The sequence below is a fragment of the Acetomicrobium flavidum genome, assembly GCF_900129645.1.
GTDB lineage: Bacteria > Synergistota > Synergistia > Synergistales > Acetomicrobiaceae > Acetomicrobium > Acetomicrobium flavidum.
In genome coordinates this window covers 915,956-972,774 of record NZ_FSQZ01000001.1, presented here as the reverse complement: position 1 = coordinate 972,774, position 56,819 = coordinate 915,956, and the positions used below count along the sequence as shown (strand labels likewise).

62 protein-coding genes and 2 pseudogenes (1 of these 64 cut by a window edge) are annotated in these 56,819 nt (G+C 49.3%); 55 read left to right on the top strand and 9 right to left on the bottom strand.

Translation table 11 applies throughout. From position 1 onward, the window contains the following. From BUQ78_RS05095 to BUQ78_RS05085, 3 genes and pseudogenes are all read left to right on the top strand, one after another. A pseudogene (locus BUQ78_RS05095) lies at window positions 1–920 on the top strand (aldehyde ferredoxin oxidoreductase family protein); it begins 994 nt to the left of the window's first position. Further along, window positions 889–1,101 carry a MoaD/ThiS family protein gene (locus tag BUQ78_RS05090; RefSeq protein ID WP_041459719.1) on the top strand — a complete coding sequence of 71 codons (213 nt, stop codon included), beginning with the start codon at window positions 889–891 and terminating at the stop codon, window positions 1,099–1,101. Before BUQ78_RS05095 ends, BUQ78_RS05090 begins: the two are co-directional and overlap by 32 nt. 6 nt (window positions 1,102–1,107) lie before the next feature. After that, window positions 1,108–2,289: a class I SAM-dependent rRNA methyltransferase gene (locus BUQ78_RS05085; RefSeq protein WP_074199486.1), complete on the top strand. Its 1,182-nt coding sequence runs from the start codon at window positions 1,108–1,110 to the stop codon at window positions 2,287–2,289. Between the two features lie 23 nt (window positions 2,290–2,312). Here the strand turns inward: BUQ78_RS05085 and BUQ78_RS05080 are convergent, their stop codons facing one another. Beyond that, on the bottom strand, window positions 2,313–3,491 hold the full coding sequence (locus BUQ78_RS05080) for an MFS transporter (RefSeq protein WP_318259521.1): 1,179 nt from the start codon (window positions 3,489–3,491) through the stop codon (window positions 2,313–2,315). Window positions 3,492–3,608: 117 nt separating this feature from the next. Here BUQ78_RS05080 and dmpI point away from each other — a divergent pair, with 117 nt between their 5' ends. After that, window positions 3,609–3,863, top strand: coding sequence for a 4-oxalocrotonate tautomerase DmpI (gene dmpI / locus BUQ78_RS05075; RefSeq protein WP_014806011.1), 255 nt, complete (start codon window positions 3,609–3,611; stop codon window positions 3,861–3,863). 83 nt (window positions 3,864–3,946) lie between these two features. Here the strand turns inward: dmpI and BUQ78_RS05070 are convergent, their stop codons facing one another. Together BUQ78_RS05070 and BUQ78_RS05065 are read right to left on the bottom strand one after the other, a co-directional pair. Beyond that, on the bottom strand, window positions 3,947–4,816 hold the full coding sequence (locus tag BUQ78_RS05070) for a M23 family metallopeptidase (protein WP_074199484.1): 870 nt from the start codon (window positions 4,814–4,816) through the stop codon (window positions 3,947–3,949). Window positions 4,817–4,943: 127 nt separating this feature from the next. Next, window positions 4,944–5,738, bottom strand: a complete 795-nt coding sequence (locus BUQ78_RS05065) for an MIP/aquaporin family protein (RefSeq protein WP_074199483.1) — start codon at window positions 5,736–5,738, stop codon at window positions 4,944–4,946. Between the two features lie 310 nt (window positions 5,739–6,048). On the opposite strand from BUQ78_RS05065, the gene BUQ78_RS05060 reads away from it, so the two are divergent. The 4 genes from BUQ78_RS05060 to BUQ78_RS05050 all read left to right on the top strand — a co-directional run bounded on the left by BUQ78_RS05060 (window position 6,049) and on the right by BUQ78_RS05050 (window position 9,714). Continuing rightward, a complete protein-coding gene (locus tag BUQ78_RS05060) occupies window positions 6,049–7,353 on the top strand; it encodes a DUF362 domain-containing protein (RefSeq protein ID WP_014806014.1) in 1,305 nt (434 codons plus the stop codon). A 155-nt stretch (window positions 7,354–7,508) separates the two neighbouring features. After that, window positions 7,509–7,829, top strand: a complete 321-nt coding sequence (locus tag BUQ78_RS10135; RefSeq protein ID WP_318259520.1) for a DUF7973 family transport facilitator — start codon at window positions 7,509–7,511, stop codon at window positions 7,827–7,829. A gap of 8 nt (window positions 7,830–7,837) precedes the next feature. Then, window positions 7,838–8,398, top strand: coding sequence for a DUF7973 family transport facilitator (locus BUQ78_RS10130; protein ID WP_318259519.1), 561 nt, complete (start codon window positions 7,838–7,840; stop codon window positions 8,396–8,398). Window positions 8,399–8,649: 251 nt separating this feature from the next. Beyond that, complete coding sequence (locus tag BUQ78_RS05050) at window positions 8,650–9,714, top strand: Glu/Leu/Phe/Val family dehydrogenase (protein WP_074199482.1); 1,065 nt, start codon at window positions 8,650–8,652, stop codon at window positions 9,712–9,714. 73 nt (window positions 9,715–9,787) lie between these two features. Here the strand turns inward: BUQ78_RS05050 and BUQ78_RS05045 are convergent, their stop codons facing one another. Beyond that, entirely contained in the window at window positions 9,788–10,207 is a 420-nt protein-coding gene (locus BUQ78_RS05045; RefSeq protein WP_200779693.1) for a phosphoenolpyruvate hydrolase family protein, read from the bottom strand. Next, entirely contained in the window at window positions 10,150–10,308 is a 159-nt protein-coding gene (locus tag BUQ78_RS10180; RefSeq protein ID WP_143228331.1) for a hypothetical protein, read from the bottom strand. The genes BUQ78_RS05045 and BUQ78_RS10180 overlap by 58 nt, the downstream gene beginning before the upstream one ends. A 59-nt stretch (window positions 10,309–10,367) precedes the next feature. On the opposite strand from BUQ78_RS10180, the gene BUQ78_RS05035 reads away from it, so the two are divergent. The 47 genes and pseudogenes from BUQ78_RS05035 (at window position 10,368) to ilvB (ending at window position 52,569) form a co-directional block, all read left to right on the top strand. Then, entirely contained in the window at window positions 10,368–11,012 is a 645-nt protein-coding gene (locus BUQ78_RS05035; RefSeq protein WP_074199481.1) for an L-fuculose-phosphate aldolase, read from the top strand. A 191-nt stretch (window positions 11,013–11,203) separates the two neighbouring features. Beyond that, window positions 11,204–12,412 carry a sensor histidine kinase gene (locus BUQ78_RS05030; RefSeq protein ID WP_074199480.1) on the top strand — a complete coding sequence of 403 codons (1,209 nt, stop codon included), beginning with the start codon at window positions 11,204–11,206 and terminating at the stop codon, window positions 12,410–12,412. Between the two features lie 5 nt (window positions 12,413–12,417). Next, window positions 12,418–14,016: a helix-turn-helix domain-containing protein gene (locus tag BUQ78_RS05025; RefSeq protein ID WP_074199479.1), complete on the top strand. Its 1,599-nt coding sequence runs from the start codon at window positions 12,418–12,420 to the stop codon at window positions 14,014–14,016. Window positions 14,017–14,208: 192 nt separating this feature from the next. After that, complete coding sequence (locus tag BUQ78_RS05020; protein WP_014806022.1) at window positions 14,209–14,553, top strand: BMC domain-containing protein; 345 nt, start codon at window positions 14,209–14,211, stop codon at window positions 14,551–14,553. Beyond that, entirely contained in the window at window positions 14,553–14,996 is a 444-nt protein-coding gene (locus BUQ78_RS05015; protein WP_084532372.1) for a EutP/PduV family microcompartment system protein, read from the top strand. The genes BUQ78_RS05020 and BUQ78_RS05015 overlap by 1 nt, the downstream gene beginning before the upstream one ends. A 4-nt stretch (window positions 14,997–15,000) precedes the next feature. Continuing rightward, entirely contained in the window at window positions 15,001–15,279 is a 279-nt protein-coding gene (locus BUQ78_RS05010) for a BMC domain-containing protein (protein ID WP_014806024.1), read from the top strand. Window positions 15,280–15,307: 28 nt separating this feature from the next. Then, window positions 15,308–16,132 carry a propanediol utilization microcompartment protein PduB gene (pduB, locus tag BUQ78_RS05005; protein ID WP_014806025.1) on the top strand — a complete coding sequence of 275 codons (825 nt, stop codon included), beginning with the start codon at window positions 15,308–15,310 and terminating at the stop codon, window positions 16,130–16,132. A gap of 33 nt (window positions 16,133–16,165) precedes the next feature. Then, the gene (locus tag BUQ78_RS05000) at window positions 16,166–17,836 is read left to right on the top strand and encodes a propanediol/glycerol family dehydratase large subunit (protein WP_014806026.1); all 1,671 of its coding nucleotides are present in this window, start codon (window positions 16,166–16,168) and stop codon (window positions 17,834–17,836) included. 13 nt (window positions 17,837–17,849) lie between these two features. After that, the gene (locus tag BUQ78_RS04995; protein ID WP_074199477.1) at window positions 17,850–18,509 is read left to right on the top strand and encodes a propanediol/glycerol family dehydratase medium subunit; all 660 of its coding nucleotides are present in this window, start codon (window positions 17,850–17,852) and stop codon (window positions 18,507–18,509) included. Window positions 18,510–18,524: 15 nt separating this feature from the next. Continuing rightward, complete coding sequence (locus BUQ78_RS04990) at window positions 18,525–19,067, top strand: diol dehydratase small subunit (protein WP_014806028.1); 543 nt, start codon at window positions 18,525–18,527, stop codon at window positions 19,065–19,067. A 29-nt stretch (window positions 19,068–19,096) separates the two neighbouring features. Then, window positions 19,097–20,932: a diol dehydratase reactivase subunit alpha gene (locus BUQ78_RS04985; RefSeq protein WP_074199476.1), complete on the top strand. Its 1,836-nt coding sequence runs from the start codon at window positions 19,097–19,099 to the stop codon at window positions 20,930–20,932. Beyond that, window positions 20,929–21,375 (top strand): glycerol dehydratase reactivase beta/small subunit family protein, encoded by a 447-nt coding sequence (locus BUQ78_RS04980; protein WP_074199475.1) that lies wholly within the window; start codon window positions 20,929–20,931, stop codon window positions 21,373–21,375. The genes BUQ78_RS04985 and BUQ78_RS04980 overlap by 4 nt, the downstream gene beginning before the upstream one ends. 18 nt (window positions 21,376–21,393) lie before the next feature. Next, window positions 21,394–21,927 carry a BMC domain-containing protein gene (locus tag BUQ78_RS04975; RefSeq protein WP_074199474.1) on the top strand — a complete coding sequence of 178 codons (534 nt, stop codon included), beginning with the start codon at window positions 21,394–21,396 and terminating at the stop codon, window positions 21,925–21,927. Further along, window positions 21,899–22,213 carry a BMC domain-containing protein gene (locus BUQ78_RS04970; RefSeq protein ID WP_014806032.1) on the top strand — a complete coding sequence of 105 codons (315 nt, stop codon included), beginning with the start codon at window positions 21,899–21,901 and terminating at the stop codon, window positions 22,211–22,213. The genes BUQ78_RS04975 and BUQ78_RS04970 overlap by 29 nt, the downstream gene beginning before the upstream one ends. Before the next feature lie 35 nt (window positions 22,214–22,248). Further along, window positions 22,249–22,887 carry a PduL/EutD family phosphate acyltransferase gene (locus tag BUQ78_RS04965; protein ID WP_084532225.1) on the top strand — a complete coding sequence of 213 codons (639 nt, stop codon included), beginning with the start codon at window positions 22,249–22,251 and terminating at the stop codon, window positions 22,885–22,887. Then, entirely contained in the window at window positions 22,884–23,783 is a 900-nt protein-coding gene (gene eutJ, locus BUQ78_RS04960; protein WP_074199473.1) for an ethanolamine utilization protein EutJ, read from the top strand. The genes BUQ78_RS04965 and eutJ overlap by 4 nt, the downstream gene beginning before the upstream one ends. Further along, window positions 23,764–24,399, top strand: coding sequence for a hypothetical protein (locus tag BUQ78_RS04955; protein WP_074199472.1), 636 nt, complete (start codon window positions 23,764–23,766; stop codon window positions 24,397–24,399). The genes eutJ and BUQ78_RS04955 overlap by 20 nt, the downstream gene beginning before the upstream one ends. Before the next feature lie 9 nt (window positions 24,400–24,408). Next, window positions 24,409–24,729: a hypothetical protein gene (locus BUQ78_RS04950; RefSeq protein ID WP_014806036.1), complete on the top strand. Its 321-nt coding sequence runs from the start codon at window positions 24,409–24,411 to the stop codon at window positions 24,727–24,729. After that, window positions 24,726–25,028, top strand: coding sequence for a EutN/CcmL family microcompartment protein (locus tag BUQ78_RS04945; protein ID WP_074199471.1), 303 nt, complete (start codon window positions 24,726–24,728; stop codon window positions 25,026–25,028). Before BUQ78_RS04950 ends, BUQ78_RS04945 begins: the two co-directional genes overlap by 4 nt. A gap of 17 nt (window positions 25,029–25,045) precedes the next feature. After that, complete coding sequence (locus BUQ78_RS04940) at window positions 25,046–25,999, top strand: cob(I)yrinic acid a,c-diamide adenosyltransferase (RefSeq protein WP_084532223.1); 954 nt, start codon at window positions 25,046–25,048, stop codon at window positions 25,997–25,999. A gap of 11 nt (window positions 26,000–26,010) precedes the next feature. Next, window positions 26,011–27,399, top strand: a complete 1,389-nt coding sequence (locus tag BUQ78_RS04935; RefSeq protein ID WP_014806039.1) for an aldehyde dehydrogenase family protein — start codon at window positions 26,011–26,013, stop codon at window positions 27,397–27,399. Window positions 27,400–27,412: 13 nt separating this feature from the next. Further along, window positions 27,413–28,735 (top strand): 4Fe-4S dicluster domain-containing protein, encoded by a 1,323-nt coding sequence (locus BUQ78_RS04930; protein ID WP_074199470.1) that lies wholly within the window; start codon window positions 27,413–27,415, stop codon window positions 28,733–28,735. Window positions 28,736–28,748: 13 nt separating this feature from the next. Beyond that, on the top strand, window positions 28,749–29,297 hold the full coding sequence (locus BUQ78_RS04925) for a BMC domain-containing protein (protein ID WP_014806041.1): 549 nt from the start codon (window positions 28,749–28,751) through the stop codon (window positions 29,295–29,297). Window positions 29,298–29,326: 29 nt separating this feature from the next. Next, window positions 29,327–30,424, top strand: a complete 1,098-nt coding sequence (locus BUQ78_RS04920) for a glycerol dehydrogenase (RefSeq protein ID WP_074199469.1) — start codon at window positions 29,327–29,329, stop codon at window positions 30,422–30,424. 226 nt (window positions 30,425–30,650) lie between these two features. Next, complete coding sequence (locus BUQ78_RS04915) at window positions 30,651–31,784, top strand: ATP-NAD kinase family protein (protein WP_074199468.1); 1,134 nt, start codon at window positions 30,651–30,653, stop codon at window positions 31,782–31,784. Between the two features lie 20 nt (window positions 31,785–31,804). Continuing rightward, a complete protein-coding gene (locus BUQ78_RS04910; protein ID WP_074199467.1) occupies window positions 31,805–32,362 on the top strand; it encodes a TIGR01440 family protein in 558 nt (185 codons plus the stop codon). Next, window positions 32,359–34,224, top strand: a complete 1,866-nt coding sequence (locus BUQ78_RS04905; RefSeq protein WP_074199466.1) for a RiPP maturation radical SAM C-methyltransferase — start codon at window positions 32,359–32,361, stop codon at window positions 34,222–34,224. Before BUQ78_RS04910 ends, BUQ78_RS04905 begins: the two co-directional genes overlap by 4 nt. Before the next feature lie 57 nt (window positions 34,225–34,281). Next, entirely contained in the window at window positions 34,282–35,688 is a 1,407-nt protein-coding gene (gene gcvPA, locus BUQ78_RS04900; protein ID WP_074199465.1) for an aminomethyl-transferring glycine dehydrogenase subunit GcvPA, read from the top strand. 19 nt (window positions 35,689–35,707) lie between these two features. Further along, entirely contained in the window at window positions 35,708–37,267 is a 1,560-nt protein-coding gene (gene gcvPB, locus BUQ78_RS04895) for an aminomethyl-transferring glycine dehydrogenase subunit GcvPB (RefSeq protein ID WP_074199464.1), read from the top strand. 122 nt (window positions 37,268–37,389) lie between these two features. Next, entirely contained in the window at window positions 37,390–37,914 is a 525-nt protein-coding gene (locus tag BUQ78_RS04890) for a Fur family transcriptional regulator (protein WP_318259517.1), read from the top strand. Further along, window positions 37,875–38,924, top strand: a complete 1,050-nt coding sequence (locus tag BUQ78_RS04885; RefSeq protein WP_318259515.1) for an ABC transporter ATP-binding protein — start codon at window positions 37,875–37,877, stop codon at window positions 38,922–38,924. The genes BUQ78_RS04890 and BUQ78_RS04885 overlap by 40 nt, the downstream gene beginning before the upstream one ends. 2 nt (window positions 38,925–38,926) lie before the next feature. After that, window positions 38,927–39,652 (top strand): ABC transporter permease, encoded by a 726-nt coding sequence (locus BUQ78_RS04880; protein WP_074199462.1) that lies wholly within the window; start codon window positions 38,927–38,929, stop codon window positions 39,650–39,652. A 171-nt stretch (window positions 39,653–39,823) separates the two neighbouring features. Then, window positions 39,824–39,958, top strand: a complete 135-nt coding sequence (locus tag BUQ78_RS10125; RefSeq protein WP_318259514.1) for a hypothetical protein — start codon at window positions 39,824–39,826, stop codon at window positions 39,956–39,958. Window positions 39,959–40,107: 149 nt separating this feature from the next. After that, window positions 40,108–40,479 (top strand): NifB/NifX family molybdenum-iron cluster-binding protein, encoded by a 372-nt coding sequence (locus BUQ78_RS04870; protein WP_318259513.1) that lies wholly within the window; start codon window positions 40,108–40,110, stop codon window positions 40,477–40,479. A 62-nt stretch (window positions 40,480–40,541) separates the two neighbouring features. Then, window positions 40,542–41,093, top strand: a complete 552-nt coding sequence (locus BUQ78_RS04865) for a 4Fe-4S binding protein (RefSeq protein ID WP_318259512.1) — start codon at window positions 40,542–40,544, stop codon at window positions 41,091–41,093. A gap of 156 nt (window positions 41,094–41,249) precedes the next feature. Further along, window positions 41,250–41,612, top strand: a complete 363-nt coding sequence (locus tag BUQ78_RS04860) for a NifB/NifX family molybdenum-iron cluster-binding protein (protein WP_074199461.1) — start codon at window positions 41,250–41,252, stop codon at window positions 41,610–41,612. 173 nt (window positions 41,613–41,785) lie between these two features. Then, complete coding sequence (locus BUQ78_RS04855) at window positions 41,786–42,847, top strand: FecCD family ABC transporter permease (protein WP_074199460.1); 1,062 nt, start codon at window positions 41,786–41,788, stop codon at window positions 42,845–42,847. A 41-nt stretch (window positions 42,848–42,888) separates the two neighbouring features. Beyond that, window positions 42,889–43,650, top strand: coding sequence for an ABC transporter ATP-binding protein (locus BUQ78_RS04850; RefSeq protein ID WP_318259510.1), 762 nt, complete (start codon window positions 42,889–42,891; stop codon window positions 43,648–43,650). Window positions 43,651–43,652: 2 nt separating this feature from the next. Next, window positions 43,653–44,744, top strand: coding sequence for an iron ABC transporter substrate-binding protein (locus tag BUQ78_RS04845; RefSeq protein ID WP_074200171.1), 1,092 nt, complete (start codon window positions 43,653–43,655; stop codon window positions 44,742–44,744). A 269-nt stretch (window positions 44,745–45,013) separates the two neighbouring features. After that, on the top strand, window positions 45,014–45,148 hold the full coding sequence (locus BUQ78_RS10120) for a hypothetical protein (protein WP_318259508.1): 135 nt from the start codon (window positions 45,014–45,016) through the stop codon (window positions 45,146–45,148). 359 nt (window positions 45,149–45,507) lie between these two features. Next, window positions 45,508–46,287 carry an Mrp/NBP35 family ATP-binding protein gene (locus tag BUQ78_RS04840; RefSeq protein ID WP_074199458.1) on the top strand — a complete coding sequence of 260 codons (780 nt, stop codon included), beginning with the start codon at window positions 45,508–45,510 and terminating at the stop codon, window positions 46,285–46,287. A gap of 296 nt (window positions 46,288–46,583) precedes the next feature. After that, window positions 46,584–47,108 (top strand): acetolactate synthase small subunit, encoded by a 525-nt coding sequence (ilvN, locus tag BUQ78_RS04835; protein WP_074199457.1) that lies wholly within the window; start codon window positions 46,584–46,586, stop codon window positions 47,106–47,108. 31 nt (window positions 47,109–47,139) lie between these two features. Then, window positions 47,140–48,150, top strand: coding sequence for a ketol-acid reductoisomerase (ilvC, locus tag BUQ78_RS04830; protein ID WP_074199456.1), 1,011 nt, complete (start codon window positions 47,140–47,142; stop codon window positions 48,148–48,150). Between the two features lie 33 nt (window positions 48,151–48,183). Then, window positions 48,184–48,941 (top strand): annotated as a pseudogene (locus BUQ78_RS10205) (2-isopropylmalate synthase); the annotation flags it as partial. Next, window positions 48,918–49,739, top strand: a complete 822-nt coding sequence (locus BUQ78_RS10200; RefSeq protein WP_449679064.1) for an alpha-isopropylmalate synthase regulatory domain-containing protein — start codon at window positions 48,918–48,920, stop codon at window positions 49,737–49,739. The pseudogene BUQ78_RS10205 and the gene BUQ78_RS10200, both read left to right, overlap by 24 nt. Window positions 49,740–49,756: 17 nt before the next feature. Continuing rightward, on the top strand, window positions 49,757–50,896 hold the full coding sequence (locus BUQ78_RS04820; RefSeq protein WP_074199455.1) for an isocitrate/isopropylmalate dehydrogenase family protein: 1,140 nt from the start codon (window positions 49,757–49,759) through the stop codon (window positions 50,894–50,896). Then, window positions 50,896–52,569 (top strand): biosynthetic-type acetolactate synthase large subunit, encoded by a 1,674-nt coding sequence (ilvB, locus tag BUQ78_RS04815; RefSeq protein ID WP_084532221.1) that lies wholly within the window; start codon window positions 50,896–50,898, stop codon window positions 52,567–52,569. The genes BUQ78_RS04820 and ilvB overlap by 1 nt, the downstream gene beginning before the upstream one ends. Before the next feature lie 89 nt (window positions 52,570–52,658). Here ilvB and BUQ78_RS04810 read toward each other — a convergent pair whose 3' ends face one another. From BUQ78_RS04810 to BUQ78_RS04795, 4 genes are read right to left on the bottom strand one after another with little or no spacing between them, the layout of a single operon-like run. Next, window positions 52,659–53,045: a DUF6672 family protein gene (locus BUQ78_RS04810; RefSeq protein WP_014806064.1), complete on the bottom strand. Its 387-nt coding sequence runs from the start codon at window positions 53,043–53,045 to the stop codon at window positions 52,659–52,661. A gap of 19 nt (window positions 53,046–53,064) precedes the next feature. After that, window positions 53,065–54,165 carry an ABC transporter permease gene (locus BUQ78_RS04805; protein WP_074199454.1) on the bottom strand — a complete coding sequence of 367 codons (1,101 nt, stop codon included), beginning with the start codon at window positions 54,163–54,165 and terminating at the stop codon, window positions 53,065–53,067. Next, window positions 54,162–55,208: an ABC transporter permease subunit gene (locus tag BUQ78_RS04800; protein ID WP_014806066.1), complete on the bottom strand. Its 1,047-nt coding sequence runs from the start codon at window positions 55,206–55,208 to the stop codon at window positions 54,162–54,164. Before BUQ78_RS04800 ends, BUQ78_RS04805 begins: the two co-directional genes overlap by 4 nt. Next, window positions 55,201–56,814, bottom strand: a complete 1,614-nt coding sequence (locus BUQ78_RS04795; protein WP_074199453.1) for a sugar ABC transporter ATP-binding protein — start codon at window positions 56,812–56,814, stop codon at window positions 55,201–55,203. The genes BUQ78_RS04800 and BUQ78_RS04795 overlap by 8 nt, the downstream gene beginning before the upstream one ends. Window positions 56,815–56,819: the final 5 nt, after the last annotated feature.

Genomic DNA, 56,819 nt, shown 5'->3' with positions numbered 1-56,819 from the left:
TAATAGCCAAGGCAAACCAAATGTGCAACGAATATACCTTGGACACCATCAGTACAGGAATGACCATAGCCTTTGCCATGGAATGCTTTGAGGCTGGCATACTGACCAAGGAGGAAACCGATGGCATGGAATTAACCTTTGGCAACAGCGAAGCCCTCCTTGCAATGATAGATAAGATAGCTAAAAGGGAAGGCTTTGGCGATGTCTTGGCCGAAGGCAGCAAGAGGGCTTCAAAGATCATAGGAAGAGGTTCTGAGAAGTTCGTCTTGACCGTTAAGGGGCAAGAGCTTCCCATGCATGACCCTCGAGGAAAATATTCTGTAGGGCTGGCTTATGCCACCTCGGAAAAGGGCGCCGATCACATGGTTGCAGCTCACGATACGATGATAGCCTCGAAAGACCAATACAGCTTCTCCGAGATAGCGCCCTTTGGCATCCTTGAACCTGAAAAACCCACCAAGTTTTCCCCATTAAAGGTGCGAACCTTCGCCTACCTTACCGCGTGGTGGAGCTTTTTCAACGCAGCCGGCATATGCGATTTCGTGCCTGTGCCGAGAAGTTCCATGCCTGTAAATGACGTGATCAATGCCTTAAGTTCTTTTACCGGATGGAAGACCAGCCTCTTTGAGGCCGTCAAAGTTGGCGAAAGGGCCTTAGCCTTAGCCAGGGTATTCAACGCCCGAGAGGGTTTTGGCGTCGAAGACGACTTGTTGCCCGAAAGGTTGCACAGTCCGCTTCAAAACGGCGCCCTTAAGGGAAACTTTCTTCCCAAGGAGGATTTCCTGGAGGCCCTGCATCTTTATTATGCCATGATGGGTTGGGACGAAGGGGGAGTCCCTACCGAGGAAAAGCTGTTGGAATTGGGACTTGATTGGCTGGTCGAAGGCTATGGCAAAAGTGATCATATTTCAGGGCAATGAATTGATCGAGGAATATGTTGAATTAGATTCGCCGGTTACATTGAGGGAGCTTATCGCTAAGATCGGCCTTCCGAGGGAAAGCATTGGCTTTGCCATCTGCAAATCCAATTTTATCGCCTTTGATGATCTAGTCGATGTTGACGATGAGGTGCGCATCTTTCCCCCCTTAGGAGGAGGTTAAATAAATATGCCGCTAAATACGCTTTACGTGAAGAAGGGCTTTGAAAAAACCATTTATAATGGGCATCCCTGGATCTATAAAAACGCCATAGATAGGGTAAGGGGCGACTGCAGCCCGGGAGATTGTGTGGAAATTAAAGATTGGCGAGGGAAATTTTTGGGAATAGGTTACATAAATCCCGCTTCCTATATAACCGTGCGCATTCTGACCCGAAAAAAAGAGAACATCGATGGCCGCTTTTGGCGCGGGAAGCTAAAACAAGCCCTTGATTTTAGGAAGAAATTGGGCATCGATGCCTTGAATGCCTACAGGTTGATGTTCAGCGAGGCCGATTTTCTGCCCGGTTTGATAATCGATAAATTCAATGACTATCTGGTCATGCAGGTATTGACCCTGGGTATGGAAAGGGTTAAGGAAACGATAGTAAAGATCCTCGTAGACCTACTTCCCGTTAAAGGAATATATCAAAAAAACGATATCGCAGTCAGATCCATTGAGGGTCTCTCCATGGTTGATGAGCTGCTTTTTGGGGAGGTCCCCGAGGAGGTAGTCATCGACGAAAACGGAGTGCGATTTTACGTAAACATAGCCGGAGGGCAGAAGACCGGCCATTACTTGGACCAGCGCTGCAACAGGGCCCTTTTAAATCCCATATCCCGTGGTGCTCATGTCTTGGATGCCTTCTGCTACACTGGAGGCTTTGGTCTGAATGCCGCCAAGTTCGGGGCCAAAAGCGTTCTTGGGATCGATGCCTCCGAGGAGGCTATAAATGCAGCCAGGCGCAATGCCGGGCTAAATGAGGTCGGTGAAATCTGCAAATATGAGGTCGCTAATGTCTTCGATCGTCTGAGAGAGCTGGAAGAGAAAGGCATGCAATTCGATGTAGTTGTCTTGGATCCGCCGGCTTTCGCGAAGAACAAACGAGCAGTGGAAGGGGCTATCAAGGGGTACAAGGAAATCAATTTGAGGGCCATGAAGATTTTGAGAAACGGCGGTTTTCTTCTGACCTGTTCCTGCTCACATCATATTTCGTGGGATTTGTTCGAGGGGACCCTCTTGGAGGCGGCTAAAGATGCACATAAAAGCCTTCGCGTCGTGGCCAAGACGTCTCAGCCTTCCGACCATCCCGTTTTGATGGGCTTCGATGAGTCTTTATATCTCAAATGCCTCTTGCTGGAAGTTTCATGAGTTGTAATCACACATGTGCATTGTTACTCCTGTGCAGAAGCCTGTGAGACGATTGCCCTTTCTTTCTTTTTTATTATGGACACGAAGTACAAGCTTAATATAGGCAAAGCTCCAACCATCAACAAAGCCCATTCTAATCCAAAGTGGTCTCCAATCATGCCCAGAGGTGGAATTAGCAAGCCTCCCAATCCCCATGCAAAGCCCATTACGATGGAGCTTGCCATGGCCCTGGACTCGGGCATCCATTCCTGCGATATGGCGCCGGTAATTGGAGTTGTGGCTTCTATAAAAGCTGCGCCCAATGTAAACAACAACACGGACAATATGCCGTGCGTTATGGCTGCAGGAATCAGCAGTGCGCCTCCTATGGACATGCACAAAAAAATTAATTTGCCCTTGCTGGTGCGATCGGCAATGTAGCCGCCTATCAACGGCGATATAGATCTTGCTATCATTATGATGAACAACACCTTACCTACATCGCCGATGGTGCCTCCCTTTGCCGCAATTGCAATCGGCATGAAAAATTGAATGCCCTGGATGGATGTATCTCTCAGCGTGGCAACTGATAGAGGAGGAAACGTCGTTTTTATGGCGTGAAATATGGACTTAAGGCCCCTGTCGGTGGGGCTCATATGAACGCGCTTACCGGGGATGGAAGGGAAAAACTTAATTACCAGCATTGCGTACATTATGACCGGTATTGAAGTTACTATTGGCAAAAAACCCTCTCCCAATTTTTGATAGAGATAGGCGCCGTAAAGGGGGCTTAAGGCACTTGCCAATGTGCCACCCATGGAAAAGATGGAAAAGGCAAATGACAGGTTTTCCGGAGAAGACACATGGCCAACTGAGCCCTGCCCCTGCGGATGAAAGGTCGCGCTTCCCATTGCCCATAATCCCACGAAGAAAAAAGCCAAGGCATAGGTTGGAGACGAAGGGATTAGAGATGCACCTAACGCGGTAAAGATTGGTCCAATGAGTATCATGAATGGACGTGCGGTTTGGTCTGATGTATATCCGAGGACGGGTTGCATAAACGTATTAATTATTCCGGACAAAAAGGTTAGCATGCTCGCCTGAGTGATGGATAGCCCGAGCTTCATCATTAAGATTGGCGTGAAGGTCGGCAAAAAGGCAGCGTGCACGTCGTTTATGAAATGGCCCATCGTTAGGATTAAAAGTCCTTTGTAGGTGTTCATTTTTGAGTTTCCTGCGTTCAAGGTCATCCTCCCTTTGGAATTTTAAGAGTTTTTAAAGTATGTTATCATTTAGGTATGATATATCATAAAACATTTTTAATCTAGGAGGTGTTAGACATGCCAGTCATCACCGTAAATTGTCCTGTCTTAGATGTAGAGAAAAAGAGGGAATTGGTGAAGGGTTTTACGGAGATAGCCAGCAACGTAATGGGAATTCCTAAAGAGGCATTCGTCGTTTTGATAAATGAAAATCCGCATGAAAACGTTGGCGTTGGCGGGGCCTTGTTGGCTGATAGAGAAAAGGGCTGCGAAGAGGCTCCTGAGGAAAAACCTAAAAGAGGCGGATGCAGAAGAAAAAAAGCCGAAGCTTAGTTATTAGATCTATTAAAACACTTACACTCTAGAAGCAAGCCTGTCGTTCGTTTTTCGAACGACAGGCTTGCTTTATATCCTGCTCATTGAAAAAGCGGCATGGGATCTACGGCATGAGCCAACAGGTAGAGCCCAAAATGAAGATGTGGGCCCGTCGCCCTTCCGGTCTGTCCCGAATAGCCGATTATGTCTCCCTTTTTAAGGCGCTGGTTATTTAAAACGTTTATTTTAGACAGATGCATATAACATGAAATCACGCCGTTACCGTGATCAACGTAAACACTTTTACCGCCGAAATAGTGATCGCCAGTTAGGATTACCGTTCCATCCGCAGCACATCTTACGGGAGTTCCTGAGGCTGCCCTGAAATCTACACCCCTGTGGGGGCTTCCCGGACTGCCGTTGTATATGCGTTTTAACCCGTAGGGCGAGGTTACTATCCCGTCTACCGGACGTTTCAAAGGCAACTCCCAATGCCGTTCATTCGTTATTGTGTTGATTGCATTAGAGATTAATAACGATTCTTCTTTAATCCTCGCCATTGCCTCCTTTGGAGGCGTTACCATGGCTTGTGGGAGCTTGAGTTCCTGTACGGGGTATGACTTGGGCCGTACATCGATATCATGATGTAACGTCCATTGTCTTCCCCTTTCAAAGTAGCTCACGGTCAATGTGTAAATCCCGGGCTTTGTGTCTCTGACATCCGAGCCCAAAAGGATGCTCGCCTCATATTTGCCATCGCCACGCGTTACCTGTAGTGGAGTTTGACGATCGAGCCAAGAAATCTTGACATCAGAAATATCGTAGGGAGAAACCAGACGTGCTAAAAAAGGCTTCCCCATGCTTGCAACGTAGGTACATTTAAGTTCTGCAGATTGAGCTCGGGATGAGAGGATAAACAAAATTAGTAAAACAGAAACGGCATTTATTGTAAGAGTTGCCTTTTTGAACAATTAATACCACCTCAATAAATCATATTTGACGATATATGTTGTGATTGCATAAGCACAACAGGAGCAGGACCTATATAACCATTAGAGTCCTGCTCCTGTTTTTATATCATAAATATAACGGTTTTTGCTATGATTTTTTAGGGAGATAAGGAGTTACAAACCAATCGTAAGTGAGCACTCCTATGGCACCGCCAAGCAATGGTCCGATTATCGGCGCCACAATCCAGTAAGCGCCGGTGAAGAGGTCTGAGGATCCGACCATAGCACCAAAGATCCTGGGACCCAAATCACGGGCAGGATTGATAGCATATCCGCTTGGTCCGCCCAAGCACAGACCTACCGTGAGCACCACCAGGCCTACGATGAGAGGGCCAAGGTTGGCTCCAACGCCCAGGTTGCGTGAGTCAGAGGATGCCTGAACTCCCCACAGCAACACTGCCGTTCCCATGACCTCGGCGATGAAGGCAGTGCGGAGAGAATATACGCCCAAAGGCGACCCGCCTGCACCTCCCCAAAAGGCCTGTCCAAAGGTTGATCCAGGTCCGGTGCACCACACATTTGGCATCCCTGCAGAGATTAAACCGTCCATATAAACCAGGTAAACGAAGAGAGCGCCAAAAAAAGCCCCTATAAGCTGTGCTATGCAGAAGGGAACTACCTTTTTCCAGGGAAAAGCGCCTTTCACTGCAAGTCCCACAGTTACGGCGGGATTGAGATGAGCTCCGGAAACTCCACCCGTAACATAAACGGCCACCATGACTGCCATTGCCCATCCAAATGCTATTGTATTCCAGTTATAAGCTGATGCCGCAAGACGGGGAGCTAGTCCAACCTGAGCAACTACGCCATCTCCAAGTAAAATGAGGATAAAAGTCCCAAAACACTCCGCTAATACCTCACCCATTGTGCTTTTCTGTTCCATTATTCACATCCCTCCTCTTTAGTGAACAGCAAAGCTTTAACTATACGCCCAAATATAGTTGGCATAGCCCACCCCCTTTATTTAGTTGTCCTTATTTTATTTTGGGATTCTCTTGGTCTCTTGTTGATTATTTTAGCAATAAAACGTCCCTATAGCAATAAATTATGATAGCTAAACACATAAATTGCAACTGTTGAGATGGCTCCCCAAGGGATATAACCAGCGTTATCTTTCACCTTAAGCTGTATCATGTCTAAACGGATTACTTTATAATATAATAACAGATTTAGATAATGAGGGGTGAGAGAGGATGGCAGATGTAAAGGTCGCTGTTGTTAGGGCTGTTGGGGTAAAGGGCAATCAGGAGTTCATGGGGGGCAAGTTCGTAAGATACGATGAGGACGTGGCAGCCATAAAAGCAGCCGTCAAAAAGGCCGTTGAGCTTGCCGTTGGAAGCATTGATACTATCGTCAAGCCGGGAGACAGGGTCTTGATAAAGCCAAATCTGGCTTTCCAAGCTCCTCCCGAAAGTTTCGCGGTAGTTGATCCGAGGACGGTCGAAGCCGTGGTAGCCTTTTTAAAGGAAGAGTCTAAGGCTGCCGAGGTTTGGGTGGGCGATAACCCGTCCCTGGGCCTGCATGTCGGCAAGGCGAAGCCGGCTTTCAAGGAATCCGGCATGGAAGAGGCTGCGCTGCGTGGCGGAGCAGATCGCGTTATCTATTTCGATGAAGAGGCCACCGTGGTCGTAGAAATACCGGAAGGCAGGGTATTCAAGAAGGCAGAGGTATTTCGTCCAGTTTTGGATGCCGATGTCGTAATCAACCTGCCCAAGATGAAAGTGCATGTTGGAGGAACAGTGACTTTGGGCATCAAAAACTGGAACGGCATAGTGCCGAACAGGCATCCGAGCGGGCAACAGCAAGGCGCCCACAGGATCGATCTGGGCCAAAAGCTGGCGGACATGCTTCGCATCAGAAAGGCCGATTTAACGATCGTCGATGGGATCATCGGAATGGAAGGGCAGGGACCCCACGCGGGTACGCCCATTGAAATGAACTTGATAGTTGCAGGTAAGGACACGGTAGCCGTCGATACTGTTACCTCCTACATCATGGGCTTTGAGCCAGGTGAAATTCCTGCCGTCAGGATAGCAGCCACCGAGGGGCTTGGGGTTGGCGATTTGACCTCCATCGATGTCGTTGGCGAAAAGCTGGAAAATGTGAGGAGGTTCTTTAAGCGAGCCAACGATAATCCCGTTGGAGTATATAAAGGCCTGACTGTCATAATTCAGCAGACCTGCCCGGGTTGTTACGTGTACCTGCGCGGAGCTTTGGATTCCTTTAAAAACACTGGCATTGATGTTGAAAAAATGGTAGCGGAAAAGGGCGAATGCGTCTTCATTGCAGGCGGCGTGCCTGACTTTGATCCCCTTTATGCCGAAGGCAAAAACCTTTTTGTCCTCGGTGACTGTTGGAAGTATTTCCCCTCAAGGGAAAAGGTCGAAGAGGCTATGAAGCTCGCAAAGAAAGTGTTTACCTATCCTGGTTGTGCTCCTGTTTACGTTTTCTCGAAAGTTAATACCGATCTTCAGGCTTTCGCTCAAGGTAAGATTTAATCCACTAATGGCTCAAGTAAGTTTACTTGAGCCATTGATATAACTTTTGTCCGGTTGCTTATGGCCGGCGATTAATTTCTGGAGGTGATATTTAGTCTATTTCTGCTTTGTTTAAGGTTTTTAGTGAGATTTAAAATCAGAGAGGGGGAGTTTGAGTGAATTTTATGACGCTTCTAGCTTCATTTGGGGGCGGAGTATTTGGAGCTGCCCTAGGAGGACTGCCAATCTTTGTATTTACTGGTTTGGCGGTATTGTTAGGCGCTGCTGCCATACTTGGGGGATCATCTTTTGATTTCATTTCAAATGTGGCTTTTGGTCCTGTATTCGGCCCGCACGTTGCCTTCTGTGGCGGCGTTGCGGCTGTGGCCTATGCAGCAAAAAGGGTACCCACGGAGAGGGCAAAGACATCGTCTCCGGTGGGGCGGGTTTCAGGGATCCCGCAGCGCTACTGGTCGGAGGGCTATTTGGCATATTAGGCTATCTGTTGGTTTCTGTATTTAATTCGATTTTCCCTGCCGGCTTAACCGACAATGTAGCCCTAACAGTGTTTTTATCTAACTCCATAGTGCGTTTAGTCTTTGGAAAGACGGGCCTTTTGGGCACATTGAGCGAAGAAGCCAGGAATCGCGGACGCTTTACCCCTGGGGGAAATGATGTTTGGGCGCCCCAGCAACAAGATTTCGGTCAACTCTTCGTAATATCTCTAGGCATTAGCCTAGTGATATCTTGGTTTGCGGTCACGGTTCTAAATGTCGATCAAACTTATTTACCGGTGGCCAATTTAACCGGTTTCGGCATCTCTGCTGCATCTTTGGCATTTCTATGCTTTGGGATAAATGTCCCGGTTACACATCATATGACTCTTATTGCCGCTATTGCTGCTACGGCAAGCGGCAATGTCGTTATTGGTGCTGTCATGGGCGTTATATCCGCTTTTGTTGGAGAATTGGCTTCGCGGACATTTTATATTCATGGCGATACACACATAGACCCCCCTGCAACGGCTATATTCATAATGACCTTCATGGTATACGTACTATTCTAATCAATTAAACATATAATTATTAATTAGTAGGAAAAATATGACAGCGCTAAGCTAATGAATTGGCGCTGTCATATTTTTAATGCTAAAAGGCTTATAATACACATTCCCATCATGTCCATTGGAAATTTAAAGGGGCAAATCCAATGGACATTTTGTTATTTTATGGTATATTTAATAATGCATGTATAGAGATTGTATGTGATGCTCTATAAAAGATGTACTTATTATAAGATAAAAGGAGGGTGTTTAAAGTGGAAATATTTAAGTATATGCAGAAGTACGATTACGAACAAGTGGTCTTGTGTCACGATGCGGCTTCTGGATTGCGTGCTATCATTGCAATTCATGATACGACCTTAGGACCGGCATTGGGCGGTTGCCGCATGTGGACGTACGCATCCGAGGATGAGGCCATTGAAGACGCATTAAGATTAGCCAGAGGAATGACATATAAGAACGCTGCAGCTGGACTCAATCTCGGAGGAGCAAAGACCGTTGTTATTGGGGACCCTAAAAAAGATAAATCTGAAGCGCTCTTTAGGGCGTTAGGCAGATATATTGAATCTCTGGGCGGCAGATACATAACGGCGGAAGATGTGGGCACCAATGTGCAGGATATGGAATATATTAGGATGGAGACCAAATATGTTGCCGGTTTGGGAGAAGGCAGCGGAGATCCGTCGCCCTTCACAGCCCTTGGCGTATTTCAGGGAATTAGGGCTGCCTGCAAAGAGGTATTTGGAACTGATGATGTCGCCGGAAAGAAAGTTGCCATTCAGGGCATTGGAAATGTGGGCTTTAATTTGGCAAAGTACCTGAAAGAGGCCGGTGCTGAACTTATCGTGACAGATATTTTCGAAGAAAACGTAAAGAGGGCAGTGAATGAACTTGGCGCAAAGGCAGTAAAGCCGGATGAGATCATTGGAGTGGAGTGTGACGTATTTGCTCCCTGCGCTCTTGGGGCTATCATCAACGATGACACCATAAATAAGCTGAAATGCAAGATAGTTGCCGGTTCCGCAAATAACCAGCTCAAAGAGGAAAGACATGGCGACATGCTGCAGCAAAAGGGAATTCTCTACGTACCGGATTATATCATCAACGCAGGTGGGGTCATCAACGTGGCTGCCGAACTTGAGCCGGGCGGTTATGTTAAGGAGAAGGCCACAAGGAAAGTGGAAGCCCTTTATAACGCCGTCCTAGAGGTAATAGAGATAGCCAAGAAGGAAAACATACCCACCTACAAAGCGGCCGACAGATTGGCCGAAAATAGGATTAATTTGCTGGCGAAGGTTAGGAATAACTACATAAAGTAATTTAGTGTGGTGCATAACATAAAGGGCAAGCCGATCAGCTTGCCCTTTATATTATCACAGTATGTCTGTTTTTTTACATATTTACCCTTAAGTATTTGAAGCGTTCCACCTGTTCCTTTATTGCCCTTTCCACAGGTATGCGTTCCATGCTCGATGCGCCAAAAAATCCCACGATGCCCTTGGTATGCGCAAAGATATATTCCACATCCTCCGGTTCGGCTATGGGACCTCCATGGCATATCACCATGACGTCAGGATTGACGGACTTTGCTGCATCATGTATCTCCTGCACGCGCTTTGCCGCTTCTTCCAGGGTCAAGGCAGTCTTGGCCCCGATGCTACCTTTCGTGGTCAACCCCATATGGGCAACTATGATATCAGCGCCTGCCCGGGTCATGGCCATGGCCTGTTTTGTATCGAATACGTAAGGACAGGTCAGCATATCCATCTCATGGGCCAAGGCAATGGTCTCCACCTCCAGGTCGTAGCCCATGCCGGTCTCTTCCAAGTTTTGTATGTAGGGCCCTTCAATTGATTCAGCCTTTGTGCCATTATTTGCCCAAGTTTGGCGTTTTCTTCGGGAGTCGTGCGCATGATGGTTATATTATAATGAAGCGAGAAAATGGAATGAGTACAAATAGGGGTGGTATCATTTGCTTTTAGAAGAGAAAAGGCAAGTTATTGTTGAATATGGCAAGAAACTTATAGCGGCGGGGCTTACCAGGGGCACGGGAGGTAATATCAGTGTTTTAGATGAAAAAAGTAAGTTGATGGCAATTTCTCCCAGCGGCATGGATTATTTTGAGACCAAACCTGAAGACGTTGTGGTCATGGATTTAAACGGAAAAATTGTGGATGGGTTTAGAAAGCCGTCAAGTGAATGGAGAATGCATTTAATTTTTTATCAAAAAAGGGAAGATGTCGGTGCCGTTGTCCATACGCATTCCATGTTTGCTACAACTCTTGCTACCCTGCATTGGGAGGTTCCCCCTGCAAGCTACCTGATCGCCTATGCCGGAAAGAAAGTCCCCTGCGCCCCCTACGCCACCTTTGGCACACAAGAGATAGCAGACGCCGCATATAATGCTATGGGCGAAGAATACAATGCTGTTCTTTTGGCTAATCATGGCCTTATCGCGGTTGGGCCGGATATGCCCTCTGCCTTTGGAATAGCAGAAATAATAGAGATGGTATGTGAAATCTACTATAGGGCCAAATGCGTTGGAGAACCTGTAATTCTGCCCGACGAAGAGATGGAATTGATGCTTGAGAAGTTTAAGACCTATGGGCAAAAGTGAGTGATGCGAGATGAAAGTTCTAGTAGTTAGTAATGGTTTTATTTAAGGAAGCACTTTCCGGATGCTAATTTCATTAAATATGAATGCCACACTCTCCTCAAGTCATGGGAGGTCATTTATGTTTAGTTGTGAACGTATTATAATATATAATTGCAGAAATATCTATTTATCTTACCTGGAGAGATAACAAGATGGCTTCCTATGGATCTTACGAGTGGTGGTCTGAGGTAATTGAGCTGGACAGGCTTAAGGACCTTGTAGACAGATTTGCTGCAGCCATGCACGTTGGTGCCGTGATAGCAACCACCGACGGAACTGCGCTGACGATACCTAGCAATTTTTGTGCCTTCTGTCGCAGGCTTCGTTCCCATCCCGAAGGCAGGTGTGGTTGCGAAAGAAGCGATGCCTGGGGAGGAGAGCATGCCCTGGATGTTGGCGGTCCACTGGTTTACAGGTGCCACTGCGGATTGATCGATATGGCGAGCCCCTTGATAATTGAGGGAAGGTTAGTGGGCACCTTGCTTTGTGGACAGGTATTGCTCAGGCCTTATACCGAAGAGGAAGTCCGAAAGGAAATCGTTCCATTGTGGCCCTGTGACGCCACCGAAGTCGATGATTGGGTTCAAGACTTTTTGGCTTTGCCCGTGGTCGACGAGACGACCGTGCTCAATGCCATGAATCTGCTTAATGTGATGGCATCGCACGTAGTTGAGCTCTGCGAACGTCACCTCATAGAGAGCAAATTATTGCATAGGACCATGGAGCTGGTCAAAGCGCAGCGAGATAAGGAAACGCTTGAAAGGAACCTAAAGATGGCTCAGCTAAAGGCTTTGCAGAATCAACTTAATCCGCATTTTATGTTCAACACTTTAAACATAATGTCGCGCATGGCCATGTTCGAGGGCGCACCCCAGACGCAAGAACTCACGATTCAATTTGCCGACTATCTTAGATACATACTCAGGAGACAATCGCGTGACGAATTAGTCCCTTTAAGCAGCGAATTGGAATGCCTGAAACAATATCTGTCCATACAGAAGGTGAGGTTCAGCGACAGATTTTCCTACGTTTTGGATGTTGAGCCTGAGGCCCTATCGTGTAAGATACCTTTTTTGATCCTTCAGCCAATAGTGGAAAATGCCGTGGTCCACGGCATAGAACCGTCATTGCGCCCAGGAGTCGTACTTTTAAGAGGAAAGATATGTGAAGGAAAATTGGAAATCAGCGTGGAAGATAACGGGGTGGGTTGTTTGCCTGAAAAGATCAAAGAAGGCCTGGGCATATCCCATGTAAAGGAAAGGCTTAAACTGCATTACGGCGATGATGCTTCGTTTAACATTTGGAGCAAACCCGACGTAGGAACAAAGGTCAACATATGCATTCCCTGTAAGGAGGATTAAAATACGTGCCCAAAAAGGTGCTTGTCGTCGAAGATGAACCTTTGGAAAGGCGAGCCTTAGTGGAGATGCTTAAGTCCTATCCTCTGCTTTTGGAGATAGACGAGGCTGCCAATACGATCGATTTTGAGGAAAAGGTGCGCCTATGGAAGCCGGACGTCGTCTTATTGGATATAAAGATTCCCGGCGGAAATACCCTGACATCGTTGGGGGTGTTGAGAAATGAAGGATTTCAGGGAAAGGTCGTAATAGTGACTGCCTATGATTTCTTCGAGTACGCTCAACAGGCCGTAGGGCTCAACGTAACTGCCTTTTTGGTTAAACCCGTCAAAGATGATGTCCTTTATGACGCCTTAAACAAGGCCATAGAGGAAATACAGGAAACGGACAAAATTTCTCAGCAACTCATTAGGTTGAAGAAATTTATTTTAGAAAACAAGAGCTTTGTTGCCTCGATGATAATTCAGGGATTGGTCCGCGGAGAGGAGATCACGGAGGGGCTTAAAGCCGTAGCAAAGGAAGTGGGCTTCCTTCCAATTCAGGGCATGCATGTCTTTGGCGTGATAGCTTTAAGCGGATTTGATGCTGAAGAAAAACAGTGGTCACAGCTAATGCTTTTAGGGGAACTTCAAAGGATCTTGGGGGATTCGGTTTTTCTGGTTCCATGGGTGCGCTATATCACTCTTTTGTTTTTCAATGGTCCGATGGAAAATCCAGAATCCGTGGCGTCAAAGATCTTCGATGTTGCCTTACAAAATGATATGCATTGCAATGTAGTATACATGGGCAAGGTGACAGGTTTAAACGAAATTGATGAGGTCCTCCCGTCGTTAGAAGAGATCCTCGAAGAAAGCATCCTCGAGGGCTTTGGCAAGCTCATATACGGACAGCCTCAGGCTAAGGTTGACAGTAAGTCGACGAGCGATAGCCATGCCGATTTTGACCAGGCTTTTTCAGCTATTTTGGAGGGGATGCGTGGTGGGCAATTGCAGCTTGTAAACGATGGCGCCGGCAAGCTCTTTGCGCTCTTATCTCAATCCGATGTCGCGGTCAATGTTGAGATCGTAAGGTTATTGTTCGCTGGATACATCGGGCAAATATGTAAATTGCTTTTAGACCTCAAATGCGACGAGGAAACCCTTAAGGCTTGGGCTAGAAGACAGGTCAGGGACATGATGATACCCATAAGGTCCGTTGTCGACCTTAAAAACATGTTCTTCATTTCCCTTGAGGAGGCATGGAGGGTTAGGCAAAGCGTAAGAGATCCCGATCTTGCTTTAATACAAAAAGCCCTGGCCTTCATAGAGGACAACCTGCAAGAGGCCAATTTATCGAAAGTAGCGGAACACGTCTACGTAAGCCCCAGTTATTTAAGTCGCATGTTTGGTAAGGTTTTGAATAAAAGATTTATCGACGTAATTAAAGAAAAGCGAATAGAGCGCGCAAAGAAGCTCTTGGCAATGGGATGCAGCGTTACGGAGACGGCGACATCTGTAGGATACGACAACATAACTTATTTCAGCACCCTTTTTAAGGAAATGGCAGGATGTCCCCCCAGCGAATATAAGAGGTCGTTGCATTCGAGCGATAGCGTTGGTGCAATATAGGATATTAGCTCCAGTGGTTTAAGGTCGGCAGGAACAAAAAAACGAAAGTTTAGTAAAAAGACCTGAGATCAAGCTCTCAGGTCTTTTTATGTATGCATTAATAGGAATTATTGAACAAAATATCGCCATTATCTTTGAATGCAAAGGCATCGCTTTTTTGTTTTACTTATAAGGGACATAGGGGGTGCTTTTGTGGACGGAAGCGATCGTTTAAGGGTGATACAGGAATACGTTCCCGGCAAACAGGTGACCCTTGCTCACATAATAAGAAATCCCAAAGGAGAGCTGTGCAATAAGGTTGGCATCGATAGAGCCGGAGCAATAGGGATCATGACAATTACTCCGGGTGAGGGCGCGATTATCGCAGCCGACATGGCAAGCAAGTCCTCCAGCGTAAACATAGAGTTCGTCGACAGGTTTACCGGTTGCGTAATGCTCACAGGCGAAGTTGCCTCCGTGGAAAATGCCCTTCGTACAGCCGTCAATTCCTTGAAAGAGGTCCTGGGGTTTTTCCCGACGGACGTTACCTTTACGTGATGCGCATCATGGTCATAGGCCCATCTGGATCCGGTAAGACGACGTTGCTGAAAACGTTAGGGTTAACCAATGATGAGAGCTCCGTTCGTAAGACCTCTTTCATTCAGTTCTTTGGGAAAGCCATCGATACCCCGGGGGAATTTTTCGATCTGCCCCGCTTTTATCATGCGTTAATAACTTATTCTTCCAGGTCTGCAATGATCCTTCTTTTGGTTGACCCCACAAATTTAAAGCAGTTTCCCTCTCGTTTCGTGAAGGCCCTCAGATCCACAGTTATAGGGGTGATCAACAAGATAGATTTATCGAGCGAAGAGCAGATAAATAGGGCGAAAAGAATACTGCAGGAAACAGGGGTTAAGGAGGTGGTCTGTGTCTCGGCACTGACAGGAGAGGGGATAATGGAACTAAGGCACAAAATCGCAAGCTTAGCAGGAGGTGTGTAGAACCGTGACTGGTGAAGCGTTAGGGATGATCGAAACAAAAGGCTTAGTTGGAGCGATAGAAGCGGCGGATGCGATGGTGAAAGCGGCAAATGTTCGGCTTATAGGTTACGAGAAAATAGGCTCGGGACTAGTGACCGTGATGGTTCGCGGTGATGTTGGAGCCGTTAAGGCTGCCGTTGATGCAGGCGCCGCATCGGCAAAGCGAGTGGGCGAAATAGTCTCCGTACACGTGATCCCCAGGCCCCACAGCGACACAGAGAAGCTGCTTCCTAAGCTGGAATAGCGGCACCCTTTTTCGGGAGGTGTGATTGATGGAACAAGAGATGATGAAAAAAGTAATGGATGAGGTGATGAAGCGTATCGGTGGCGGCAGCGTGGTAGCCCCCGAGAAGGCTTCCCAGCAGCAAAGCGATGAGGAAAAGGTTGCCAGTGTGTGCGCACAAAACATTGTAGGCGTCACCGAATACGTCGGCATCTCCGAGGGCGATACCATCGGCCTGGTCGTGGCCAACGTTGAGCCTATGCTTCACGAAAAGCTGGGCATAGACAAAAAATTCAGATCCGTTGGGATCTTTTCCGGCAGGACGGGGGCCGGGCCGCAGATAATGGCCGCAGATGAGGCCGTTAAGGCGACGAACACGGAGATAGTTGTCATCGAGCTTCCCAGGGATACTAAGGGCGGTGCCGGACACGGATCATTGATAATCTTTGGAGCGGAAGACGTATCCGATGCCAGAAGGGCAATAGAAGTGGCTTTAAAGGATTTGCGTCGTACCTTTGGCGATGTTTATGCCAACGATGCCGGTCATTTGGAGTTTCAGTATACGGCTCGAGCAAGCTACGCATGCAACAAGGCATTCAATGCCCCCGTTGGCAGGGCATTTGGCCTCATCGTAGGAGCTCCTGCGGGGATCGGCTTTGTCATGAGCGATACCGCACTGAAAGCTGCTGAAGTAGAGCTGATAGATTACCTGTCTCCCACAAAGGGCCTATCTTTGACGAACGAAGTGGTCATAACCTTTACAGGGGATTCCGGCGCAGTGCGTCAGGCATTAATTGCCGCCAGAAGCATAGGCAAAAAGCTCCTGGGTGCCATGGGTGCTGAGCCCAAATCGGCTACGACTCCCTACATTTAAGCAGGGTTGCCGAGATTAAAGGGGGCGTTTAAATTGGCTGAAAAGAAAAGCAAAAGATTTGAAGTGCTAAATAATAGGCCGGTCCATAAGGACGGCTTCATAGCGGAATGGATAGATGTGGGGCTTATTGCAATGGGAAGTCCTAACGATCCCGTGCCGTCCATAAAGATAGAAAACGGCAAGATAGGGGAGATGGACGGAAAGAAGCGTCAGGATTTCGATATGATAGAACAATTCATCGCGGATTATGCCATCGATATAGATATGGCCCCACAGGCCATGGCGAAAAGCGAGACAGAACTGGCAATGATGCTTGTCGATCCTAACGTTCCAAGGACAGAAGTTACGAGGGTCTTCCAGGGCTTAACTCCGGCCAAGATAAGCAGGGTTATGGATTGCCTCAACATTGTTGAGATAATGATGGGTCTTTCTAAGATGAGATCTCGTAAGACTCCAGCCAATCAGGCCCACATAACCAGCGCAAAGGATCACCCGGTCCAGCTTGCCGCAGATGCAGCGGAGGGGGCGTTAAGGGGCTTCGTGGAACTCGAGACCACCGTTGGCGTAAATCGCTATGCCCCTTTGAATGCCTTGTCTCTGCTTATAGGATCTCAAACGGGCAGACCCGGAGTGCTTACGCAGTGCGCTCTTGAGGAGGCCTTCGAGCTCCAGATCGGAATGAGAGGCCTTACCAGTTATGCGGAGACGGTCTCGGTATACGGTACCGAAAGCGTATTCATTGATGGCGACGACACGCCCTGGTCTAAGGCGTTTCTTGCTTCCGCATACGCGAGCAGGGGCTTGAAGATGCGTTTTACCAGTGGCACCGGGGCAGAAGTACAGATGGGGGCCGCAGAGGGCAAGAGCATGCTTTACCTGGAAGCCAGATGCGTCATGATCACCAAGGGCGCCGGGGTTCAGGGCCTTCAAAACGGCTCAATTTCCTGCATAGGCGTACCGGGAGCTGTTCCAAGCGGCTTGAGGGCCGTTGCGGCGGAAAACTTGATTACCGTCACGCTTGATATGGAGGTCGCTTCCGGCAATGACCAGACCTTTTCTCATTCCGATCTAAGGCGAACCGCTCGTACGATACCTCAACTCTTTTCAGGCACAGACCTGATCTTTTCCGGCTATTCCGGCGTTCCGAATTACGACAACATGTTTGCTGGATCCAACTGGGATATTGAGGATATGGACGACTATCTGGCGATTCAGCGCGACTTCAAGGTTGATGGCGGTTGCAAGCCCGTCTCCGAAGAGGAGGTAGTCGCTGTCCGCAACAAAGCCGTAAGAGCCCTTCAGGCCGTTTATGACGCTTTAGGGTTCCCGCCCATAACTGACGCCGAGGTGGAAGCTGCGACCTATGCTAACGGAAGCAAGGATGTGCCCGACAGAAACGTAACTGAGGATTTAAGGGCCGCAGAGAGACTCTTGAACGAAGGCATAAACGGCATTGATATAGCCAAGATCCTTGCGCAGAGAGGTTTTAGGGACATAGCCGAAGCGATAGTCATGATGATGCGCCAAAGGGTTTCCGGCGATTATCTGCAGACTTCGGCCTGGATAGATCGTGACGGTACTGTTTATAGCTCCGTCAATGATCCCAACGATTACCGAGGTCCAGGGACCGGTTATAGGATCTCCGACGAACGTTGGGAGGAGATAAAGAACATTCCTTGGGCAATTAGGCCCGAGGATGTGTAAGGAGGGGAAGACCATGCAGGTCAACGAAGAATTAGTCAAAAAGGTGATAGAAGAGGTTCTGCAAGAAGTCCTAGGAGAGCAGGCTAAATCGTCTTCCCCGACGGCCACGCAGATCCAAAGGGGAGGAAAGATGACCCTGGTGGAGGTGGGGGTTGCTAAAAAAGGCACCGATCCTAAGGAAGTCGTCGTTGGCGTACCCCCTGCCTTTGGGACCGTCTTTACGGAAACTATAGTCGGTGTACCCCACAGTGAAGTGTTGCGTCAGGTATTTGCCGGGATCGAAGAGGAAGGCTTAAAGCCCAGGCTTGTTCGCGTATATCATACTGCAGACGTTGGGTTCATAGCGCATCAAGCGGCCAAACTGTCCGGTTCGGGCGTTGGTATTGGCATACTGTCTAGGGGTACAACTGTTATCCATCAACGTGACTTGAATCCTCTGAACAATTTGGAGCTCTTCCCTCAATCCCCCCTTCTTGATCCGGAGGTCTTTAGGGCAATTGGACGTAATGCTGCCAAATACGCCAAGGGAGAGCGCCCCACTCCGGTTCCGACTAGAAATGATCCCATGGCCAGACCTCGATATCAAGGGATTGCAGCGCTTCTTCACAATAAAGAAGCGCGCTATTTGGATCGCTCCAAGCCACCGATGGAGCTAGAAGTCCGTTTTGAATAAAAGGGGGCGTTGAAATTGGCTGAAAAGCTTAACGAGGAAATGATAGCCGAATTGGTGAAGCAAGTCTTGAAGGAAATGGCAAAACCGCAGGGCGAGAAAAAGGCTGAAGCAACCTATAGAGGACAAGCTCAAGAGGGCCGTCTTACCGTTGAAGATTATCCCTTAGGTTCGAAAAGGCCCGAGATTATAAAAAGCCCGAGGGGTAATGCCTTTAACGATCTTACCCTGGATGCCGTCATGGAAGGAAAGGCGACCTTCGAAGACTTTCGTATTGATCCGGATGCCTTGTTGATGCAGGCTCAGATAGCCGAAGCCGCAGGTAGAAAGCAAATGGCTTTTAATTTAAAGAGAGCAGCTGAATTAACTAAAGTTCCGGACGAAAGGATCTTGGAGATATACAATGCCATGAGGCCCCATCGCTCGACCAAGGAAGAGCTTCTGGCCATCGGCGATGAGCTTGAGAACAAATATGGAGCAAAGAGCTGTGCCACCTTTGTCAGAGAAGCTGTGGCCGTATATGAACGTCGAAAACTCCTGAGAGGCGATGTTCCCGAATAGCGACAAGTTTGAAAAAAGGGGGTGTCTAGGTGCCTATCGTTGCAGGCATTGACATAGGAAACGCCACAACCGAAGTCGCCCTAGCAAGAGTGGATAAGGGCTTAGTGGAATTTCTTGCTTCTTCTATTGCCTATACTACGGGAATAAAGGGAACCTTGCAAAACATTACCGGGGTGCGCAGGGCATTGTCCCTTGCCTTGGAAAAAGCCGGATGGTCACGGGAAGATTTTAAAAAGGTTGACCTGGTCTGCTTGAACAAGGCTGCCCCCGTAATAGGTGATGTGGCGATGGAGACCATTACGGAGACGATAATCACTGAATCGACCATGATAGGACACAACCCCTCTACCCCCGGAGGGGTTGGCGTAGGCGTCGGAGAGACGATATCGATCTTTGATTTGGATAAGGTTGAACGCGATCATCCTGTAGTGGTCGTCATCCCAGGCAGCGTGAGCTTTGAGGAAGCTGCCAAGATGATAAACGATGCCTTTTCTAAGGGGATAGATGTGAGAGGAGCCATATGCCAATCGGATGACGGAGTATTGATAGCAAACAGATTAAACAAGGTCATCCCAATAGTCGATGAGGTAAAAGCCATAGATCGCGTTCCATTGGGCATGCAATGTTGTGTGGAAGTTGCCCCTCCCGGACGATCGGTAGAGTTGCTTTCCAATCCCTACGACATTGCCACGATTTTTGGCTTATCTGCCGATGAGACTCGCCAAATCGTTCCCGTCGCCAAGGCCCTTATAGGGAACAGATCCGCGGTCGTCATAAGGACCCCCCTAGGCGAAGTAAAGGAAAGGCGAATTCCTGCCGGAGAGCTTTACATTGTTGGTCCGACAGGCAGAAGAAGCATAAATATCGACGAAGGCGCAAAAGCCATAATGGAAATGGTTGAATCCAGCTGGCCTATTCAGGATATCTTTGGGCAGCCGGGGACAAATGTGGGCGGAATGATGGAAAGAGTCCGAAAGACCATGTCGGAACTGACTAGCCTCCCCTTGGGAGAGATACATATTAAAGACTTGCTGGCAGTTGATACCATGGTCCCTCAGCGGGTCGTTGGGGGTTTAGCTGAGGAGTTTGCGATGGAAAATGGGGTAGCTCTGGCGGTTATGGTTGAAGCTCAGGAGCTTCCCATGCAAAGGCTTGCTTCCGCCATAGAGTCGGAAATAGGGGTGAAGGCGGAAATAGGGGGGGTTGAAGCCGAGATGGCCATAATGGGTGCTTTGACCACCCCTGGCACAAGCACCCCCTTGGCCGTCTTGGACTTAGGTGCGGGAAGCACTGATGCCTCTCTGATGCGGCCCAACGGACAAGTCGAGCTCATACACCTGGCCGGCGCGGGCAATATGGTTAATACGATAATAGCAAGTGAGCTTGGGCTAGATGACATGGAGCTGGTGGAAAACATCAAGATGCACCCCCTTTGCAAGGTTGAAAGCGTGTTTCACGTAAGGCTTGAAGACGGCACGGTAAGGTTTTTCGACAAACCTTTGGCGCCCGAGCTCTTTGGCAGGGTAGCTCTGATCATAAGCGAAGATTTTTTGAGTCCAATTCTACTCGATGCCTCGATTGAGAAAATAAGGGACGTCAGAAGAAAGGCAAAAAGGGAAGTCTTCGTGACTAATGCGACTAGAGCTTTGAAACACGTTGCCCCGGCACAGAACATTCGCCTCATTGACTTCGTGGTGTTGGTCGGCGGTTCGGCTTTGGATTTCGAAATTCCAAACATGATAACGGAGGAGCTGTCGAAATATTCGGTCGTGGCTGGTAGGGGCAACATCAGGGGGACCTTGGGTCCGCGCAACGCCGTGGCAACAGGCCTCGTGTTGTCGACCGTTGGGAGGAAGATTTTATGACTTGGTGCGGGAGGGTAGGCGAACTCAGGGATGAGCGACCGACTATACTTCTCCTTCTTCCGGAGTCCTTGAAAGATAAGGCTAACGAAGTTGGGGTTGGCGCAGAGGAAGAGGGGGTTCCAATGGAATGGGATTTTATGGATGGAGACCCTAAAACTTTAGCCTGGGAGGCTGCCAACAGGTCACGTCTGCGTGTGGGGATCGGCGTTACCCCTAAGGCTTACGCAATAACGCTGGCGAACCTGGATCCCGGCAATCCCCTAATTCTCGTTGAAAATGGGGAAACCTCACTTCGATGGCTTGGACAAGCTGCAGCGCGCTTGGTTAAAGGCCTTCCCCTTCCTCCCATGGACGGCAAAGCAGATGTGAAGAAAGACGATCCGGATGAAAGTCAGGTCGCTGAAATAGTAGCCAAGATATTGAGAGAAATGGGCTTGGCTTGAGAAAGGGGGATCCCCGGTGTGCAGGAGATTAAATTAGCCCTTGGGTTTATAGAGACAATAGGCTTAGTAGCTGCTATTGCAGCTGCGGATGCGGCTTTAAAGGCCGCAGACGTGAGCTTAATAGGCCGCGAGAATTCCCAAGGTGGCATGATGACCGTCAAAATTGCAGGAAATGTCAGCGCGGTGAAGGCTGCCCTGTCTGCTGCCAAGGCTGTCTCTGAAAGGGTTAACCGTGTTTGGTCCATAGACGTCATTCCAAGGCCGGGGCAGGGTATTGGTGGAATGTTAACCTATAACAAGGCAACACTGGGATCACAGGAATGGCTAAATTTGATGCTTTCATCCAAAGCCCTAGAACAAAAGGGACCTATGGTTGGTGAAGGCAAACCAGAGAAAAACATGGACCAGGAAGAGGCACAAAAGAATCGAACCAAGAAAAGAGCGCCTAGAAAAAGGTACAAGAGGATCTCGGAAAAGGACGATCAGGATGTAATTATGGATGAAGAAGAGGGAGGTATGACATATGACTCAGGAAGCCCTGGGGATGATTGAAACTAGAGGTCTGATTGGCGCCATAGAAGCCGCTGACGCCATGGTAAAAGCGGCAAACGTCCGTTTGGCAGGACAGAGGTTTTCGGGGGCAGGATTAGTGACGGTGATGGTTCGTGGTGATGTTGGTGCCGTGAAGGCCGCGGTGGATGCCGGAGTGGCAGCAGCCTCCAGGGTTGGCGAGGTCGTTTCATCTCACGTCATTCCAAGGCCACATACCGATACGGAAACCATTTTACCGCAGGAAGGTGCGCCCAAGGCCGAATCGCTCAATGTACAAACCGATTGAAGAATACCTGCGGCTGAAAAGAGGAAGTGACGACGATGAATGATGTACTGATAAGTGAGATCGTTCGCCGCGTATTGGATAAGCTTAACGTTGACTTAAGCGATCCCACTTTAGTTGTGGCGGGTGTAAGCAATCGCCACATTCATCTCACCGCTGTAGACGTGAAGATCTTGTTTGGAGAGGACTATACTTTGACTAAACTTCGCGATCTGCGTCAGCCCGGTCAGTATGCCTGCAAGGAGACCGTTACCTTAGTTGCGCCTGGCGGTGTATTGGAAAACGTTCGCATCCTTGGACCTATAAGGAAGAGCACGCAGGTGGAGATGGCGATGTCGGACGCGATAAGGCTTCATATCGACATACCGCTTATCAAAAGCGGATCAAGCCAACCCTGCCCTCCCATCATTGTATTGGGACCCAAGGGGCACATCGTTTTGACCAAAGGCGTCGGCATGGCGCGTCGTCATCTGCACCTATCTCCGGCTGAAGCCCAGGCACTTGGCCTAAAGGATGGCCAAGAAATAGATGTGGAAGTAAGGGGAGATCGAGGCCTCATCTTTAAGCGAGTATGGGTGAGGGTTGGTCCGGACATGATAAGCGAATTTCATGTTGATATTGACGAGGCAAACGCATGTAGCCTTAAAACCGGGGATTATGTGAGGGTCTTGGTATGAGCTTTGAGACTTGCGGTGCTACGATCAACAACGTCCTCAGCGAACAAACGGTGGAAAAGCTAGCCTCTATTGATAAGGCATTGACCTTTGGCGGGCCATTGACCGATTGGGATGAACTTTATCTGGGATTTGATCTTGGAACAACCAACATGAAACTGGTCGCCCTTAACGAATCGGGACAACCTGTCAGTGCGGTCTTGAACGATTCGCGTTCCTCGATACGTGACGGGGTCATAGTGGACTACATGGCTGCAATAGAGGGCATGGAAATGTGTCTAAAGACCCTAAGGCGACGCCTGGGCGACCTTGACTTTACGGCCATGGGCGCAGCTGCCTATCCTCCGGGGATATCGCAGAGGACGGCCCAAGTGTGCGCAAACATAGTTGAGGCTTTGGGATTTCCCTGCATGGGGCTTTACGAGGAGCCTGTAGTTGCCTCCGTTGCGCTGGGAATTGAAAACGGCGCAATAGTAGACATAGGAGGCGGGACTACCGGTATCGCCGTCATCCAGGGGGGAGAGGTGGTATATTCTGCCGACGAGCCAACGGGTGGCACTCATGTCACGTTGGTCCTGGCTGGAGCTTTAGGCATATCCTTCGATGAAGCCGAAAGGTTAAAGCGGGATACCAAATCTCACAGGAGGATTTTCAATATAATTCGTCCCGTGTTCGAAAAGATGGGCGTCATTGCCAGAGATCATTTGGACAAAAGCGGCTTCCTGGGAAAGGTGCCTGTAGTTATCGTTGGGGGCGGAGCCAACATAGAGGGCGCTCCCGAGGCGATATCTCAAGCTATGGGAAGCGAAGCGGTTTTGGCTCCCTATTCCATGGTAGTCACTCCTTCGGGTATCGCTGAATGTCTGTGGAGGCGTTGTCATGGAGGCCATGGTAAATAATATATGCGACATCGTGCTTAAAAGGCTACATATGCCCAGGGTGGGCATACTTTGGACGTCCGGCAATCACGATTTCCTCCGGTGGGCTCCATCTGGGGAACTGACATGGGTGCATTATTTGTCAGGCGATTTCACTAAATCGTCTAATCACGCCAACAACCCCTGCTATATTGTCGAGTCATTGACCGATCCGTATCGTGAGGCAAAGACGTTATCGGCTCTGATCATACCCAACATTTCCCTTGATTTCGTTTCTAAGCTGTGTTTGGGGTTGCCCTTTACCGCTGCAGGGTCTCTCGTTTTCGGATGTCTGGACGAACAACTGCCCGTGATAGTTGACGATACCTGCATTACAAGATGGCTAAGGACAATAGACCCTAAGAGGATCGACGAAATTACGTCCAGGCTTTGTAATTTGGGGTTTATCGTAATTTCAAAAATAGGATCGACTAACTCTTCCCGTGTCCTCGAGTTAGACGAAAAGGGTTGGATAAGTTGGTGTGAGATAGCTGACCGCCTCTCAGGCATTGGTGTGGTGATCTTAAAAAATGGATCTCGTTTGACCGATGAAGCCGAGGACAGATTGAGGTCGCTTGGCATAAAGATCGAAAGGTAGGTTGGATCCATGGCCCTTCAGTGGGAACTCATAATTGCACCGTCCGTTTCCTGTAAGCGGATCATAAAAAATCGCATACGCAGGGGCATTTCCTCCAAGGAGGATCAAGAACTGCTTGATAGCGTTAAATGGGGAGCCGTGCTGATATTGCAGGGAATGGTGGCACAGACCATAGCAGCCGTCGACATTGCAACCGATATAGCCTCCGTGGAGGCCTTCGAAGTCATGGGCAATTGCCCCCAACATATGCCTGCCGTTGCCATAGTTGGGGCTGTTGCCGAAGTGGAAAGGGCCTTGGAGGCCTTGAAAGGTGGGGGTAAATTACAATGAAACTTGGAAAAGTCATAGGACAAGTTGTCTCGACTAGAAAGGATGAAAGGTTAGTAGGACATAAACTGCTGTTAGTGCAGTTTCTAGAGCCTGGAAAGGACGGAAGGCTCATGTCCGCGCGGGGTGACGGTCGTGTCGAGATATCGGTTGACCTTGTGGGTGCCGGAGTTGGGGAGATAGTCCTCCTTTGTTCAGGCAGCTCGGCCAGGAATGCGGCCGGTGTAACGGATGCCCCCATAGATTTTGCGATAGTAGGCATTGTCGATACGGTAGACGTATGCTCCGATGAGATCATGTGAGAGGCCAAAGAAGTGCCATGGTGAAGATATATACCAAAACGGGAGATGTGGGGGAAACGTCCTTATACGACGGCACTCGGGTGAGAAAGGATGACCCGAGAATCGTCTTAAACGGTACGCTGGATGAGGTGACCTGCGCTTTGGGAATTGCGCGATCTAAGGCCACGCCTAAGGTTTCAGGCTGGATTTGTGAGCTTCAGTCGGAGCTAATATTGGTCATGGCTTACATAGCGCGCGGGCAAGCCCAAAGGCAAAAACCTTCACCCCAGGAACTGGAAAAACGCATCGATCTCCTCATAAGCGAATATCCCTTTTTCAATCAGTTCGTGCTCCCGGGTGACGACGAGGTAAGTTCGATGCTTCACCTTGCAAGGTCCTTTGCCAGGAGGGCGGAAAGGGCAGGGCTGCAGGCTTTGGAATTGAATTTAATAGACAGCGAGACTTATATGTATTTGAACCGCCTTTCTGATTATATATATGCTCTTGCTATCTCGGCACATTGGGAAAGCGTTATAAACAGAGTCACAAAAAAGGTGGTGTTAAAAATGGGACAACAGGCGGATATGGGGTCAAAACCTTTAAATGCGGATGTGGCGCGTAAGCTGATGAATGCAGGGCGCAATAAAGCCAACGAGATAGGCGTCCCCATGGCGATGGCAGTGTGTGATGCCTTCGGCCTTCCTGTGGCTTTTGAAAGGATGGAGGGAGTGCTTCAAGTCAGCTTAGGCCTTGCCCCAAAGAAGGCTTCCACCGCCATAAAACTTAAGATGCCGACGGGCAATTTGGCTGAATTGGTGCAACCGGGTAAAGAATTGTACGGACTTCAGAATGACCCTGAGCTCGTGGTATTTGGCGGCGGCTTGTTGCTTAAAAATGGCGAAGAAATAGTTGGAGCCGTCGGGGTAAGCGGAGGATCCGTCAAAGAGGACACGATCGTGGCGGAGGCCATGGTAAAGGCGTGGGAGAGTTAGGAGGGGTTTACATGAACACGACAATCGAAGTCGATGATCTCGTTAAAAAAATAGTGGCAAGAGTTGCCAGCGAGCTAGCTCGCGAAGAGGCAAAACCTCCCACCTCTGTAAATCAGATCGTTGAAGCTGCAGTCAAAGCCCAGAGGGCCTGGCAGTGGGATTTCAACCTGGAAAGCCGAACGAGGGTAATTTCAGCCTTAAAATCAAAGCTCTTGCCCCATGCCGAGGAATTGGCCAAAATTGCGCGAGACGATACTAATATGGGTCGTCTAGACGATAAAATATTAAAGAAGAAACTTGCAATTACCAAGACGCCGGGGCCTGAATACTTCACTACCAGGGCAATATCAGGCGACAATGGCCTTATACTGGAAGAGCTGGCTCCCTTTGGACTCATAGCCTCGATAACGCCCTCAACCAATCCGGTGGCAACCGTCATAAATAATACGATCTGCATGCTGTCGGGAGGGAACGGAGTGGTGTTCTCTCCTCATCCGGGAGCGTTGCGCTGTACCTTTAAGACCATCGACCTCATCAGGGGCATTTTGGCCGAGGAAGGCGCTCCCGTTGAGGTGGTATCGACGTTAAGCGATGCGTCGCTGGATAGTTTAAAGGAGTTAATGTCCCATCCGGACATTAAGCTGATATCGGCCACAGGAGGACCAGGAGTGGTAAGGGCTGCCCTTTCTTCAGGCAAGCCTGCCATAGGGGCGGGTCCTGGCAACCCTCCGGTCTTGGTCGACGAGACGGCGCATCTCGAAAAAGCTGCCAAGGACGTAATCGCAGGTGCTTCCTTTGACAACAACCTTCCCTGCATCGCGGAAAAGGAACTGATAGCCGTCAATTGTATTGCCGACGAGCTGAAAGATCTAATGTGCCATAACGGGGCGTACGAATTAAAGGATCGATCGAAGATAGACGCTTTGGTCGACCTGGTGTTGACAAAGGATCACAAAATAAAAAAGGATATGGTTGGCAAGGATGCATGCGTATACCTGGAAAAGTTGGGCATTACCCCTCCTCCCAATGTGCGGCTTATATTAGTCGAATGTGACGAAAGACATCCCTTCGTCCAGGAAGAGCTCATGATGCCGATACTTGCCATGGTAAGGGTTGCCGACTTCAAAGAGGGACTGGCCATGGCAAAGCGCGTAGAACACGGCTTCAGGCATTCTGCCATAATCCACAGCACCAACATAGACAACATGAGCGACATGGCAAAGGTGATGGAGACGTCGATGTTCGTCAAAAATGCACCCTCATTTGCATCTATAGGCGTTGGAGGCGACTGCCCCACGGCATTTACCATAGGAACGACCACCGGAGATGGCCCGACTACGCCGCTGTCCTTCTGCAGGCTGCGCCGTTGCGTCCTTCACGGAGCGTTTCGCATAGTTTAGGCAGGCGAAACCTATGACTAAGGATGAATTGACAGAGCTTGTAAGACATGCAGGTGTTGTGGGGGCTGGAGGAGCGGGATTCCCCACCCATGTGAAGCTTCAGGCTACAGATATAGATACCTACGTCATAAACGGCGCTGAATGCGAGCCGCTCCTTTACGTAGATCAGACCTTGATGTTAAATTGGGCCTCCTATCTGATAGCTGCATCTAAGGCCATATCGTCTGTCATGGGGTGTAAGGTCGTTTTTGGGGTAAAACAAAAACATGGCGACTGCATAAGCGCCTTGCAGGCTGCAGGAGGCGATGTATGCGTTTTAGGCGATTACTACCCGGCCGGAGATGAGGTTATCCTCCTTCACGAGTGCGTCGGCCGTATTGTCCCTGAGGGCGGCTTGCCGCTCCATGTGGGCGCCATCGTAAACAACGTAGAGACGCTTTACAATATAGGTCGGGCTTTAGAGGGAAAACCCGTAACTCATAGCTTCGTCCAGGTCGGAGGAGCGGTCCTCTCTCCAGGCGTATGGAGCGTTCCCCTGGGAGTGGAGGCCTCAAAGTTGGTCGAGGCTGCCGGGGGACTGACCGTCGATGAGCCCGTGTTTGTGGACGGTGGTCCAATGATGGGGCAATATCACAAAGATGCAAATTTCCCCGTCACCAAGATGACAAAGGCCATATTGGTACTGCCATCAAACTCTGCCTTTGCAAGGTACGAGAACATGCCGGTCAGCGTAATGCTTAGGCAGGCTCGCGTGGCATGCTGTCAGTGCAGCGAATGCACCATGGTATGTTCCCGCTATCTCATAGGCTACGACCTTCGCCCGCATAAGATTATGCAGGCCATGGCTTATGAATCCATGAGATTGCCTGAAATAGTCCAGTCGGCCATGCTTTGTTCAGAATGCAATTTGTGCAGCGGCCTTTATGCATGTCCCATGCACCTTTCCCCAAGGCGGGTAAATCAGGTGATAAAGGGAGCAATGAGGCAACAGGGGGTAAAGCCACAGTTCGAGAAAAAGGCGATATATCCCAGAGCAGAAAGGCCCTTCAGGTTGGTCCCGACCAAGAGGCTGATGTCGCGCCTGGGTCTGGGCACATACGACGTACATCCTCCCTTTAACGGGGAGTTTGTGGCTGAAAGGGTGAAGATACCTCTTAAACAACATACCGGTGCCCCGTCTATTCCCGTCGTGTCGTTGCATGATGAGGTTCAGGAGGGAGATTTGATAGCCAAGCTGCCGGATAATGCCTTGGGAGCTAACGTCCATGCCTCCATCAGCGGCTTGGTCGAGGAGATAACCTCGGAATATATTGCAATTAGGGCTTCAGGCCTGTAGGGGGATGGTTGCCATGGAAAGGGCTATAGGAACTTTCGAGCTTATCAGCGTAGCCAGGGGCGTGGCGACGGTTGACGCTATGCTTAAGGCAGCTAACGTGAAGCTGTTTCATGCCTCGCCAATATGCCCCGGGAAATACCTGATAGTGGTATGGGGACAGGTGGGTGCCGTCAAAAACGCCTTAAACGCAGGAAAGCAAGTGGCGGAGGAGATGTTGACAGACGAGATGCTGCTTCCAAACGTTCACCCTTCCGTCTTTCCTGCCCTGGCATGCACTACAGAGGTGGGCGATATGGGAGCATTGGGCGTGGTAGAAGCGTTGGCTGCTCCCTGCATCATAGAGGCAGCAGATGCGGCTGCCAAGGCTGCTAAGGTAGTTTTGATAGAGATCAGGTTGGGAAGGGGCATGGGGGCTAAGTCCTTCTTCTCCATGGGAGGAGATATTTCTGAGGTCAAGACGGCCCTTACGGTCGCCAAAGAGCTGGTCGCAAGCAAGGGTTTGCTTGTGGATACCTCTTTTATCCCCAATCCCCATCCCGACCTGAAGGGCGCAGTTTTGTAACCTATTTAAACTTATAAGGAGGAATTGGAATGACCAGGATAATGATAGCCCCGGGCAGGTATGTCCAGGGGGCAGGGGCAATGAACGAGGTCGGAAAGCACGTAGCATTGCTTGGCAAAAAGGCACTGGTGCTTGGCGGAAAACGAGGGCTGGATTCCGTTAGGGATGCCATGAAGAAAAGTTTTTCCGAAAACGGCATAGAATATTTTGAAGAGAACTTTGGCGGGGAATGCTGCGACCAGGAAATCGACAGGCTAACGGCGATTGCCAAGCAAAGCGGTGCTGACGTTATAGTTGGCGTCGGCGGAGGAAAGGCGTTAGACACCGCCAAGGCCGTTGCCGAGTACATGAAGGTTCCGGTGGCTTCAATACCCACCATAGCGGCGACGGACGCTCCTTGCAGTGCACTGGCCGTCATCTATACACCTGAAGGCGTATTTGAAAGGTATTTCGTCCTTCCCCATAATCCCAATTTGGTGTTGGTGGATACCAATATAATTGCTAAGGCTCCAACCAGGTTGCTCGTATCCGGCATGGGAGACGCCTTAGCTACGTGGTTTGAGGCAGAAGCGTGCAGCTTCACGAAGGCCCCCAACATGCCCGGAGGCGAGGGGACTGCCGCAGCACTGGCCTTGGCTAAACTCTGTTACGAATTGTTATTGGAATACGGCTTGGATGCCAAGATCGCCTGCGAAGCCCACGCCGTGACTCCCGCATTGGAAAAGATCGTCGAAGCCAATACCCTGCTTTCCGGCTTGGGGTTTGAAAGCAGCGGTTTGGCCGCAGCTCATGCAGTGCATGATGGCCTGACGGTCTTGGAAGAAACTCATAAGTTCTACCATGGGGAGAAGGTATCCTTTGGCACGTTGACGCAGTTGGTGCTTCAGGACGCAGATCCTGACACCATATATGAGGTGCTGGATTTCGCATGCTCCATTGGCCTTCCGGTGACGCTAAAGCAGCTTGGGCTCAAGGATGTAAGTTACGAGAAACTGCTTCCGGCTGCTGAAGCTGCCTGTGCGGAAGGCACCACCATGGCAAACATGCCGTTCAAAGTGACCCCGGAAATGGTCGTAAATGCCATGCTTGGCGCCGATGCATTGGGGAGGGCTTTTTTGGAGGAGTAAGTAAGATACCTAAATGACATAGCCAGTCGGTCCCCGCAATGAAATTTGTAAGCGGGGACCATTTTTGTCCGTACATCGAGCCTGTACTTAAAACTATTTTAATAAGCTAAACCATATTTGTGATGTTGAAAGATAGTTAATGTTGTATAATGAACAAAGGTCATCTGTCGGTTTTCTACTGTGTGAATGACTTATTTCTGCTGTATCGTCGTTAGGGGGTTTATTAATGATTCGTCATCGACTGGGGCTTGTGGTCAATCCCATTGCCGGCATGGGAGGCAGATTGGGGTTAAAAGGTACCGACGGCGAAGAGGTCTTGAGGATCTGCAGGGAAAAGGGGGCGATAGCTGAGGCGCCCAAAAAGGCTGTAGAAGCGCTCCTCCGGCTAGCCCCCTTAAAAAGCGAAATAGAGATAGTCACGTACCCTGGAGAAATGGGCGAGATCGAGGCAAAAGATGCAGGTTTTAATCCTACCGTTATAGGCAAGATCACCCCGGGAGAAACTACCTCGGAAGATACGAGAAGGGCGGCAAAAGAGATAGCAGATTATGGAGTGGATATATTGTTGTTTGCCGGCGGAGATGGGACAGCAAGGGACATATATTCTGCTGTAAAAGACCGCCGGCAAGTAGTGCTTGGCATCCCTGCAGGAGTTAAGATCCATTCGGGAGTGTTCGCAATAAATCCAAGGAGAGCTGGCGAGCTTGCTCTCCTTTATTTGCAGGGAAAGGTCAAGGACGTAAGGGAAGCCGAAGTCATGGATATAGACGAGGAGGCCTTTCGCCAGGGGCGGGTAAGCGCTGCCCTTTACGGCTACCTACTCATTCCTCACGAGAGGACCTTTGTGCAGAGCAAAAAGGCAGGACAGGCCGCATCGGACATGATCGACTTGGAGGGCATATCTTATTATATTTTAGACCACATGGATAAAAATCAAGGAGCCCTGTACATCATAGGGCCCGGCACTACCACCAGGGCTATAAAGCAGAAGATAGGAGATAAATACACCTTGCTTGGGGTGGATGTGTGCCAGAATAAAAAATTTATTGCCCTAGATGCTGACGAAAGCACCTTGCTTCAACTTCTCTCGGGCGTGCAGAAGGCATTTATAGTGGTCACCATAATAGGCGGACAAGGCTATATCTTTGGAAGGGGGAACCAGCAGATAAGCCCTAGGGTGATAAGGAAGGTAGGCTTGGAGAACATAATTGTCATAGCCACGCGCAACAAGGTTAGCGCCTTGGGCTATAACCCGTTGCTGGTAGACACAGGCGACGAAGAGTTGGATCAAGCGCTTTGTGGCTATGTTAGGGTTGTGACCGGGTATCTCGAGCAGCGGCTCATGAAGGTCTCGATCTAGACTAAAAGGAGGTATTTCAAGTGGAGTTTGCAGACCTCACATCGTCCCTGCATAGGGCTTTGTCGGAGTTGTTGGCCTTGGCCGAACTGAAACCGAAGGATATTTTGGTGGTGGGATGCAGTACGAGCGAGATCTTGGGAAAGAAGATAGGATCTGCCTCCAACCTCGAAGTGGCACGTGCCATAATGGAAGGCATCGAACCATTGACGAAGAAATTTGATTTATTCATTGCAGTGCAGTGTTGCGAGCACTTAAACAGGGCTTTGGTCGTTGAGGAGGAGTGTGCGACGAAATATCAGCTTGAGATCGTGACCGTGCTTCCTCACCTTAAAGCGGGCGGTGCACTTGCGGTGGTCGCTTACGAGAAGTTCGACAAGCCCGTAGTGGTAGAAAAGATAGAGGGGCATGCAGGCATTGATATAGGAGATACCATGATAGGCATGCACCTTAAGAGGGTCGCCGTTCCCGTGAGGTCAGGAATAAAGAGAATTGGCGATGCAAATCTGGTCATGGCACGTACTCGACCCAAGCTGATAGGGGGAGAAAGGGCAAAATATCCCCCATACTTCGTAAAATGACATCGAGCGATTTTCTTGACGTGGCATTGGTCAACATGCCCTTTGCCAGCATCAGACAACCATCCTTTGCACTTGGTTTGCTTGCAAGCTCGATCAGGGGAAAATATAAAGTTAAGACTTTCGATTTTAATGTGGATTTCGCCGAGATTATAGGCTTAGACCTTTATGATGAAATATCTACGTGGCATATTGTAGATTTGCTTGGCGATAGGTTATTTGCTCAAGATCTCTATGGAAGTCTCATCCCTCCCTTTGAGGAATACGTAGAAAGGATTCTGAAGGGAAAAGCCCAAGAGCACGAAGCTCCCTTCGAAAAGAGATCGGTCGACGAAACATTTTACGATGGGCTTGTCGAGATCCAAAGTGCCGTGGGGCCCTTTCTGGAAAAGTGCTTACAAGCCATAGCAGAGGCCAACCCTAAGGTGGTGGCCTTTACGAGCATGTTTCATCAGCAGATAGCTGCTCTGTCTTTAGCAAAGAGGATCAAGGATGTGTTTAGTCAAACGTTAATAGTCTTTGGCGGAGCAAACTGCAAAAATGTCATGGGCGAGGAGCTTTTGAGGTGCCATCCCTTTGTGGATGCCGTGTGTCTGGGCGAGGGCGACAGCGCCTTTAAGTCGCTCGTCGATGCTTACATGTCCGATCAAAGCTTGGACGACATAGATGAAATTTTAGGGATGGCTCTTCAAAAAAACATCGAAGGAAAGGTATCCTTAGAAAGCGATCTAAATAGCGTGCCCATGCCGGATTACAGCGATTATGCATCGCTTTACGAACAAAGGAAGTTTATGGGCCAAGTTAGGGCCAGGATATTTTTCGAGATGTCCAGGGGTTGTTACTGGGGCCAGAGGAAGAGGTGCATCTTCTGCGGCCAATCTAGCGAGACGTTGCGCTTTAGAAAGAAAAGTCGAGGTCGTATAATCTCGGAAGTCAGAAGCCTCGTGAGCGATTACCCCGGTTTTTGCTTATCTCTAAGCGATGAATCCTGCGACGCGGAAATGCTTGACTCGCTTATGGAAGCGCTTGCCATGTTTGAGAGAAAGCCTGAGATTGTCTACCTTCAGGTTAGGCCCGATATTGACATGATCTCCATCAAGAAGCTGGCAGAATGTGGGCTCAAAAGGGTAGAAGCAGGCATTGAATCCTTAAGCTCAAAGGTTTTGTCCATAATCGGCAAAGGCGTAAGCGCACTTCAAAACATAGCCTTCCTCAAGGGGTGTCGTGAAGCAAAAATAACGCCGGTGTGGAACTTTCTGTGGGGTTTTCCGGGCGAACCCATTGAGGCTTACGAGAACATGGCAAAGATCATGCCTCTGCTTTATCATTTGCCTCCGCCCAACTATGCTGGCCCTTTCAGACTTGACCGTTTTAGCCCCTGTTTTGAGGATCCCGAAAGATATGGCATAAAGCGGATAAGACCCTACTCCTCTTACGCCTTCACATATCCCTTTGGCGAAAAAGCTACGAACAATTTAGCCTCTTTTTTTACCTTCGAATATCAGATCCCCCAAAATTGCGCCGAGTATGCCCATGAACTTCGGGAAAACATATTTTTCTGGAAGGAAATTCATCCCAAAAGTTCGCTTTGTTTTTCACGCGACGAGGAAGGGCTCATAATCGACAAAAGGTCCGGCGAGGGCGAATGGCACATAAGGCTTGATCCCTTGACATTGGCGGTTTGCAAAGCTTGCAGTAAGCCCGTGACCATTGAGGCTATCGCGTTAAGTTTAAGTGAAAAAGGTTTCGTAGAAGATGAAAATAAGATTAAGCAATCTATTATCAATTTAATAAAATATGGCATAGTATTGAAGGAAGGCAAGATGTTGTTGAGCCTTGTTACCAAGGAAGAGGTGATGCCCTGAGGAAATGTATCGGGTTATTTAGCGCTTCAAAATTTATCATTTGGGAGGGGTAACAGCATGGAAGAGAAGGAAAAGAGAAGGGCACATCCTTATATCCCCAATTCCGTTCCCGAAATTAAGGAGGAGTTGCTGAAGGAAATAGGGATTGAAAGCGCGGAAGATATTTTTGGTCAAATCCCAGAACATTTAAGGCTTAAAAGGCCTCTAAACATCCCCAAGGCAATCACATCGGAATACGAGCTTAAAAAACATGTAACTGACCTGCTTTCCAAGAACAAAAATTGCGAGGAATACCTAAACTTTCTGGGCGGCGGATGCTGGCAGCACTACGTGCCGGCAGTTTGTAAGACCATAATGGAAAGGGATGAATTTTTGTCCGCCTACGTCGGAGAGGCCTTCGCAGATCATGGCAAATTTCAGGCCCAGTTTGAATACGCAAGCTGCATAGGCGAACTGGTCGACATGGATATGGTGAACACTCCTACCTACGATTGGGCCATGGCATGTGCCACCACCGTAAGGATGGCATCGCGCATGACGGGAAGAGGCAAGGCATTGGTGGCCGAATCGATCAGCCCCGAGCGTTTGTCATGCATCAAAAACTACGCATGGTCTGCGACTCCGGATATAGAGATGGTCAAGTACGATCCGAAAACCGGCTTGCTCGATATTGACGATTTAAAAAGCAAGCTGTCCGACGACGTATGCGTCTTGTATATGGAAAATCCTAATTTCTTCGGCGTCATAGAAAGCCGGGGACAGGAGATAGCCGACCTTCTTCATTCTAAGGGGGCGTTGCTGTCGGTGGGCGTGGATCCTCTTTCTTTAGGCGTGCTTGAACCACCTGCCCACTACGGTGCCAATTTTGCCTGTGGCGATGTGCAGCCTATGGGCATTCCCATGAGCTATGGCGGCGGCTTGGGTGGATTTATCGCTACTCCCGACGAGCCTAAGTTCGTGGCGGAGTATCCCTCTTTGCTTTTTGGAATAGCGGAGACCGTGGAAGACGGAGAATACGGATTTGGCGAGGTCTTGTACGAGAGGACGTCTTATGCATCTCGCGATAAGGCCAAGGACTTCTTGGGGACGATGGCCCAGCTTCACGGCATCGTGGCAGGCGTCTACATGGCCTTGATGGGACCGCAGGGAATGAAGGAATTGGGCGAGGGATTACTTCAGAGGGCTTCTTATGCCGCTAAAAAGCTTTCGTCCGTCAAGGGAGTTAAGGCGCCACTCTTTGACTCCTATCACTTTAAAGAATTTACGGTTAATTTCGACGGGACAAAAAAGACGGTTGCAGAGATAAATAAAGCCCTGCTTGACCACAAAATATTTGGCGGCAAAGACCTGTCGAAGGACTTCCCTGAAATGGGGCAAAGCGCCCTCTTTTGCGTGACGGAGCTTCACGGCAAAGAGGACATAGACATACTGGCGGATGCTCTGGCCTCCGTCGTAGGCATGTAAGGGTAGGAGGGGATATGAGATGGAGGACGTTAAATTGAGAAATTTTCATCAGGCCCATTGGAACGAGCCGATAATATTTGAGCTCTCCGTTCCGGGGCGAAGGGGCCTAATCCCTCCGGCTCCGGACGAGGAAATCAAGAAGGAGGCGGGCGATGCGAAAAATCTCGTGCCAAAGGGGATGTTTCGAGAGCAACCTCCGGCATTGCCCGAGCTGGATCAAAAGAGGGTTTTGGCTCATTATATCCACCTTGCCCAGGAGACGCTTGGAGCAAACCTGTGTAACGACATAAGCCAAGGCACGTGCACGATGAAATATAACCCCAGGATCAACGAAGAACTGGCGGCACATCCGGGTATAGCTTCCCTTCATCCCTGGCAGGATGTGGATACCGTTCAAGGGATACTTCAAATGTATTACGAATTCGAGGAGATCCTCAAAGAAGTCTCCGGGATGGACAAGTTCAGTTTGCATCCACAGGGCGGGGCTCATGCCGTTTACACGGCAGCAAGCATAATGAGGGCTTATCATCGCGATCGCGGCGAATTGGATAAACGCAGGGAAATCATAAGCGCAGCCTTTACGCACCCCTGTGATCACGCAGCCCCTGCAACGGCCGGCTTCAGGCTGATAATCCTTCCTCCCAGCGAGAACGGCTATCCTTCAATAGAAGCGGTCAAGGCTGCCGTATCGGAAAGGACCGCCGGGATGTTCATAACCAACCCCGAGGATACCGGGATATACAACACGGAGATCGACCAATTCGTCAAGATAGTGCACGATGCAGGCGGCCTGTGTTTTTACGATCAAGCAAACGCAAACGTCCTTCTGGGAATAGCAAGGGCACGCGAGGCCGGATTTGACATGTGTCACTTCAATATTCACAAGACCTTCGGCACCCCTCACGGCTGTTCGGGGCCAGGCTTAGGTGCACTGGGCGTAAGGGATTATCTGGCAAAGTACCTGCCCTTCCCAACGGTCGAGTACGACGGGGAAAAGTATTACCTCGATTTCGACAGGCCGGAAAGCGTGGGCAAAATAAGGCAGTTTCAAGGTCCTGCAGGGGTATTGGTGCGCGCCTACGCCTGGATCAGGGCCATAGGACAGGAATATCTCAAGGAAGTATCCGAGATATCTACGATAAACCACAATTACCTGCAAAAGAAGCTGCAGGAATTGATCCCTGAAATAGACGTACCATACGCACCCGGAAGAAGACGCCTTGAGGAAGCCCGTTACTGTTGGCAGAAGTTGTTCGAGGCGACGGGAATTAGTACGACGGACATCATGAGACGCGTGGGCGATTTTGGCCTGCAGCATTACTGGACGAGCCATCATCCCTGGGTTGTGCCTGAACCTATGACGCTTGAGCCCTGCGAAAGCTACGGCAAGGAGGATCTGGATGAATACGCAGCAGTTTTAAAACACATCCGCGATGAGGCTTACTCAGATCCTGAAGTTGTGAAAAATGCGCCTCATAAGTGTGCATCTCACAAGTTGGCCGATGAGTCTGCGCTGGATGATCCCAAGCGTTGGGCAACCACATGGAGGGCGTACGTAAAGAAAAAAGGTCGAACCTAAGCCAGTTGGACGAAGTAGAGTAGATAGAAATATAATGGTGGCAAGGCCTCTGAAAAAGGTGACCAATGGGCTTTGCCGCCTTTTTATATGACCGGAAAGCTGATCGAGAGGTGATTGAGATAGTGGATGAAGAGAAATTGAAGGAAAAGGTGGAGGAGTACTTGCGTTCCTTGCAAGAAAAAGGTTTTCGCATTACCAGTCAAAGGAGGCTCATAGTAGAGACCATACTTCAAAATTGGGATAAACATCCGAACGTCAGAGAGCTTTTGGACCTCATACAGGAAAAGGATCCCTCCATAGGTCTTGCCACGATCTACCGTACAGTAGAACTCTTGGTGGAGATGGGCTTTCTGCACGAGGTAAATTTAGATGAGGGTTTTAGCCGATTTGAGGTGTCGCGCAAGGATATCCATTTCCATCTTGTCTGTCGCGGCTGTGGCAAGGTGGTGCATCTTGAAGATGAAGATCAAAAGAGCCAGGTTGCGGAAGAGTGGGCTCAAGATATGGGGTTTACTCTCCTTCCGCAAAGCATTGAGCTCTTTGGCGTATGTCATGAATGCCTCGAAAAAGGTTTTGACCCCTCTAGAATGCCCCAAAGGGAATGTCGTTGTCGTCGCAGGAGGCGCATGCATCGCGGACTTATGTGATCCGCTGTTGCAATATCCTCATTGCCCAAAAAAAGGAGGAGTGGATTGTCACGTCCATAGCTATTAAAGCTGAAGGGTTAATCAAGCGGTATGGCGATTTAGTTGCTGTTAACGGCGTAAGCTTCGATGTGGAAGAAGGAGAACTTTTTGGCTTTTTAGGCCCCAATGGTGCTGGGAAAACCACCACCATCCGTATGCTCACAGGGCTATCTAAACCTACAGCAGGCAATGTGGAGCTATTGGGCCTTGACATTAAAGCGAACGCTGCGACGACAAAGGGGTTTACGGGAGTAGTGCCGGAGGCCTCAAACCTTTACGACGAGCTCACGGCCTTGGAAAACCTCCTCTTTATGGGCAAACTCTATGGCGTAAGAAGGAGGGAGAGGTACGAACGAGCTGGGGCGCTGCTTGAGCTCTTTCGCCTGCAGGAAAAGAGGGATCGTCCATTTCGGACGCTCTCTCGGGGGATGAAGAGGTCTCTTACCATTGCCGCAGCCCTCATTCACAACCCTAAGATATTGTTTCTGGATGAACCAACTGTTGGACTTGACGTCATGGCTGCACGCTCTCTCAGAAGTGCTATTCGAAAATTGCGCGATCAAGGGATGACGATATTTTTGACCACCCATTACCTGGAAGAGGCAGACGTTCTGTGCGACCGCATCGCGATCATCGTAAGGGGACAAATTGTCGTGGTCGAAAAGCCCGAAGAGCTAAAGAAAATGGCCACTAAGGAACAGGCCATTGAACTTACCATAAGGGGATCTGCCTCAATATTGGCAGAGCGGCTAGCCGCTCTTATAGGAGCTAAGCCCATCATTGTAGGCTCGAACACTTTGCGTTGCAGCGGCACCGCAAATAGCCTTCTCCCTCATATCTGCCGAGCAATACAAGATACAGGGGCAGAAATTGAGTCTGTTAATACTATAAAGCCCACTCTTGAGGAAGCTTTTGTGAGGATCACCGGGCTTTCTTCAACTATGATGGCGATGGAAAAGGGGGGTAAGTGACGATGCGCGATGACTTGAGGGGAATATGGTGCATCATCGCAAAAGACATGAAGACCTATTACCTTAAACCCCCCGCCATAAGTTGGGGAATAGTCTTTCCCATCGCATGGGTTCTGGCCTTCTATCTCAGAAACCCAGTGGATTTCAAGGGATTGATCCCCGGACTCCTTGCCATGACCGCGTTGTTCAGCACCACTGCTGCGGAAGCGGTGGTGATAAACTTCGAGCTTCGCCTTGGGTCATTGGAGAGGCTTTTACTTGCTCCCATTAGCATTATGGCAATTTTACTTGGGAAAATTCTGGGCGGAGCCATCTTTGGCCTTCTTATGAGCTCACTAGTGGCAGTGATGTGCGTCTTCCTCTTGAATTTTGACTTGCACTGGATATCCTTTTTATCAATTCTTTTGCCGGCCCTGCTGGCATTTTCCACTATGGGATCACTTCTCTGTTTAATGGTAAAGGAGGTCTTTGAGGCTCAAACCCTGCTCAATCTTCCTCGCTTTGTCATGGTATTTATAAGCGGTGTGGTATATCCCGTTGAGGCCATGCCGAAAGCCTTGCAATTTTTAGCTCATCTTTTTCCCCTCACATACGCAGTTAAAGGATTCCAGGGCGTTTCAGGCGTTAGTCAAGGTGCCAATGTAGCGCTTCATGCTGCTGTTTTGATGGCCTTCTTTTTGATTTTTTTCCTTCCGGCGGCCAATCTGCTATCAAAAAAGTTTGAATGACCCTTCATACGCTTGGTAGGAACATATTGACCGGTTATTTCGTTTAAGAATCGTATAATCATATACCTGTTGCCTCTCCTTTGTCGGCAAATGCATTGACAATGACGGTTATTTTAATATAATTATAGTTGATAATGATTATCAATATTAATATCAAGGGGGGGTTTGGGTATGCCCAGAGGATTTGGCAGAGGCGGTTGTGGGTTTGGCTTTCGGGGGCAGAGCCCCGCATGGCCATACGTTGGTATGGGCAGAGGCGGTCTTCCCAGGTGTTGGTACTTCTTGGGCGGTGCTGCAGGGGCGTAGGGGTATGCGCAAGGTACTTCCAATCCTCAAGCAGTGAGCAAGGAGCAGGAAATTGAGCTTCTAAAAGCTCAAGCTGATGCCGTAAAGGCCCAACTCGATGCTATCGAAGCCCGCGTCAGAGAGCTTGAGGGAAAGTAGGGGTGGAGTTTATGAAGATAGCCGTATCGGCGACTGCTCCTGATTTAGATGCGTTGGTAGATCCTCGCTTTGGACGCGCTCCCTACTTCATCATCGTCGATCCTGATTCTATGCAATTTGAGGCTATGGAAAATAGCAGCGGAAGTGCTCCAGGAGGGACGGGAATCAGCGTTGCTCAGGCGATAGTGGGAAAAGGGGTACAGGCAGTGCTTACAGGAAGCTGTGGTCCCAATGCATATGAGGTCCTATCTGCCGCTGGCGTGCAGATCATCACAGGCGTTTCTGGCACAGTAAGGGATGCCTTTTATCTTTTAAGCAGGGGAAGTTGGCGTCTACGCCTGCCCCAGATGTCCCTCCTCACTTCGGGCGCACTGATGAGTTAACTTCTGGACATTAGAGCGGCAATGGTAGCAAAAGCTGTAAATACGTGCGAGGGGGTGGGGATGTGATCGTCTCCGTAGCGAGCGGCAAAGGCGGTACAGGGAAAACGCTGGTGGCCACGAGTTTAGCCTTGGCCGTAAGCGAACGTACTTCAGTACAGATATTGGACTGTGACGTAGAAGAACCTAATGCCAACCTGTTTCTGCGCGCGTCTATCGAAAGAACAGAGCCTGTGTATGTCCCCACTCCCAGAATAGACGCTGATAGGTGTAATCATTGTGGCAGATGCGCAGAAGTATGTGCCTATCATGCCATAGCGTCCCTTCCGAGCAAGGTGATTGTTTTTCCTGAGCTGTGTCACGGTTGTGGAGCCTGTTCTTATTTGTGTCCAGAGTCAGCTATTGTAGAAGCTAATAGGCAGGTAGGTGTTGTTGAAGTAGGTTATCGCGGAAATCTGGAACTTGTCCAGGGAAGGCTCAATACAGGGGAACCCATGCCAACGCCAGTAATAAGGAAAGCCAAGATGTATATATATGGTCAAACCGATAATCATAGGGACGTGATAATAGATGTGGCTCCGGGCACCTCTTGCCCAGTGGTAGAGGCTGTAAATTAATCGGTAAACTTCCCTTCGACGAGGTTTTTATTGAAGCTATATCGCGGGGAGTGCCGGTGGTAGAGGTCGATAGGGGAAATATAAAAGACGAAATAGAGCGAATGTGGGGTACCATTGTTACGAGGGTAGAAATCAATAGAAATAGGAGATGATGTCATGAAAGTGATGATTGCTGTCGATGGAGATATGGTTTGTTCCCATTTTGGCCACGCTCCAGAATTTAGGCTCGTTGAGATCGACGGAAACAGGGTTGTAAAAAAAGAGATCTACACTAATCCCGGACATGCACCTGGAGTGCTGCCAAGATGGATGAAGGATCTTAATGTGGATATAGTTATAGCAGGAGATATGGGGCCGAGGGCAAGAGATCTGTTTGCCTCTTTCGGCATAACGGTTCAAACGTGCCATCCCATGAACGTAGACAGCGCGCTCGAAGCATTTATAAAGGGCGAGCTTTCCGGCAGTTCCAACTCTTGTCATCATGGTGAGGGAGGCGACAACGGGAGTTGCTCACAATAAGCATCATTTGAAGAGACGCACGGGCTACAAGGGCAACGCCTCTGACATTAGCTCTATATTTATATAACATATAAATATCTTAACATACTAGGCCGCGTCCAGTCTTTGGCAGGCTCTTGACACATGAGTGTTACTAATTATACTGTGAGTAACACTCATGTGGAGGGCTTCAAATGTCAAGTAGGGATACCATTGAAATTTATGAAGTATATGCTTATCGCCGCAAAGTTGTATTTGTTGTTCTTGTCTTAGCCCTCTTGGTTATGGTTTTCCTTTCCCTCTCTGTGGGTTCTTCTCAGGTGAACTTAAGAGATGCTTTCATCGCCCTGTTAGGGCGTTCCGATGACGTTACATCTACCATCCTATGGCGTATCAGGCTTCCGAGGATCATTGGAGCGGTCCTCGCCGGATGGGGGCTTGCCATGGGAGGGGTGGCGATGCAGTGCATCCTGCACAACCCCCTTGCTTCGCCCTATACGCTTGGCGTCTCTCAGGGGGCAGCATTTGGCGCTGCCTTTGCTCTCGTTGTTTTAGGCCTGGGGCCGAGCGCCAAAAACGAAGGATTCTTGGCAGGCTTACCTTGGGGCGTGAGCATGTTCGCCTTTTTAGGGGCCTTTGCCTCCACGTGGCTCATCTTGTTCTTGAGCCAAAGAAAGCGTTTATCACCCGAAGCAATTGTCCTGTCAGGGGTGGCCTTGTCAGCGCTCGCCACGTCTGGAACCATGATGATCCAATATTTCGCCAGCGACATTGAGGTAGCATCCATCGTGTTCTGGACCTTCGGGGATGTGGGGAGAGCCTCTTGGAGCGAACTTTTTCTAATGTTTTGCCTTCTTGTGCCTACCAGCTTGTTTTTTATGATCCACAGGCTTAATTTTAACGCCCTAGCAATGGGGGATGATGTGGCAAAAAGCCTTGGGGTAAACGTTGAAACTCTAAGAAAGACGAGCCTTATTATGGCTGCTTTGGTTGCCGCTTTGGCAGTTGCAACCTTTGGAGTAATTGGGTTTATAGGGCTGGCAGCACCTCATATTACCCGTAGGATAACAGGGGGAGATCACCGTCATTTACTTCCTCAATCGTGCTTCATGGGAGCTTTAATCTTATTAAGTGCAGATACCGTAGCTAGGAGCATTATGGCCCCAATCGTTCTTCCTGTAGGTATTGTGACTTCTTTCATGGGTGCGCCGCTTTTTCTTTACCTGCTTATAAAAGGGGGTAATCTAAGATCCTAAGGGCAAAGGATATAACATTTGGCTACAGAAAAGAAGTTATCTTGCAAGGGGTAAGTATTTCCGTGGACAGAGGAACCATTACGGCAGTTCTTGGCATGAACGGCTCGGGTAAAACGACGATCATCAAGTGCCTAAACGGGCTTCTAAAGCCTTGGTATGGAGTGGTGATGCTCGATGGAGAAAGTTTAAGTACGCTAAACCGTGAGCAGATAGCAAGAAAGGTCGCTTACGTGCCACAGCGTTCTTATGAGAGCGACCTTTCCGTCTTCGATGCTGTTCTATTGGGACGAAAACCGCACATAAAATGGAACCCATCGAATATCGATCTGGAAATAGTCAGCGATGCATTGCGTACCATGGGGCTTGAAGAGTACGCCCTTCGCCCTGTCAGAGAACTTTCTGGAGGGGAGATTCAGCGAGTTGCTCTAGCCCGAGCCCTAGCACAAGAGGCAGAGGTGCTCCTGCTCGATGAACCGACCAGCAGCCTTGACCTTCATCGCCAGTTAGAGGTGATGAATCTGCTCTGCGAGTTGGCAAGAGAGAGGGGCATGGCGATAGTTCTTTCTGTCCATGACATAAACTTGGCCCTTCGCTTTGCCGACAAATTTCTCTTGCTGCGAGATGGTAGGGTTTATGCCTACGGCGAACGAGATATACTCACTCCCAAGCTCATAGAGGAAGTTTTTAACGTTCCTGTTGTTATGCAGCACGTATATGATCAACTAATAGTCATTCCAATATTCGATGCCAGGGATGCCAAAAATGATGAAAGAAGTTATATAAAGGTTGGGGCGGGAGCATGAAGATGGGAATATTTGTATTGAAGCGAATTCTGGCCTTTAGTGCGGTGCTTGCCCTACTTTGGATGACTTCCTCTGTCGCATTGGCAGGATCTATTACCGTTACAGATATGGCAGGCAGATCCGTAACGATTGACCTTCCCGTGAAAGGGATAGTTTGTGCAGGACCGGGAGCCCTTAGGCTTATAGCTTATATGAATCAGACGGAAAAAGTTGTCGGCGTGGAGGAAATTGAAAGGGATCCGACGGGACGACCTTATGCATACGCCCATCCGGAGTTCAAATCCCTTCCCACGATAGGTCCAGGGGGACCAGCCTACATAGACCGCGGACCAGATCCAGAAGCAACACTTGCCTGCAAGCCCGACCTGCTCTTTGTAACGTATATGCAAGGGCAAAACGCAAATAAACTACAGAACAAACTGGGCGTTCCCGTTGTAGTGCTGTCCTATGGTGACTTGGCGACTTTCGACGAGACAGTTTTCGATTCCTTCAGGCTGATCGGACGAATAATGGAATGCAACGATGGAAGGGCAGATGCCCTCGTCGAATTTTTCACGCAGATGAAGAAAGACTTATTTGAACGAACAGCAGCAGTGAGCAAACATCGGCAAAAAGTATATGTAGGCGGGATTGGACATAAAGGGTCGCATGGCATCGATAGCACTCTTAGGTCCTATCCTCCTTTTGAATTTTTAGGCGTTAAAAGCGTCGTAGAGGGACTAAAAGGCGACCATATTTTTATAGATAGGGAAAAACTCTTGGAATGGGATCCGGACGTGATTTTCATCGATGGCGGCGGAAGGCATCTAATCCAGGCTGATATAGAAAAAAATCCGCACTTTTACGAACACCTGTCGGCGTTTAAAAAGGGGAGAGTCTATTTGACTCTCCCCTATAACCACTACACCACAAACTTGGGCACCTGTTTTGCTAACGCTTATTATGTGGGCGCCGTCTTATACCCAGAGGCGTTCAAAGATATAGATCCGGGGAAAAAGGCCAACAATATATATAAATTTCTCTTAGGCAAAGGAGTGTATGATGATATGAAAAGGAGCTTCGGCGGCTACGGCTCATGGCTTCCGATGCATTGAAGCCTTATTGCGCAATTTCAGTGGGCAAGGTTTGTCTTCTGCTCCATGCATAGTGCTTGATGTTGTGCTCTTTTACTGCCTTGTTCAACGGGTTGCCCGAGTCAAAGCTGGTACTGCATGTGGCCGGTCATGTGCATGGAATATGTGTAACTCTACCTATGAATACAGAGAACCAACACTATTGTTGACTACCGATATGCTTCTCTGCGATGTCTTACCCGCATTACCATTACAGCCTTCTTCGCCCGTATTTGGAGGCAAGGGTGCCTATGAGGGGCAATATCGACCTGTACGGCGTCCCCCACGGCGTAAGCGTCGGGATGAGATGTCCTCATGTGGGAGTCGACCACGATTCCCCGCTCCATAAGGATGGTCTCTGCGAGCTTCCCCTTTTAGCTTGCTGAACTTAATCGATATCTTTCGATTGAAAAAGCTGCTGAATATCATGCTCGAACGTCCCTCAACCTTCGTTAGCCTCTTGAGATCTATGTCATGGCATATTTCTTCAAGGGTCTTGCCTGCCTTGAGGTTGGTAGGCTCTATTTAATAGTTAGAGCGGAAACATTCCGGTAATGAGAACCCAAAAGAATAGTTCCTTTGCTTCGGCATTATACTTTATAGATATTGATATTCAATATCTATAAAGTATAATATACAGCGTTTGCTTCACGAGGGGCAAAAGAAATTTCCTGTGTTTTTCCTCATGGAGAGTCATGTATGTTTGGATCAGGATAATCAATTGGGAACGAAGGAGGAATTCGTTATGAATGAAGACCACGATAGTGCGCCAATCGACAAAGCCAAGAAAGAAGGAGTCAATCATGTATTAGCCATAGGAAGCGGCAAGGGGGGCGTTGGAAAAAGCTCCGTTACTGCTCTGTTAGCTGTAGCTTTACAGCGACAAGGATTTAAGGTAGGTATTTTAGACGCAGACATCACAGGGCCATCCATTCCAAAACTTTTAGGGGTGGATGGGATGCCTAAGGCTGCTTGTTCCAGATTGATTCCACCGGTCTCGCCAAATCTTGGGATCCGCGTAATGTCCGTAAATCTTCTCCTAGATGATCCGTACAAACCTGTGATATGGAGAGGACCCCTCATAGCAAACGTTATAAAGCAATTTTGGGAAGATGTGATGTGGGATGAGATTAACTTCCTATTGGTAGACTTGCCGCCTGGCACTTCTGATGCTCCCCTCACGATCATGCAACTATTGCCTTTAGATGGTTTTTTGGCTGTCACATCGCCTCAGTCCCTTTCGGCCATGGTTGTAATTAAGGCAGTGAACATGGCTAACATGTTGTCCATACCAGTTTTGGGTGCAGTGGAAAATATGAGTTATACCATATGTCCTTACTGTCATCAGGAGTGGGAACTCTTCGGTTCTAGCCACTCGGAAGAGTTGGAAGAACATAACATCCCTATTTTGGCTAAACTGCCCATAGATCCGTCAATTGCCAAACTTGGAGATGAAGGCAAGCTTGAAGCCTACGATAACACGGAGGTGATGCAGAGTCTCCTAGCTATCGCAACAAGTAAGTAGCGACGGATGCGACTCCTTATATTCTGAATTGCAAGTTAATTTTATTTGCTTGACATGTCTCTGCGATCAAATTAAAATGATCAGAAATTTACCGCTAGAAGGAGGGGAAACGCAGGTGTTACATCAGGACGTAATACGCATGGAATTGGTCCTAGTGCTAGCTCTGATAATTATAAGCTGCGGGTCCCCTCCCGGAGCATAGGGCTCTTATTACCCTTAGCTTCCAAGGTCGGGACCCGTAGCATAAATGGGCCCCGACCTTTTTTATTTGTTTTACATGAAAGGGGGTGAAAGCAGTGAAGTATGTCATAGGTGTTTTGTCAGAAGATAAGCCGGGCGTATTGTCAAGGATAGCAACGCTAATAGCACGAAGGGGATATAACGTCGAGAGCCTAAGCGTAGGGCGTAGCCATTTGGATGGATTTTCCAGGTTTACCCTGGTCGTGGACGGGGACGAAAGGGTTGTGGATCAAATTGTCAAGCAGCTTGATAAATTGATAGAGACGGTGGAGGTGAGAAATTTGAGCCAGGCTCCCTATGTGGAACGTTGGATCATGTTGATCAAGGTTTCGGCTCCATTGGAGATCAGGCCTCATGTGCTTCAAACGGCCGAAGCCTTTCGGGGAAAAGTTGTCGATGTGGGTGGAGATGCGCTGGTCTTTGAGGTCACTGGGGATAAGGGCAAGGTTGAAGCCTTTTTGGCTGCAATGAGGCCCTTTGGCATATTGGAGGTCGCTTCTAGCGGTGCCGTGGCGATGCAACGCGTAGGATTCGAGAGGAATATCCCCGGAAGAGAAGAGTTCGAATTGAAGTTAGCTTAAGGCTAAAAAATACAAAGAGGAGGTAATTAATATGGCAAAAGTGTACTATGACAGGGATGCTGACATGAAGGCACTGGAGGGAAAGACGGTAGCGATACTGGGTTACGGAAGTCAAGGACATGCCCATGCGCAGAACCTGCGGGACAGCGGGATCAAGGTAGTGGTAGGACTTCACGAAGGAAGCGCTTCCAGGGATAGAGCACGTGCTGACGGACTTGAAGTAAAAGACGTGGAAGACGCCGTTAGAATGAGCGACCTTGTAGTTTTTTTGGTACCGGATCACATCCAGGCCGAAGTTTACAGGAAGCAGGTAGCTCCAAACATGAAAAAAGAAGCCGCACTGGTCTTTGCCCACGGATTTACTATACATTTTCATCAGATAATCCCCCCATCCACGGTGGACGTATTCATGGTTGCCCCCAAAAGCCCAGGACACCTGCTCCGCCGCACTTATCAGGAGGGCAAGGGGGTTCCGGCACTTTTTGCCGTATATCAAAATGCCTCGGGCAAGGCCAGGGAAATGGCTTTGGCTTATGGTCGCGGCTTGGGCTGTGGTCGTGCCGGGTTGATAGAAACGACCTTCGCGGAGGAAACCGAGACTGACCTCTTTGGAGAGCAGGCCGTGCTATGTGGTGGCGTTACGGAGCTGGTGAAGGCGGGATTTGAGACCTTGGTCGATGCAGGCTATCAGCCCGAGATCGCTTACTTTGAATGCTTAAACGAATTGAAGTTGATAGTGGACATGATGTACGAGGGCGGTTTGTCGTGGATGCGCTATTCCGTCAGCGACACTGCCAAATACGGCGATATGGTGGCAGGCAAGCAGGTAATTGATTCAAGGGTGAGGGAGACCATGAAAAAGCTGCTTGAAAATATCCAAAACGGTCTCTTTGCCAAGGACTGGATACTTGAAAACCAATGCAACAGGCCCCAGATGAGGGCCTGGCAGCGAAGGGAAAAGGATCATTTGATAGAAAAAGTTGGATCCGAGCTTAGGAAGATGATGCCGTGGTTAGATGCCAAAAATGCTCCGGAAGATTAGAAAATACAGTCGAACAAAGGAGATGCGAAAAAGATGAGTGACGATTATGTGAGAGTGTTTGATACCACCCTTAGAGACGGAGAGCAATCTCCAGGGATAAATTTGAACGCCCAGGAGAAATTGCAGATCGCATATCAGTTAGCCGCCCTCGGCGTTGACGTCATTGAAGCCGGGTTTCCAGCGGCCTCACCGGGCGATGCCGAGGCCGTACGCTTAATCGCTCAAAGCGTCAAAGGTCCTGCTATTGCAGGGCTTTCCAGGACAAGGCAAGAGGACATAAAGACTGCATTTGAGTCCGTGAAGCACTCCGATCGCCCGAGAATTCATGTGTTTATAGCCACAAGCGACATCCATATGCAGTATAAGCTAAAGATGACGAAAGATCAGGTCTTAGGTGAGATTCGATCGGCCGTAACTTACGCCAGAAGCCTCGTCCCCGACGTGGAGTTTTCGGCAGAGACGGCAGCAGATCAGACCCCAAGTTTTTGGCCCAAGCGTTTAGATTAGCCGCAGACTGCGGTGCCACCACGCTAAATTTGCCCGACACTGTCGGTTACGCCATCCCGGAGGAGTTCAGCGGGTTTTTTGCGAATGTCATGAAAGAAGTGGGAACGAATGGACTCGTATGGTCCGTTCATTGTCACGATGACTTAGGCTTGGCCGTAGCTAATACCTTAGCGGCCGTAAAGGCCGGGGCGAGACAGGTTGAATGTACCATAAACGGCATCGGCGAACGGGCGGGAAACGCATCCCTCGAAGAGATCGTCATGGCATTGAAGACCCGGAGAGAGCACTTTGGCGTAGATACGCACATCAATACGACACATTTATATTCCACAAGCAGGCTTGTCGCTCGCCTGACGGGATTTGTGGTTCCTCCCAATAAGGCCATTGTCGGAGATAACGCTTTCTCCCATGAAGCAGGCATCCATCAGCATGGCGTGCTGTGCGACAAGAGGACGTATGAGATCATAAGGCCACAAGACGTAGGGGCCCCTGAGTCGAAGCTTGTGCTTGGAAAGCATTCCGGCCGGCATGCCTTTGGAGAGAGGATAAAGTCTTTAGGCTACCACCTCACCGAAGAGGAGTTAGCAAAGGCCTTTGTCTTGTTCAAGGATTTGTGCGATAAGAAGGGCATCGTAAGCGACGGCGACATTGAGGCCTTAATCGTGGACGAAATCTTGGGGAATGCGACGAAGAAATCCTTTGAGCTTCGCGACTTCATGATCAGCATTGGCGCAGGCGGCAGGGGCTCCGCCACGGTTGTGCTGGCGGATGGCGAAAAGACAAATAGCGACGCGGCAACAGGTAACGGACCCGTCGATGCGGCCTACAAGGCCATACAGCGCATAATCGGTATTGAGCCGGAATTGGTGAGCTACAAGATATCTGCCGTAAGCGAGAGGTCGGATGCCGTAGGCGAAGCCGTGGTAGTCATAAAGTTTAAGGAGATATTGGCGCAAGGAAGGGGAGCGAGCACGGACGTCATCGAAGCCAGCATAAAGGCATATATCAATGCCATAAACAGACTCGTGCAGATAGCTGAGGCACGAGGCATAAATCTCTTCCCGCAGTGCGTTCCTGCGTAAAGGGAGGAGTGAAGGGGATGTCAAAGACAGACAGGCGAAACTATTTGATAGGGCTTCTGCCCGGGGATGGCATCGGAAGGGACGTAGTGCCGGAGGCCTGCAAAGCAGTTGAGGCAGCAGCGGATCGTTTTGATTTCTCCGTTAGCTGGAAAGAGTTTCCCTACGGTGCCGAGCATTATCTCAAGACCGGCGAGGTGCTGCCCGACGAGGCTTTAGGAGAAATGGGCAAATGTCACGCATTGCTTCAGGGCGCCATAGGAGATCCCAGAGTTTCCCCCGGCATACTGGAGCGGGGCATTCTGCTTAAAACAAGGTTTTATTTCGATCAATACGTGAACTTAAGGCCTGCCGTTTCTTTTCCGGGGGTGCCGTCGCCGCTTAAAGGCGGAGATTGCGTAGATATCGCAGTCGTTCGGGAGAACACGGAAGACCTTTATATAGGCTTGGGTGCAGCTTCAAGCGATGGCGTGAGGATGGAGATAGGCATGAAACGCCCCTCCTACGAGCTGCGGGGGTTTCTAAACTTGAGCGTAGATCCTGCCATGGATATGGCAGCACAAATTGCCTTGGCCACGAAACTGGGGGTAAGCCGAATAACGCGTTATGCATGCGCGTTAGCTCGCCAAAGAGGTGAGAAGGAGATAGTCCTTGCCACTAAATCGAACGCGGTAAAGGAGCTTTATGGCTTCTGGGAAGGCCTAGCGCAAGAAGTTGTGTCGGAGGAGGGGTTGTACCTCAAATTGATAAACGTAGATGCTCTCTGCTACCAACTGGTAAAAGATCCCTCAAGGTTTGGCGTCATTCTTTGCCCAAATCTTTTTGGAGACATCGTGAGCGACCTTTTGGCGGGAATTGCGGGTGGTTTGGGACTGTGTGCCAGTGCCAACATAGGAGATGGCTTGTCCATGTTTGAGCCGGTACACGGATCTGCCCCTGAAATAGCCGGCACGGGGAGGGCTAATCCCCTGGCCGCTATACTTTCGGCCAGCTTGATGCTTGAACACCTTGGAGAGCAACAGGCCTCAGGTGCCGTAAAAGGCGCGGTCTACAGGTATTTGCGTGATTCCTCGAGCTGTGAGCTTCCCATCGAACTTGGAGGGAGCAAAACGACATCTCAGGTTGGAGATGCGGTCAGGTCGATGATCGAGGAGATGTGATGACCATGCGTTTAAGGGGAGCGCAAATGATCGTTAGGGCGTTGGAGATGGAGGGCGTAGATGTGGTCTTCGGCTATCCGGGCGGTACCGTAATTCCTCTTTACGATGCCCTTTATGACTCCAAGATAAGACACGTGCTGATGCGCCACGAACAGGCAGTCGGTCATGCTGCCGACGGATATGCCAGAGCCACGGGAAGGCCTGGCGTATGCATAGTGACTTCCGGACCTGGTGCAACCAACATAGTGACCCCACTTGCGACTGCCCACATGGACTCTACGCCCATAATTGTGATCGCAGGCCAGGTGGCAACGAAATCGATGGGCACGGATGCCTTTCAGGAGGCAGATATATTTGGCTGCTCCATGTCGATGGTGAAGCACAGTTTTTTGCTTAAAAATGCGTCGGAGATACCCACTGCTGTCAGGGGGGCTTTTTACATAGCAACTAGCGGAAGGCCGGGGCCTGTCTTGATAGTATTGCCCGTAAACGTGCAAAACGAAGAGGCGGATTTCAAATATCCTCATAAAGTCGAGTTCCCAGGATATCATCCTGAAAAACTTAAAGATCTGTCGATGTGGAACCAAGTTGTCGACTGCATCAATGGGGCCGACCGACCGGTGTTCATTGCCGGAGGCGGCGTGATCCATTCCGGAGCAAGCGATATATTAAGAAGCTTTGCCGACAAGTTCAGCATTCCTGTCGCCACTACATTGATGGGTAAGGGCACTTACCCGGAGGGAGAACATTTGTCTTTAGGGATGGCCGGCATGCATGGTCGTGTAGCGGCAAACAGGGCGATCATGGAAGCTGACCTGGTGATCGGCGTGGGGACCAGGTTTTCAGACAGGACCACCGGAAACGTCTCTCGTTTTGCCCAAAATGCCAAGATCATACACATCGACGCAGATCCGGCAGAAATCAACAAAAACTTGATGGCACAATATTATTTGGTAGGAGATGCAGGCGAAATAATTTCTGGCTTGCTTGAAGAGGTTAATGCTCGAGATCGTACGGAGTGGCTCAAGCGCATCGAACTTTTTAAGTCGAAGGAAGGATACAGCGAAGCTCAAGCCCTTTCTCCAAGGTGCTTACTATGGACATTGCGCGGCTTGGTCGATGATCGTTCGGTGGTAACCACGGAAGTCGGACAAAACCAGATGTGGTCGGCCCTTCATTGGGATGCCAGAATTCCTAGGACCTTTTTGTCTTCCGGCGGCCTTGGTACCATGGGTTACGGACTTCCGGCTGCGGTTGGGGCATGCATTGCCGGCAGCGGAAGGCCGGTAGTCTGCATATCGGGCGACGGCAGTTTTCTCATGAATGTCCAAGAGCTTGAGACCTGTGTCAGGTACAATCTGCCCGTCAAAGTAGTGGTATTAAACAACTCCAGCCTTGGCATGGTGAGGCAATGGCAGGAACTGTTCTGGAGTGGCCGATATTCGGCAACATTGGAGCCGCCCTCTTGTCCTCTCGTCGAGATAGCTCGGGGATTTGGAGTATCGGGATTTCAAATACGTAGTCCGGAGGAAATGAAGCCCACGTTTCAACAAGCCCTAGACCTAAAGGGTCCCGCTGTCGTGGAATGCCTAATATCGACATCTGAAAAGGTATTTCCAATGGTTCCTCCAGGGGGTGGCATGGACGAGATGATCGTCGAGGCGCAAAGCTGATGGTCCATGAGTCGTCAAAAAGATCAAGCGCCCACTTCTTTGGCGTGGACGCTTGATCCAGTAAATCCAAATCTTATTGTTGTTCTGCGTTAAGTTTCTCGCTTAAATATCCAGGTTTCGCTTCCGCCAAGCAACGCCGGTATGCTAAGCAGGTCTCCCTCTTTTCCGCTCACGTTGAAGATCTTTTCGGTAGAGCTTACCACGTTTCCGTTTTCATCCAATACGTCTACCTTGATCTTGTGTTTGCCGTAACCTATGAGGAGAGCAAGGTTTGCCTCGTCTTCCCCCAGGTCTAATTGGATTTCGTCATCGAAGGTGACCCTCACGGGTCCCCGCACTTCGAAGGTGACGTCGCCCAAAGAGTAATTTTTGTTTTCCACGATGAACTGGAATCCCTTGCCAATGCGATATAAGAATATGCTGACTAAAATGGCCGCTATTACGAGGCCTATTTGTATCATAAGGCGTTTTTTCAAATTGACTACCTCCTCCGGGTTAAGCTTCGCCCCTAAACATACGCCTCGCGTATGCCTTCTCTTGAGCGCGACGCCACTCGTATATCACCAGGGCCAAGGCGACTACGCCGTAGGATACGAAGACGCGAAAATACTCCCCAAGCTGAGCCTGTCCGATCAGGTACTTTCCGGCCATGGGCGATACGATGAACATTAGGTGAAAGAGTATGACCCCTACGAACACGTTGGGCAACGTGGCCTTCGCAACGCTTGCTCCGCCGATCAGCAAGGCGGCGATGGCAAACATGCCGGCCTGTTCATGGCTGTTGTAGGTATTTAGCGTACCTATATTCTGCAAAAATATTATCTGCCCGTAAGCTGCCAGAACTGTGGAGATCACTATCGATATGAGTCGCGTACGCTCCACGGGAATGCCTGCCGAACGAGACACCTCCATATCTTGGCCTACGGCACGCATGTCTTGCCCCAGCTTGGTCTTTCTAAACCATACGATAAATGCGCTGAAGGCCGCTATTATGATGAAAGTGCCCAAGGGGACCCTTATGCCATGTATGGTTACGGGTATCAAGTAGTCGAGGCAATTTCTGATCCCTACGAGGTTTACGGCATTTCTAATGCCGTATCCCCTTGAAAGCACTAGCTCGGGGCTGTGGATGGGTATTAGTGAACCAAAGAAGTACAGCACGACCAGTTGGTACAGGCCGTTCACGAAGAAGCCCAGAATATAGGAAGTGACCATCTCCCGTCCTTTGGCGCGGTTAAGTATGGCACCGCACATCCATCCCAAGGCGACAGCCAATGGAGTTGCGATGATCGCGGCAAGCGTCATTCCGGGTAGCCCCATCACCTTCCAGTCGGAGACAAGTATCAGTCCTATTTGCCCGGCCATGGCCCCAAGCACCATCCCAAAGTTAAGGCCCATTCCGGCTATGATTGGCACCAGGAGGGATAGCACCAAGAAGGAGTCCCTGGCCAGACGAATTAGCATCTCCTGCACCAGGTAAGACGCAGAAAACTGAGATATGGGTATGGCAAAGGCCGAAAGCAGTATAAAGATTATAGGCACTATGTTGGCCATTAGGAATCTTTTTAAATTAAACGTAGCTTCTCTTTTTTTCATCGTGACTTCACCCTAACTCCTCTTGTCAATGCATAGAGTATCATGCCGTTGGAAACGATGATCCTTATGACCTCTGACATGTCCGTCTGAAGCATGCTGTTTATAACTGAAGGCGTCATGGTAAGTATGCCCTGGAATAGAAATGTTCCTATGATGACGTGCGTCAGAGTTGCACGATTTATTGAGGCACCCCCAAGCAAGATGGCTGCAACCGAAGGGAAGGCCATGTAAAAGGGGCCCATGTAAAGCTGGATGAATCCGAAGCTTTGTTCGTAAACGATTATGCCTATGGCACCAAGAAGCGTTGACAATATTACGGAAAGGGTCCGCATTTTGTCTATGTTTATGCCGGCTGCGCGCGCAAAGTCGGGGTTAGCTCCTACTGCTGATATGGCATTTCCCGTTTTGGTGCGGAAGAAGGCCCAAAGCAGCAGCGACATTAACGCAAAAAACAGCAATGTTCCCGTAGGTATGGAGAAAAACTGAGTCAGCCGTATGGATAAGAAGTTGTTCAAAACGCCTCCCCAGTATTCCTGGACGCTTATCGTGGTTCGAAGTCCCTTCCCGGCATAACCCCACACCATGCTGGGGTTCTTGAAGGGCAACAACAACCACATGATGCACATGAAGGCTACGGATGAAAATCCTACATAAGTAGCTATCATCATCTCTCCGCCTTTGACTTTATTTAAAAGCTGGCCGTAGCCCCAACCGAAGATGACTGCAAAGGGAGTTGCCATGGCGATGGCAACCAAAAAACCGATAAACCCCGTAGCGTTCATCTCTAAACTTATGGTGGCGCCCAAAAGCCCCGCTATGATGCCCAAGGGCAAGCCGAAATTAAGCCCGCAACCTGACTGTACCATGGGCACCATTGCAAGGACCAATATGCCGTTCATCCCGAACCTTATAAGCGTGTCGTTTATCGATGAGTCTATCCTGACGTTTACGAAGGGTGCCAATATAAAAAGAGAAAGCAGGAATAGCGCAATTATTGCCCTGGGCCATCCTACATCTATGATGAATTTTTTGATCCTATCCAACTGAGACCACACCTTCCTCGGACGATGACTTTGCCCCCATCAAGAGAAGGCCAAACTCTGAGCTGTCGCAGGAGGCAGGCAATATGCCTGCTATCTTTCCCTCGTGAACTATGGCAATGCGATCGCAGATGGATCGCATTTCTTCAAGCTCGGAAGAGGTCATGACTATGGTAGTGCCAAATTCTCGGTTACGCTTATATATCATGTCGAGCACGAGCTTTTTAGCTCCAATGTCTATGCCCCTTGTGGGCTCAGATACGAAGAGCAACTTGGGATCAAGGGCGAAGGCGCGGGCGAGACATACCTTTTGCTGATTGCCTCCCGATAGTTCCCTCACCTTTTGGTTTTCATGCACGCACTTGATAGCAAGCATTTTTATGTATTCTCTGGCTGCCTGCTGTATTGCCTGATCGTCTCTCCATTTCACGAGCCCGCCAAGTATACGTTTCAAAAAGAGCTCATGGATTTGCATTGCAGTGAATGCTATATTAAGGGCAATTCCTTCGTCTAATATAAGGCCGACGCCTCTTCTGTCTTCCGACACGAAGGCAATCCCTGACTTTAATGGGGTTACAGGGTCATTTAAAGGCAAGGGTTTACCCTGAAATGCGACCTTGCCGCCGGCAGGATAAAGCCCCATAATTCCGTTAGCTATGCCCAGCTTCCCTTGGCCGGCCAGGCCGCCAATGCCCAATATCTCGCCCTCATATACTTCAAGGTTGACATCTCTAACCGTTTCTCCGGGCATATCCACCCAAAGATGTTCGATCGTCATGATGGGGGACTTAAAGACCCTGTTCTCCGATGATCGCTCGGTCAGCCCTTCTATCTTGCGTCCCACCATGGCCGTTGCTATTTCACGAAGGGTCGTATCGGACGCCTTTTTTTCGAGCGTTATTTCGCCATCCCTTAGGACCACTATGCGGTCGCAGACGTCCAAGACCTCCTGAAGCCTGTGGGTTATGAAGATTATGCCTATTCCCTGACCTGCAAGGCGCTTCATGGCTTCGAGCAAGATCTTTGCTTCCGATTCCGTCAAAACGGCGGTGGGCTCATCTAACACCAACAGCTTGGTGTTTTCCTTTTCGATTTCCCTGGCTATTTCAGTGAATTGCTTGTGCCCTACCGGCATCTCGGAGACCACCATTTCCGGATCGATGCTCACTCCCAATCTGTCTATTGCCTTGGTGGCCCTGCTTGTCATCTTGGGATAGTCAAGCGTAGCCAGTCGCTCGCCAAAGATCTCCACCAGAAAATTATATTGGGTGGACTCTCTGTTTAAAACGATATTTTCAACAGCTGTAAATCCCGGTATGAGCGAGAACTCCTGATGGACCATTCCTATGCCTGCATCCAATGCCTGGAGTGGGCTGGTAAAGCGCACTTCTTGCTCCTCCAGGTAAATCTTTCCCTCAAATCCCCCCGTTTCAAATATCACGGGCAAACCGAAGAGGATGTTCATTAAGGTCGACTTGCCTGCGCCGTTTTCGCCAACCAGGCCCAATATTTCCCCCTTTTCAAGCTTCAGGTTGACGTTGCGTAGGACCTGGTTTTCGAAAAAGGATTTACTTATCCCTTCCATGCGTAGCAATGATGTTGAAGACATACAAT

Excerpts from the sequence above, each read along its gene's own strand:
- BUQ78_RS05090 (WP_041459719.1), top strand. The coding sequence starts at position 889 with ATGGCAAAAGTGATCATATTTCAGGGCAATGAATTGATCGAGGAATAT.
- BUQ78_RS05085 (WP_074199486.1), top strand. The coding sequence starts at position 1,108 with ATGCCGCTAAATACGCTTTACGTGAAGAAGGGCTTTGAAAAAACCATT.
- BUQ78_RS05080 (WP_318259521.1), bottom strand. The coding sequence starts at position 3,491 with ATGAACACCTACAAAGGACTTTTAATCCTAACGATGGGCCATTTCATA.
- dmpI (WP_014806011.1), top strand. The coding sequence starts at position 3,609 with ATGCCAGTCATCACCGTAAATTGTCCTGTCTTAGATGTAGAGAAAAAG.
- BUQ78_RS05065 (WP_074199483.1), bottom strand. The coding sequence starts at position 5,738 with ATGGAACAGAAAAGCACAATGGGTGAGGTATTAGCGGAGTGTTTTGGG.
- BUQ78_RS05060 (WP_014806014.1), top strand. The coding sequence starts at position 6,049 with ATGGCAGATGTAAAGGTCGCTGTTGTTAGGGCTGTTGGGGTAAAGGGC.
- BUQ78_RS05045 (WP_200779693.1), bottom strand. The coding sequence starts at position 10,207 with ATGGGCTACGACCTGGAGGTGGAGACCATTGCCTTGGCCCATGAGATG.
- BUQ78_RS10180 (WP_143228331.1), bottom strand. The coding sequence starts at position 10,308 with ATGCGCACGACTCCCGAAGAAAACGCCAAACTTGGGCAAATAATGGCA.
- BUQ78_RS05030 (WP_074199480.1), top strand. The coding sequence starts at position 11,204 with ATGGCTTCCTATGGATCTTACGAGTGGTGGTCTGAGGTAATTGAGCTG.
- BUQ78_RS05015 (WP_084532372.1), top strand. The coding sequence starts at position 14,553 with ATGCGCATCATGGTCATAGGCCCATCTGGATCCGGTAAGACGACGTTG.
- pduB (WP_014806025.1), top strand. The coding sequence starts at position 15,308 with ATGGAACAAGAGATGATGAAAAAAGTAATGGATGAGGTGATGAAGCGT.
- BUQ78_RS04995 (WP_074199477.1), top strand. The coding sequence starts at position 17,850 with ATGCAGGTCAACGAAGAATTAGTCAAAAAGGTGATAGAAGAGGTTCTG.
- BUQ78_RS04980 (WP_074199475.1), top strand. The coding sequence starts at position 20,929 with ATGACTTGGTGCGGGAGGGTAGGCGAACTCAGGGATGAGCGACCGACT.
- BUQ78_RS04970 (WP_014806032.1), top strand. The coding sequence starts at position 21,899 with ATGACTCAGGAAGCCCTGGGGATGATTGAAACTAGAGGTCTGATTGGC.
- BUQ78_RS04965 (WP_084532225.1), top strand. The coding sequence starts at position 22,249 with ATGAATGATGTACTGATAAGTGAGATCGTTCGCCGCGTATTGGATAAG.
- eutJ (WP_074199473.1), top strand. The coding sequence starts at position 22,884 with ATGAGCTTTGAGACTTGCGGTGCTACGATCAACAACGTCCTCAGCGAA.
- BUQ78_RS04955 (WP_074199472.1), top strand. The coding sequence starts at position 23,764 with ATGGAGGCCATGGTAAATAATATATGCGACATCGTGCTTAAAAGGCTA.
- BUQ78_RS04950 (WP_014806036.1), top strand. The coding sequence starts at position 24,409 with ATGGCCCTTCAGTGGGAACTCATAATTGCACCGTCCGTTTCCTGTAAG.
- BUQ78_RS04945 (WP_074199471.1), top strand. The coding sequence starts at position 24,726 with ATGAAACTTGGAAAAGTCATAGGACAAGTTGTCTCGACTAGAAAGGAT.
- BUQ78_RS04940 (WP_084532223.1), top strand. The coding sequence starts at position 25,046 with ATGGTGAAGATATATACCAAAACGGGAGATGTGGGGGAAACGTCCTTA.
- BUQ78_RS04935 (WP_014806039.1), top strand. The coding sequence starts at position 26,011 with ATGAACACGACAATCGAAGTCGATGATCTCGTTAAAAAAATAGTGGCA.
- BUQ78_RS04930 (WP_074199470.1), top strand. The coding sequence starts at position 27,413 with ATGACTAAGGATGAATTGACAGAGCTTGTAAGACATGCAGGTGTTGTG.
- BUQ78_RS04925 (WP_014806041.1), top strand. The coding sequence starts at position 28,749 with ATGGAAAGGGCTATAGGAACTTTCGAGCTTATCAGCGTAGCCAGGGGC.
- BUQ78_RS04920 (WP_074199469.1), top strand. The coding sequence starts at position 29,327 with ATGACCAGGATAATGATAGCCCCGGGCAGGTATGTCCAGGGGGCAGGG.
- BUQ78_RS04915 (WP_074199468.1), top strand. The coding sequence starts at position 30,651 with ATGATTCGTCATCGACTGGGGCTTGTGGTCAATCCCATTGCCGGCATG.
- BUQ78_RS04905 (WP_074199466.1), top strand. The coding sequence starts at position 32,359 with ATGACATCGAGCGATTTTCTTGACGTGGCATTGGTCAACATGCCCTTT.
- gcvPA (WP_074199465.1), top strand. The coding sequence starts at position 34,282 with ATGGAAGAGAAGGAAAAGAGAAGGGCACATCCTTATATCCCCAATTCC.
- gcvPB (WP_074199464.1), top strand. The coding sequence starts at position 35,708 with ATGGAGGACGTTAAATTGAGAAATTTTCATCAGGCCCATTGGAACGAG.
- BUQ78_RS04880 (WP_074199462.1), top strand. The coding sequence starts at position 38,927 with ATGCGCGATGACTTGAGGGGAATATGGTGCATCATCGCAAAAGACATG.
- BUQ78_RS10125 (WP_318259514.1), top strand. The coding sequence starts at position 39,824 with ATGCCCAGAGGATTTGGCAGAGGCGGTTGTGGGTTTGGCTTTCGGGGG.
- BUQ78_RS04870 (WP_318259513.1), top strand. The coding sequence starts at position 40,108 with ATGAAGATAGCCGTATCGGCGACTGCTCCTGATTTAGATGCGTTGGTA.
- BUQ78_RS04860 (WP_074199461.1), top strand. The coding sequence starts at position 41,250 with ATGAAAGTGATGATTGCTGTCGATGGAGATATGGTTTGTTCCCATTTT.
- BUQ78_RS04855 (WP_074199460.1), top strand. The coding sequence starts at position 41,786 with ATGTCAAGTAGGGATACCATTGAAATTTATGAAGTATATGCTTATCGC.
- BUQ78_RS04845 (WP_074200171.1), top strand. The coding sequence starts at position 43,653 with ATGGGAATATTTGTATTGAAGCGAATTCTGGCCTTTAGTGCGGTGCTT.
- BUQ78_RS10120 (WP_318259508.1), top strand. The coding sequence starts at position 45,014 with ATGAGGGGCAATATCGACCTGTACGGCGTCCCCCACGGCGTAAGCGTC.
- BUQ78_RS04840 (WP_074199458.1), top strand. The coding sequence starts at position 45,508 with ATGAATGAAGACCACGATAGTGCGCCAATCGACAAAGCCAAGAAAGAA.
- ilvC (WP_074199456.1), top strand. The coding sequence starts at position 47,140 with ATGGCAAAAGTGTACTATGACAGGGATGCTGACATGAAGGCACTGGAG.
- BUQ78_RS10200 (WP_449679064.1), top strand. The coding sequence starts at position 48,918 with ATGGCATTGAAGACCCGGAGAGAGCACTTTGGCGTAGATACGCACATC.
- BUQ78_RS04820 (WP_074199455.1), top strand. The coding sequence starts at position 49,757 with ATGTCAAAGACAGACAGGCGAAACTATTTGATAGGGCTTCTGCCCGGG.
- ilvB (WP_084532221.1), top strand. The coding sequence starts at position 50,896 with ATGACCATGCGTTTAAGGGGAGCGCAAATGATCGTTAGGGCGTTGGAG.
- BUQ78_RS04805 (WP_074199454.1), bottom strand. The coding sequence starts at position 54,165 with ATGAAAAAAAGAGAAGCTACGTTTAATTTAAAAAGATTCCTAATGGCC.
- BUQ78_RS04795 (WP_074199453.1), bottom strand. The coding sequence starts at position 56,814 with ATGTCTTCAACATCATTGCTACGCATGGAAGGGATAAGTAAATCCTTT.